The sequence below is a fragment of the Vibrio sp. 1F255 genome, assembly GCF_041439145.1.
GTDB lineage: Bacteria > Pseudomonadota > Gammaproteobacteria > Enterobacterales > Vibrionaceae > Vibrio > Vibrio crassostreae_C.
The window spans coordinates 1-57,671 of the sequence record NZ_JBGONQ010000026.1; the positions used below are offsets into that span (position 1 = coordinate 1).

The following is a 57,671-nucleotide window of genomic DNA, read 5'->3' on the forward strand; positions in this document are numbered from 1 at the left end:
CATTACGTTAGACGGAATTTACGCTGAGCTTAGTGCTTAAGGTTCTGTCTATGAGTATGACATACCCTATGTGAAAAGGTTGTAGAAAAAGGGGGTTAAAAATCAGAGCTAACTCTAAAATTAATCATGTTGAACAGTGTGTGCGTACTCTACAATTACCTGATTTCCTTCAATATAAGCATTTTGGATCTCACCATCAACACTCATTCTACTTTTCAGGTAGACCACTTTAGGCCCCGATTCATTGACCTCTTTTAGCGAGGGGAATACATTCCTTGGTTCCAAATGAAGTAAACGACAAAAATGACTAATGAAAGACATGGTTAATGGCGTCTCCCCTCTTAGCACTCTTGAGAAATCAAGCTGGTTCATGCCTAGCTTTTTTGAAAACTCCATCTGCGTAATTCGCATTCTCGATTTTTGTGACATCCACGTTTGATACAACGCGTCTCTGTCTAGTTCTGTGAATTCCATACCGGCTCCTTTATATAATTCATACCAATCAATTGTCCGGTTTTTCATACATGGCGTGTCAGGGTTCGGTTAGTGGAAACCAAAGGTTTGGTTTTGATATGTGCACAATTGTTGTACAGAGCGAAGCGAAACAACCCAAAGTCATTCACTAAAACGATTAGAGCAATTGCTTTCTTTATTTATATCAATAATTTATACGTTAACGAACTAAACATATAGCAAGTTAATTTGTATCAAGAATTAAAAGTTCGAGATTGGCATTCCACATTTCAATCGATTGATTCGCATTTATAAAACTGGTTGGCTACATTTCGATTGCTCAAACGCACTTCTGGCAAACTATTTGAAAGAATAGGACGCAAAGCCACCGGTCTGTCGACAAATATTCTGTCTATGATAGCGGGGTCGCCACTTAATAGAATTTAAGTGTAAATGCATGCCGGGGTGTTCTCTTTTTTGTCGGCCAAATACAGTAAGGACAAATAATGAAACAACTCCAAAAAAAATCACTCATCGCGCTATCGCTTCTTAGCGTAAGCGGTGCAAGCTTCGGTCACGGTTATGTCTCGGCATACAACAATGGCGTAGCTGAGAGCCGTGTTGCCCTATGTAAGTTCCCTGCGAGTGATACGCAAGAGAAAAACACCAACTGTGGTGGTATCCAATACGAACCACAAAGTGTAGAAGGCCCTGAAGGCTTCCCAGAAGTTGGCCCTGCTGATGGGAAAATCGCCAGTGCGCAATCTTCTTTAGCAGCAGCACTAGACGAACAAAAGGCAGACCGCTGGGTTAAACGCCCTATCAAGTCTGGTTCTCAATACTTCGAGTGGACATTCACAGCTAACCACAAGACTCGCGATTGGAAATATTACATTACTCAACCCGACTGGAATCCAAACCAGCCGTTGGCTCGCAGCTCTTTTGACTTAACGCCATTCTGTGTTGTTGAAGGCAATATGGAACAGCCACCGATGCAAGTCAGTCACTTGTGTAATGTGCCAGAGCGTGAAGGTTATCAAGTGATCCTTGCGGTATGGGATGTGGGTGATACTGCAATGGCTTTCTACAACGTTATCGATGTGAAGTTTGATGGCGACGGCCCTATCATCCCGGATTGGGATCAAGGCGGTCAAATCAACCCAACACAAGACCTGAATGTTGGTGATGCTGTTTATACTCGCGTATTCGACCAATCCGGTGAGAACGCTTCATACAGCACTGAGCTTGTGATTGAAAGTACTGAGCAAGGCAAAGCCAATAACTGGTCTTACGCTCTTTCTTCTAAAATCAATCAAGAGCAGACGCAAATCAAAGCAGGTCAATTGAACGACCAAGGCGATTTTGCGCCAGTATACGGCACGAACCCTGTTTATCTAAAAGCAGGTTCTGGCTTTAACAGTGTGGAAATCGGCTACAAGATTGACACTCCAGAACCCGAGCTTGAGCTAGAAGTAACAGGCTTAGAATCAGAGTACATTATCGATGAGAGCCAACCTACTCAGCTTGACCTTACGCTAGCGGCAACAGGCGATATTCAAGCTGAGCTTACCGTGTACAACCATCACCGTGAAGCACTTGCCTCTCAGAAATCGGACCTAACAGACGGACAAGTTGAAGATATTCAACTGACTCTTTCTAAGTCTGAAGCTGGTCACCACATGCTTGTGGTTGTGACGAAAGATGACCAAGGTAACTTAGTGGATCAGAACACGCTTGATTTCCACCTAATGGACGAGCAAACACCGCCACCAGCAGGCGACTACGACTTCGTGTTCCCAGAAAGCATTGAGTCTTACACAGCAGGAACAAAGGTTCTAAGCAGCGATGGTGGCGTTTATCAGTGTAAAGAGTTCCCATACTCTGGCTACTGTGTTCAATGGGCTCCAACAGCAACTCAGTACGAACCAGGTGTCGGTTCACACTGGCAAAGTGCTTGGAACAAAGTGGACTAAGTACTCGCTAGATACTTACTTTGTATTGGGTGAGTTTTAGTCATCAACCAAACAAAAACGGATGCCCAAAGCATCCGTTTTCTTATTCTGTAACAGCTGAAGCATCAGTTATCAAAGTAGATAGTGGTCCGCCAACAGAGCGACAAACAAGATCATGAGATGATAGATGGAGAACTTAAAGGTCTTCATCGCCATATTAGGTTCGTCACGATATTTAAGTACCCAAGCGTGATAAACAAACCCGCCGTTGAGCACCAATGAAGCGCTCAAATATATCCAGCTACTCATGCCGACCAATACCGGCAATATACATACGATGCTTAGCAGCAAGGTATAGAGCAAAATAGAAGTCTTGGTGTATTCGATTCCGTGGGTCACAGGCAGCATGGGGATATTCACTTTGGCATACTCATCACGACGATGAATTGCCAACGCCCAGAAATGAGGAGGTGTCCAAATAAAGATGATCATCACCAACAACCAAGCATTTGAATGCAGTTCGTTGGTAACCGCCGTCCAGCCCAGTAACGGAGGCATTGCACCAGCGATCCCTGCTATCACAATGTTTTGCGGCGTTGCTCGCTTCAAGTACATGGTATAGATGACCGCATAGCCCAATAAACTTGCAAAGGTTAGCCAAGCCGTGAGTTGATTGACCCACACCACTAACGTAGCGAACCCAAATAAGCCGATACCTGCTGCAAAGCTAAACACACGCACACTACTCAGCTCACCGGATGGTAAAGGGCGTCGATTTGTTCGAGTCATCTGGCCGTCGATCTTTTTATCGATCAAATGGTTAAACGCAGCCGCTGAACCTGCCATTAACCCTATCCCAATCATTCCGAACAAAGTTTGTTGCAAAGGCAATCCATTCGGCACGGCCAAACACATCCCAACCAATGCTGTCAGCAACATCAAAGCCACCACTTTAGGCTTAGTCAGCGTTAAATAAACTTTCCAAGTGGCTTTGTTTTTTTCAGCCTTTTCGTTACTTAAAGTTATGTCATTATTGGCTGTTATCTTATGAGTTAAGGCTGCGTCTTGAGCCACCACTTCATACTGTGTTGACGTTCTACTGACCATGATTACCTCCTTGCAATACACTGTTCTTCACCACGCTCTCACTCGGTTTGCGTTGCCACACCACAAAATTGGTTACAACCATGCTGATGAGCAACATTGCTGCGACTAGGTTATGCAAAACCGCAACTGAGATTGGCAGGTGAAACCATACATTACTGATCCCAAGGCTGATTTGAGTAAACAACACTATTGCGACAATCATGCTCAGCTTTTGGTGAGGCACTTGACCAAACTTCCATAACTGGTACACGACCATCAGCACCGTTAATGTCGCCACAATAGCCCCGAACCTGTGCATGACATGTATGGTAAGCCTCGCGGGATACTCCAACACACCAAACTCATAGTTATCGTGTCCGTGTTGAGCAAAATCGAACGCATTTTTGAAATCGAGGTAGCTCATCCAGTTACCTTCACAAATAGGCAATTGGGTACACACCAAAGCGGCATAGTTTGACGATGTCCAACCACCAAGCAGTATCTGCCCAACCACAATGAGTAACCCAAACAACGCCCAAAATTTAAGTGTTGGAGAATAAGAAGCCTCGCCAAAACGGCTTTGGAATTGAGACAAACGGCAGTAGAGCAGACACAACAGTGACAGCAACGTGAAGCCCCCCATCAAATGCGCCATAACCACAACGGGCATCAACTTAAGAGTCACCGTCCACATTCCAAGCAAAGCCTGAAAAATCACAGTGGCAGAGATAAGTAATGGAAGACCAACTGGTGTGATGTTCTTTTTAATACACCAAGCTACAACGACAAAGATAAGCAACCCTAATGTTCCTGCAAAGTAGCGATGGATCATCTCTACCCACGCTTTGTCTGCTTCAAGAGATCGCTCTGGAAATTGCAGATTGGCTTGACTCACCGCTTGGGCATCAGACGGAACGGTAATCTTTCCATAGCACCCAGGCCAGTCAGGACAGCCAAGGCCAGCATCAGACAAACGGGTATAAGCACCGAGCACAATCACGGTAAGGGCTAACAAGATAGTTAATCTCATCATGTGCATGAGTAAATCAGGGGCTTTATTCTGCATCGTTTATCTCCCTATACTTATTCCCTTTTCACTAACAACACTCAGCATTAACGCAATCTGCTAAAGCTCATTAACTCAAGCTCATCAACTCAAGCTTATCAACTTAAGCTGATTAACTACCCAACTCGTGACAGCTTAAGTAGCTTTCTTAAATCATGAATCATACCTTTGGATTGCCCGACTAACTGCGACGGTTCCGACACGCTTTTGTACTCCATAACCAACTGTCCTAGCGGGTCAATAATGACAATGGAAGCCGGCGAAAACTCGGTGCTTAACTGATCACCACCAGCTAACAAAGATAAATCAGGCTTGTTGAGCGAACCCGACAACGAGTTACCTTCTGAGACGAAAACAACGGCGGTCACTCGCTCTTTGTTTTTCCCTAACGCTAAGTAGCTTTGATTCAAATAATGAAGCTGTTGTTCACACAAGCTTTCGCACTCCATCGGTGCGATATACCCCACAACCCAACCCTCTCCTGCCATGGGTACCGTTACGCCAAAATCCGCTAGTGTAATTCTTGGTTCTACCAATTCGCCTGAGTTAGTGACACCTGACGTATACCAATTCTGATCCAACACAGTTTTGGCGATAATGGCTGGCAAAGCGAAAATTAAAACGAGTCCGATTAATACCAAGCGTCCTTTAGTACGACGGCTTCTGAGCTCAGCCATGTTTGCCTCGGTAATTTCCCTGTTCACTTGTGCTTGAGATTTATCCATCCTTATTCCTCGTGATAGGTGTTGCTTTTAGGTACCGATAGCCAATCAACAACATCAAAAACAAAAGTACCGCAGCCATAACAAACCATTGAAATGAGTAACCAAAATGCTTCTCAGACCTCATCGCCGTTGGACGCCATAACATTTCATAGGGCCATGAATCTAAACTCTGAGGTTGGAAGACAAAGGGCAGCACTTCTTGTCCTGTATACTGTGATAACGCTGCTATGTTTAGGTTTTGGATTCTATTCGGTGTCGTATTTTCTAAACCCAACTCATGACTTAAAGGATTAATTGAGCGTGTATACAAGCGCCCTGACATTTTGGTTGGTACAGTGATACTTCCTAATTGCGGTAGTTCTCTTCTGTCATTACTTGCCGGAACAAACCCAAGATCGATCAACAACTGTTTTTCAGCCACTAAGGACTGGTTTCCATCTTCAAAGCGAACCTCACCCAACATGTAAATCACATACCCTACCGTTCCTTGGCTTATCTGGTTGTCTAACAAGAGCATCAAGCCGCTCGTATTGACTAATTCAACATCAGCCTTTAACCCGTTTAGGGTTTGAGGATTTAATGACTCTTGACCAGATAAATCCAGCTCTCGCAACTCAGAAATAACGACACCTAAAGGTTGTGACGAGAGATGTGCTCTCTCAGCTAATTGCTGTTCATAACGTAATTTCTCGTTACCACGATCGAGTTGCCACAAACCTAACTTGATTAAAGCGCCGACTGAAACCACAGTTAAAACAACCGCTATCCAAAAACCTTTACTGCGGAACTTGTGTTCATCATCAATCAATCGGTTTGGAGTTATCACTATGGCGTCATCTACCTTTGTTCTGTTATTTAAAGTCGTCTTGGTCGCTTTGCTGTTTTTTATCGCTTTCAATTTGATGAAAGGCCTAATCCAAATCACCTCGGGCAAACACAATGGAAAAAGGCTCAGTCACTTCTTGGGGCGTCGTGTCATGTGGTCAGCCGTTGTCGTGCTACTTTTATTACTTGCTCTGGGATCAGGAGTGATAACTCCCAACCCTCGCCCCTATTAATCCCCTATAGGCTCAATCGTTAAAGTACATAAACAAACACAAACAGGCCCAACCAAACCACATCAACAAAGTGCCAATACCAACTGCCCGCTTGGAACGCAAAGTGGTCTTTCGGAGTGAAGTGGTCTTTCGCAACCCTTGCCAGCAACACAATCAAAAAGATCGTCCCTAAACAGACATGTAAGCCATGAAACCCAGTAAGCAAAAAGAAGGTATTACCGTAGATGCCAGACTGAAGTGTCAGCCCCATCTCTTGATAAGCGTGAAGATACTCTTCAACTTGGAAGAACAGGAAGAAGCCAGCCAGAACAATGGTTATCTCCAACCACACGATCAAAGCCATACGCTTATTTTGTTCAAGACTGATATGTGCCATGTGCAGCGTCACAGAGGAAAGCAGCAGAATAATGGTGTTCTTAAGCGGGATACCTTGCCAAGGCATGGCTTGTGTCGTTACGCCATCAGGGGTCGTCGTTAGTGGCCAAATTGATTGGAACATCGGCCACAATACTTCATGGGTCATTTCATTATTGCCCGCACCACCAATCCAAGGCACAGAAATCATTCGAGCATAGAAAAGCGCGCCAAAGAAAGCGCCAAAGAACATGATTTCGGAAAAGATGAACCAACTCATTCCTTGTCTAAAAGAACGAGAAATCTGCTCAGAATAGAGACCACTCAATGATTCTGTGATCACATTGCTAAACCAACCTGCGAGCATGTAAAGCAGCACAGCAAACCCGACTAACAACACCGCTTTGCCAAACACACCACCTGCGGCGTCGGTACCCATGTTTTGCACCGTCAAGCCAGCGCCAACCGCGACCAAAAACAGTGCTACAGCACCCACCAATGGCCAGTGGCTTTGATGTGGAACGAAATAAACTTCCTTTTTAGAACTCATCGCTCAACTCCTTATGTTGATACTGGTTCTGTAAATTCCTAGTTACTTGCGAGTACGTTAGGCTCAGATTTATTGGCCGCAGCACCCACCTCATTCGTGATATTGAATAATGTGTAAGAGAGCGTCAGCGTATGTATCGATTCTGGAATATCTGGCTCAATGTAAAATATCAAACCCATTTCTGCGCTCTTGTGCCCGTCCAATGGCTGCTGATTAAAGCAAAAGCATTCCATCTTATTGAAGTAGGTTGCCCCCATACCTGGAGAAACCGACGGTACGGCTTGGCCAACCAATGAGGCTCCAGAAAGGTTTTTGGCAATGTAGTTAGTTTGAACCACCTCACCAGGATGAACCTCTAACACTCGAACTTCAGGCGAAAACTGCCATGGCATATCTGGCTTGATGTGGGACATGAATTCGACTCGAACCGTACGAGAGTAGTCTGGCTGCATTCCCTGAGGTTGCACCGCTGAAACAGTATTAGTTTTGCCATTGATGCCTAAGGCCTCACACATGACATCGTAGAGCGGCACCAAAGCGAAACCGAAGCAAAACATCGCAACCACGCTCAACACCAAGTAGCCCGTCAGCTTTTTGGTCGATCGCTTATTAGACAGGCGCTTAGGTTGTTTTTTATCTTGATTGGGATCGCTTTGCTTATCACTCATGGTTCTGCCCTCTAATCCACTTTCGGCGGATGGGTAAAGGTGTGGTGAGGCGCAGGGCTTGGTACTGTCCATTCAAGACCTTCAGCTCTATCCCAAGGCTTACTTGGCGCAGGCTCTCCCCCTCTTACGCACTTAATCGCTAGCCATAAGAAAATTAGCTGAGACAACCCAAACGCAAAACCACCAATCGACACGACTTGGTTAACGTCAGCAAACTGAATCGCATAATCAGGAATACGACGCGGCATACCCGCTAACCCTAAAAAGTGCATCGGGAAAAACAGTACATTAACTGAAATCACCGACGTCCAGAAATGCCACAGGCTGAGCTTGTGGTCGTACATATGTCCGGTCCACTTAGGCAGCCAATAATAGGCAGCAGCCATAATCGAGAACACGGCACCGGTTACCAGAACATAATGGAAGTGAGCCACAACAAAATAAGTATCGTGGTATTGGAAATCAGCTGGCACGATAGCGAGCATCAATCCAGATAACCCGCCAATCGTAAACAAAACAATGAAGGCAATCGCAAACAGCATTGGTGTTTCAAAGGTCAAAGCACCGCGCCACATGGTCGCCACCCAGTTGAAGACTTTCACACCGGTCGGCACCGCTATCAACATGGTGCAATACATGAAGAACAGTTCGGCAAATACTGGCATACCCGTGGTGAACATGTGGTGTGCCCAAACCAAAAATGACAACAGTGCGATACTACAGGTCGCATAAACCATCGAGTGATAACCAAACAGGCGCTTACCACTGAATGCAGGGATGATGGCTGAGACAATACCAAAAGACGGCAAGATCATGATGTACACTTCGGGGTGCCCAAAGAACCAGAATATGTGCTGGAACATGACGGGATCACCACCACCAGCGGCATCAAAGAAACTAGTCCCAAAATATTTGTCAGTCAGTACCATGGTCACCGCACCCGCGAGCACGGGCATCACGGCTATCAGCAAGAAAGCGGTAATTAACCAAGTCCATACGAACATCGGTAGCTTGAACCAAGTCATGCCCGGTGCGCGCATGTTCACTATGGTTACGATGACGTTAATCGCCCCCATGATCGAACTGATCCCCATAATATGAACTGAGAATACGAATAGCGCGGTACTGTCTGGGCCATAAGTTGTCGAGAGTGGCGCGTAGAAGGTCCAACCAAAGCTCGGGCCGCCACCCTCTGTAAACAAAGATCCGATTAAGATTAGAAACGCAAAAGGCAAGATCCAGAAACTGAAGTTGTTCATTCTCGGCAGCGCCATATCTGGTGCACCGATCATCATCGGAATCATCCAGTTAGCCAAACCCGTAAATGCAGGCATTACGGCACCGAATACCATGATTAAACCATGGACTGTAGTCATCTGATTGAAGAAATCTGGCTCAACGAGTTGCAAACCCGGTTGGAACAGCTCCGCACGGATCACCATCGCCATTGCGCCGCCCGTTAAGAACATTGCAAAGCTGAACCACAAATAAAGTGTACCAATGTCTTTATGATTGGTTGAATACAGCCAACGAGCCCAGCCTTTAGGTGCCGCATGTGAATCGTGATCATCAACAGGCAAATCATTATTGCCCAAGGTGCCTTCCGCAGAATGGCTCAGTACTTGATCTTCTGCTGGAGCCGATTTCACCGGCTTATTGATTGGTGAACTCATAACTGATCCTTAGCATCATTTTGTGCATCATCCGTTGAGCTTTCAGAACTGCCTTCTTGCTTCGCCTTATAAGCGTTGATATCTGAGGCCTGAACAATATCGCCGGTATCATTACCCCAAGCGTTTCGTTGATAAGTTACTACCGCTGCGACCTCTTTCTCGGTTAACTGATTATCGAATGCTTGCATCGCCGTACCGCCACGACCATAAACAATTGTGTCGATATGAACATCCACATCACCAAGGGCAATAGGACTTCCTTTGATGGCAGGGAATGCTCCAGGAATGCCCTCACCGTTTGCTTGGTGACAAACCGCACATCGAGTTTTGTAAACCTCTTCACCGATGGTATTCAACTCCGCCAAGGAAAGTGACGCACCTAATGCATCTTTTGCGGCTTGTTGTTCGGCTATCGCTAACTCTTTCTGCTCCGCTAGCCATGCGTCAAACTCATCTTCTTCCATGGCATGCACCACGATCGGCATGAAACCATGGGCACGACCACACAACTCTGCACACTGCCCTCGGTAAACACCAGGCTCATCTATCTTAGTCCAAGCCTCATTAATAAAGCCCGGAATGGTATCTTTCTTAACGGCGAATGCTGGCACCCACCATGAGTGAATCACATCATCGGAAGTCATCAAGAAACGGACTTTACGGTCAACAGGCAGTACCAGCGGCTTATCAACTTCTAGCAGGTAATGCGCGCCTTTCACTTCGAGGCCTTCAATCTCTTTGTCACTGGTCGCTAGAAGGCTGTAAAACTCGACGTCTTCACCAAAATAGCTGTAATGCCATTTCCATTGTGACCCGGTGATTTTAACGGTCAGATCTGACTGGGAGGTATCTTCCATCGCTATTAAGGTTTTGGTGGCGGGTATCGCCATAGCGATGAGAATGATGATAGGGATGATGGTCCAAAGAATTTCGACTTTCGTGCTTTCGTGAAAATGGGCAGCAACTGCGCCCTTCGATTTCCTGTGCCTCAAAATCGAATAAAACATCACACCAAAAACAACAAAGGCAATCGCACAACAGATGTAGAAAATCAGCATATGAAGTTCATACACCTTACCACTGATCTCAGTGACGCCTTGAGTCATGTTGTAATCACTGCTAGCGTGCACTAAAGGCGATACTAAAAGCACAACAAAACTCTTCAAAAGCCACGCTAGCCTAACCAGTAATCTTTTCAAAAGATCTCTCCTTGTCCTTCCTAATTGGATACTTGCGACCTAAATGTCGTTGCGAACTGGACAACATTCATTGTTATTCCGGCTACACATGAAAAGGCTGAATCTCAATCTACAACTCACATGGAACTAGCCTGTGAGCAGGCTACTGACCTCATATAAACCCAAGAACTAATACGGTTCAAAAGCGTTGGAGGTTTCCATGAAAGATTCAAAAACGGCGAATTTGTTAAATTTTGTTATATTTATGTAAAAGGCTAGTTAGTGATATCCAATTATTCAAGGTAAGTTTACTTACTAAACAGTCAATTATTTGAAGTGGCTTAATCTACGTGCCCTCTTGCCGTTGGAATTTATTTTATATCGAGTTTTACGATTGCTTTCATGGAAATGAGAATTAATATCACTTAAATTAAATCAACGGTAAGTCATACAGACATTAATAGGTTTAGTGATTATGCAAGATGCAATGAATTGGTTAGCGAGAGACCCAGATCCAAGAACTCGTGAAGAACTTCAACACCTCATCGATGAGGGAATGCACGACGAACTTGAAGACCGCTTTACTCAACGATTAGAGTTCGGAACGGCAGGACTTAGAGGCAAAGTTGGATGCGGCCCAAATCGAATGAACCGTTTAGTCATACAGGAAACAGCAACCGGGCTCGGCCACTACTTAATCGAACATGTCGCTAATGCGACCATTCGCGGTGTGGTCGTCGGTTATGACGGCCGTTTAGATTCAAAGCAGTTCGCGATTGATACCGCTTCCGTACTCACGGCTTTAGGCATTAAGGTTTATCTAACCTCGAACGTCGCGGCGACCCCTATCGTTGCCTTTGGTATTGAGCACTTCAACGCCGCAGCTGCCGTTGTGGTGACGGCCAGCCACAACCCACCGGAATACAATGGTTTCAAAGTGTACTGGGAGAATGGCGCTCAAATCATTCCTCCTCACGATGCGGGTATTGCCGCTGAAATCGATATCGCATCGACCAAGCCGCTCCCTTTAATGAGCCTAAGTGACGCTGAGACGCAAGGTAAGTTGGTGTGGTTAACTGAAGGCTATTATCAAACGTACCGCGCTGCGATCAATCAGAGCCCATACGTGAGTGACGAGATCGAATCGGCGAACACCACCATCACCTATACCGCAATGCATGGTGTCGGCGCACAAATGGCCGAGGATCTACTTCACGATTCTGGTTTCCATAAGGTGTTCAGCGTCGCCGAGCAAAGAGAGCCCGATGGTAACTTCCCGACCGTCAACTTCCCGAATCCGGAAGAAAAAGGCGCGATGGATCTGGTGGTTAACTTAGCAAAAAGTGTCGATGCCGACATTGCTTGTGCCAACGATCCAGATGCAGACCGATTTGCGGTTGCAGTGAGAACAGATGATGGCTCATACAAAATGCTAACAGGTGACCAAGTCGGCGTGCTATTCGCTCATTATCTACTCTCAAAGCCACATACCAAAAACCAATTAGTTGGTAACAGTATCGTATCTTCAACATTGCTTGAAAAAGTAGCTCAATCCCACGGGGCGACTTATTTCCAAACGCTGACAGGTTTTAAATGGTTAGCGAATATTGGCATGCAATTGGAAAATGATCAGAACGACTTCTTGTTCGCCTATGAAGAAGCATTAGGCTACACAATTGGTACTCAAGTACGAGACAAAGATGGGCTGTCTGCTATTGTCGTGTTTGCTCAATTGGTTGAGGAGTTAAAATCTCAAGGTCGAACAGTTTGGGATCTTCTCGCTCAAATTTCATTTGAACATGGGGTTCATACCAACGCTCAGCGAAGTATTGCACTAGACCCAGATTCACCATCGATTGGTTCTAAGCTCCGCTCGGCACAGCCTAAAGCAATCAACGGTGTCGCTATCTCTGTAATTGAAGATTTGCAGTCTTCTTTACGCTTCGTCATTGGAGGCAATACTGAAGCCATTAACCTGCCTGCAAGTGACGTACTCATCTATCATCTCGAAGATGGTTCACGCATTATCGTAAGACCTTCCGGTACTGAGCCAAAAGTTAAGATCTACTATGAGACGGTGACAAAATTTGAAGGGACAGAAACCTACGAAGACACTCGCCTGCGCGGTGAGAAGTACATGGAGAAACTGATTGAACAACACCAACAAGAGTTGAATTCATAGCGATTTAGCGCGTTCAACATGTAACGGTTAAATATAAAAAATGGACGCTCGTAGCGTCCATTTTTGTCTCAGCGGCTAACCACGAGAAGATGTCTGATTTGATTCGTCTACGAAGTAAAGAAAGAAGACAACATCCAGATAGCTAACACGATGAAAACTCCGCCCATGACTTTCTGTTGATAGGTACGAAACTTCGCGTTTTCTACGAGAGATTTACCAATCGTACCCACTAACGCCACCAGCAAAAAGTTAAACGTTAAGCCGAGAACATTCAGTAATAAACCCAGAACAAGCATCTGCTGACCGGAAGTCGCTTCAATATTCGTCGACACAAACTGAGGCAGAAACATCACAAAGAAAACCAACGCTTTAGGGTTAAGCAGGTTACTAATCAATGCTCTTTGATAGTAGGCTTTTGCTGCAAAGTTATCGCTTAACTCAGGCGCGTTACCCTGCTCTGTTCGCAGGCAGTCCCATCCCATCTTCAACAAGTACGCGCCGCCTAACAAATGTAGAGCTTTAAGCGCTATTGGGCTCATTGCGATCAACGCTGATACACCCATAGCCGCTAATACTGTCAGAATGATTCCAGAAGTCGCATTACCTAGGCTTGCAAACACGCCGACCTTACGGCCATAGCTCATGCTTGAACTCGCAATCAGTAACATATCAGGGCCAGGTAAAAGAAGAAGTGCAACAACGGCAGTCAGGTAGACAGGTAAAATGGTTAAGTCGATCATGAGGGTCAGCATTAATAAAAACGGAGGCGGATTTTATATCAATTACCAACACCCTTCCAGATGCAATCAGTTGTTCGACGTTTATTTAATCGAATTAAAAACCAACATTAAGCGACAAAGCCAATTTATTAACTAAATAGAAAAGACTAATTAACTTGCTACCCATTCGATCTCAATCAATGTCGTATCGCCACACTTTAGGCGACCAAGGAAGATATCACCTCGATGCACCTCACCAACACCTTTTGGCGTACCTGTCATCACAACATCGCCGTCTAGTAAGGTGGTATAAGAAGACAGCTCTTCTAGGATAGTTTTTGGAGAGTAAAGCATCTGCTCAACATGTCCTTTCTGAACACGAACACAGTTAATAAACAACTCTAGGTTTAAGTCTGCAAGGTCTAAGTTATCAATTGGAACAAAGCGACTAAATACGGCTGAGCCATCAAAAGCTTTGGCGCGTTCCCAAGGTAAGCCATTCGCTTTTAAGCTACTTTGCAACTCACGCTTGGTGAGGTCTAACCCTAAGCCCACGGCTGAGTATTGGCCATTTTCAACGATAAAGCAGATTTCAGCTTCATAGTGCAGTGCTTCTTGATGAAACGAAGAAAGAGAGGAAGTCACGCTGGTGCTTGGTTTATTAAACACCACCATAGAGTCAGGAATCGCATTGTTAAGTTCTTCAATGTGATCGACATAGTTACGCCCAACACACAGTACTTTTGTTGGGGTTGCTGTTCGTTTCGACTTCATCAATTGTTTCTGATCTACAACGCTGCTCATAGTTTATCCCTGAACTATTTTTAGAGAGCAGAGTTTAGCGCATCATAAAATGAGAGTCTTCGACAAGATGGTTACCAATATCTAAATTCTGATCTTTAGCTCAATTCATTGATTTGAATGCTTTTAGGTAAATATCGGTGTATACCTCGACCGACCCAGCAGGAATAGAGTCATCGGCTTACATAAATTAGAGAAAATGAAACTAAAGTAGGCAGTTAAATTTGAAGAGCATTAAAACGAAAGAAGCCCTCTCAAACCAAAGGCTTGAGAGGGCTTAGCATGGTGTCTAGGACAGTATCCTAAAAGGTAAACTTAAGGAGTAAACACTATGCTAAATAAGTCTGCGACTTATAGGTAGTAACGAGCACCAAGTAGCCACTGGTCATCAGCTTTTTCTTTGTACACGCCAGAACCTTGTAGGTCGAACTGGTAACCAGCAAAGCCTACGAACTGAGATGTGAAGTTGTATTCAGCTTGTAGAGCTGAAGTGCTGTATACAGTTTCGCTGTTCTTGTCGTCTTCTACCGCTTCGTAGTTAACGCTTAAGTTCAGACTGTTAGAAAGTGCGTAAGAAGCAAGTAATTCAACTGCAACTGTCTCTTCTAAAGCAACACCAGCGCTTGAGTTCATGTAGTTATTCATAGCATAAACACCAGCTAAGAATAGACCTTCAGAACCGTAAGAACCGTAAGTAGCACTCACTACGTTAGAATCAGCAGTTTTAGAACCACCGCCAATGTTACCAAATGTAACGTCACCAGTGTTGTATGCGTAGTTTGCTGTGAAATCAGCAATTGCGTAGTTCAATGCAATTTGAGCACGGTTACCGTATTTGTTTGTGTTTGTATCTGAAACTTTATCAGTCTTGCGGCCTTGCCATGCAACACCTACGTTTAGAGAACCAGCGTTACCAAAATCGATAGCATTGCCGTAACTCACCATCTCTTCAGCACGACCAGTACCTAGATTACCGTGATCGTCGTAGATGAAGTCATTCGCAAATGCGATTGGCATATCTGCTACACCAGCAACGTTGTAGTAAGGTGCCCATTGAGTACCTACTGCTGCACGGCCATAATCGTCGTGAGAAAGGCCAACGTAACCAAGACGAGTTGTGAATGACTGATCACCACCGTCTAGCATGTTTAGCGCCCATTCACCTTTAGCATCAGCAGTAAAGCCGTTACCAAGTTCATGAGTTGCACCGAAGTTGATACGTGGAGAAACAGTTTCTACACCGATGTCGTCGCTGTTAAGGCGGTCATCGCTGTTTACATCACCAACTGCAACTGAAACGTGGCCGCCAACAGAGAATGTTGTGCCGTCTTCGTTGTAAAGTTCTACTGCAACTGCCTGTGTACCAAATACTGCACCAGAAATTGCTAGCGCTAAAAGTTTCTTATTCATTGTCATATCCATTATGTAACTGGGTGAGTTATTCACTAACAACCTCGTGCTTACGGAGAAGTTGTTACCTGCATTTAACAAGTAGGCAAACACTAATATACGAATGACAAAAAAGTTGCATTAAAATATATAAAATAAAAAAAATCGCACTATAAAAAACAAAAATACCTTTTAAAACAGTTGATTAACACGACAATTGCTGGGATCTCCTTTCATTCTTTGAGATAAATACTTTGATTATTTTTGATTTTATAATCACTAAAAAAGCATTAAAAATCTAAACCCAAGGTAACTCATCAGACCATCGAGAGGCTCGCCTTTGTCTTTGAAACATTTTGTAACACGTAGAGCTCAGCTGAAATATTTAGCTTTGTGAAACAAATCCCAATATGAGCTAGGAAAAATCGTTCAATAGAAAGTTCATTAGAGAAAAACAAAAAAAGGGCAACCAATCAGCGACTGGTTGCCCTTCATAACTCATCATTGAACTCTTATTTGAAGCAAACCTCAGCCCAACGAGCTAAACCTGCAGTTACTGAACCGAAGTAATTACCACTCACAATCGGTACATTCGGCACAGCTTGTTGTACGGCTTCACGAAGTATCGGTGAACGAGCGGAACCACCCGTCATGTAGATTACGTCTGGCTTTTTCTGGCCTTGTTGAATCGCTTCTTTAACCAACTCAATCATCTTAGACTTTGGTGTTTCAATCGCTTCAACCATCTGTTCGACTGAGATATCTACCTCGACCAGTTCAGAGGCAACATTAATCGCAGCACGATATTGAGGGGATTCTGCCAGCGCAATCTTGGCCTCTTCCGCTCTACGCACAATACCGTAACCCAAAGTGTCGTGATAAACCTTCATCAAACGTTCTAGCTTTTGAGGCTCTGACGCTTCTTTACGAAGTAATTTTAATGCCGCTAGGTTTTCTCTTGAATAGAAGTTCTTTTGAGCTTCAACATTATTAATCGCAATTGGGTTCCAGAATTGAGTCAGTGGCATATCAATACCCGAAATGCCTTTGCTGCCCATACCAAAAGGTGACATCAGTTGTTTGAATGCAAGATAGATATCGAGGTCATTCCCCCCTACCCTTTGCCCACTGTGTGCCAACAAGCTCTGGGTACGATCCGCTTTACCAGACCACGTTGGTCCCATTTCTAATAATGAGCAATCGGTGGTACCACCGCCAATATCAACAACCAATACTGTTTGGTTTTCAGTTAATGTGCTTTCGTAATCAAGGCCTGCGGCTACGGGCTCAAATTGAAAAGCGATATCAAGGAAACCGGCACGCTTAGCTGCGCGAGACAGTATGTCTTCAGCTTGTCTGTTCGCCTCTTCACCACCTCGACCGTGGAAGTTAATTGGTCGGCCGATAACAGCTTGCTTGATCTGCTCTTGAGTCGTGAGTTCGGCTTGATTCTTGATATTTGCCATCATGGCGCACACTAAATCTTCGAAAAAGCTCACCTGCACATCATGCAGTCCACTCGCGCCAAGGAAAGATTTAGGGGACTTAACATAATAAACATCGCGAGGGTCTTCTAAATATAAGTCCAACGCAGCCTGACCAAATGCCATGTCTTCTGGCACTAAGTCGATACTCTCTTCTCTGTTCAGCGCAATCGCACGTCGTAGTACTTGCTCACCGATCGCATCACTCGGCTTGATATTCAAGTGGCGGAATAGATGTTCAGAAACACTCTCACGAGTAGGCGCAAACACGGTTGAGGGAATATAGTGGTTGTTACCTTCTAGCGGTAACAGGCTTGGCTCTCCATTAACCATCGCCGCGACAGAACAGTTCGCTGTTCCATAATCAAATCCAATAAACATAATATCCCCCCACTCAACAAAAGGGGCGAGATGCTACATGAAAAGCCTAAAAATTACGAGGTCATTTCTAAATTTAACTGAGTAATTTCTTAGCTTAACGGCTCTTCAAGAAGAAACAAATATGCTACATTTCAGCCCAAATGAATCACAGGTTAGAGAAATGAAAACACCTTGCCGAGCGGCTTGTAAAAATAATGGCGGAATGTGTAGTGGCTGCTTTCGAACAATGGATGAAATTATAGGTTGGAAAGGCTTATCTGAAGAAGAGCAAACGTCGGTTATGGATAATCTTAGTGGCGCGAGTTCGACTCACCAATGTCCACAGTGTAATGAGCCAGCTCAATGCGATATCAGTGCGGGCAAAGAGACGTGTTGGTGTTTTGAGTTAGAAAAACGAGATACTAGCGATATTCCAAAGGCTGGAGTTTGTATGTGTCGTAAGTGCTTGTCTGCCCTGCCCGTTCAGTAGTTTAGAGCCCATTTAGTAAGTTACTGGATAGCAAGTTACTAGCCAGTTCAACATAGACAAAAAAAGCGAGAGGTTGTTTTCTCGCTTCAAAATACTGAGATTAAATTTCGACCTAATCGTTACCTGGTTAGTGTCTACTTCACTTTTGCAACCAGCGCAGGCTGAGAAAACTGGATACCATTCCAGCCATGAACCATAAAGTTACGAATATTTTGATGGTCGCTGTTCTCAGGAAAACCTAGCACGTCGTTACGATAAAATTGACCAAAACAAGCAAGTGTTTGCTCTGCTGATAGGCCTTGCTCTAAACCAAAAGCAAAAATCTTACACGAACCATTATTCTGCCCTGCAGCGTTCACTACCTCACCATTGCGAAATTCGCGCTCAGAAAAATCATAGTGAGCTTCGATCACTTGCATTGTATCTTCAAATTGCACGGCCTCTGGGGTTTCAGCCAGAGTATTCAATAAGGTTTCCAGTTCCATTTACTATTTCTCCATCAAGTATATATCTGTCAGCAGTGTATCTTGTTTTACGACAAGAGTAAGCCGTTGTTTACTTGAGATAGCGATTCACTTTTTTGTTGTACGCTGCTAATTACTTCAATGAAACTAATGACATAGTTTTATCAGGGCGTTATATTATTTTATCAAACGATTAACATTGTTCAGTAACGAATATGCATAAAGATAAAAACTTAGAACTGTTCAGATACCTAAAGCCAGGTACAAAAACAGCAGGTGTATTGGAATTTGGCCCAGACGACTCAATCCAGATCAGTACACTTTATATCGGACACAAAGAAGATCAGTACCTCATCCTAGAGCTTACGCAAAAAGCGACAGAAGCACTGACGCTGAGAAAGCTCACAAACGTTGATATTATTGTTCGTGCGATTACCGACACCGAACTTGGGCACATTGTCGCGTTCAAAACCAATGTACTGGCTCATATCACCTCTCCAGCACATCTAATCTTCCTTCGCCCACCCTCAAACTTTGCAACCAAGCCTATTCGTGAACACGAAAGGTATAAAGTACGTCTCAGCTGTGAAGTCACTTTTGATACCTTGTCGCTGGATGCCACACTAGTCGACTTTTCAGCGTCAGGGTGCGGTATCTATCTTACCCAGCAATCAGATATTGATGTCGGCTGGAAGATAAAAGTCAATTCTGACTTAAATGAGTACTTAGATGACGATCTTGTCTACAAGGTGGTAAGTAAGAAAAGGCAAAGACAAGGCTGGCTGCTAGGTATCCAATTCCCTGAACACCTAGATATGAGTGATGAGTTGAAAACGCTGCTATTGGAACAAGCCTTTGTCGCTGGCTCGATATAAAGGCAGAAAATTAGTTACTTCTCTTCAACAGACTCCATTAAAGAGCACTAAGTTAAAGCCTAGTGCTCTGTGTCATTCCAGTATGAGTTTTTGAAATGAACAAACGCTTGGTGGAGCGACTCTTCTTTAATCGGCTTTACAATCACGTAATTCGCCCCTGCGGCCATAAAGCTGTCTCTAGTTGACTCTTGAGCATCAGCGGTACACGCATAAATAGGGGCTGACACACCAATCTCACCTCTTAGCTGCTGAGTGGTTTCAACACCACCGAGATTAGGGAGTTGGTTATCCATCAAGATCAAGTCATAGGTAATCGTCTTAGCCATCTCAATCGCTTCTAAGCCATCTTTTACCCAGGTGACGACCATGCCATATTTCTTACAGAAAGCCTGAGCAATAAAGGCGTTGGTGTGATTGTCTTCCACCAGCAACACATTCAAAGGTCGACTAAACAACGCCTCTGGCTCAACCTCAGCTTGTTGCTTAGCATCGACTAATAGCGGCTTGGCGTGTACGACTACAGGAATTTCTATCGTGAACTCTGAGCCTTGACCTATCACGCTGCGGACTTGAATGTCCCCTTCCAGCATATCGACCAGATTTTTTACAATTGTAAGTCCTAAACCAGTGCCACCATATTCACGAGTGGTGGTCTCTTCGGCTTGAACAAAGGGTTCAAAAACAGCATCAATTTTGCTTTCATCAATACCAATGCCAGAATCTTTCACTCGAACGATCAAGCTGGCGTGATCGGAGTTAAAGATACTCTCGAGCTCAAAGCTGACGGAGATACCGCCTTGATGAGTGAATTTAAAAGCATTACTCAACAGATTAAACATGATCTGATTGAGGCGTACTTGGTCGGTATTGATTTCAATGTCATCAACCAAGTGATTCACAATGGTAAATTCGACGGATTTATCTTCACACAGCGGTCGATAGATGCTGTCTAAGGTATTAACTAACTCCCCTAAACGGAAGTCTTTCTTTTGAATATTAAACTGCCCTTGCTCAATCTTTGAGAAGTCCAAGATATCGTTAAGTACCGCCAGTAAATGTTCCGCACTATTACACAGTACATCCACCTGCTCGCGATTATCTTCATTGTGCATAGAGCGCTTGAGCAGCTGAGACACACCGAGAATACCGTTGAGCGGCGTGCGAATCTCATGACTCATCTTAGCTAAGAAGTCTGCTCGCACATTCGCAAGATGCTCAGCTTCTTCTCTTGCTCGATCAGCCTGTCTTTCCGCCTCGATTAGCTTAGTAATATCTTGCCCTTGTACCACCACTCCTGTGATGCCGTGTTCCACGCGAATAGCAGACATGTTCCAACGAAACACCTTTTCACCAATGGGTACGTTAATACCCGTCAGTTTAGAACCCTGAACCACCATTTGAATATTAGGCAGCATTCGCTGCTCAAACTCTTGGGCAATTGGACCATAATTGTCATCAGCATCGAACAACGCCATGCGAGCGGCGGGGTTCATCTGAATCAAATCGCCTTTTTCAGACCAAACTAAGATAGGCGAATGAGCAAAGTTAAAGAGATCTTGGAATTTTTGATTCTGTTCAGATAAGCGCTCAAAGGTGTCTTCAAGAGTACAACCAATATGATGAAATTCGAAAATGTTAGAGCCATCGAACTTGTTGTACTCTTCGCTAGCACTTGCCGAACGAGTAAAGTCCATTAGCTTATCAAGCTCGGCTGAGACTCTCTTTTGAATCCAAGTTCGAGCAAAAAAAGACATCAATATGATCACCACAATCACCACGATGATCGCACGCTGATAATTCTCTTCTAACGCAATGAAATTATTATTTTTTTGAACAGCTCGAATGATTAAAGGAGTTTCAACAGCACTAATCTTAATGGTTGCGATGGTAACGAAATGACGCGGCAACTGTTCGTACATTTGGTAATTGAGGATGTCAGTAATGGTGTAGCTTTCATCACCACTGAATGTCGATGTCACCGGTGTACCGTGCGCTTCAATCACGATATTTTCGCTATTACTGCCCTGTTGGATTGACTCAGCCAAAGAGAAGTTGTTGTCAAGCACAATGGCGATATAGAGTTGACCAAGGACTTCCCCAGTAGCGTTATCAACAATAGGGGTACGGCGAGCCAACAAGTGACGCTTACCTATATCTGTCCTCAGTTTAATAAAATGCCAATTACTGCTGAACGAAACCTCATCAGAAATATGCTTTAAGTTGGACTCATCCAAACCATAAAATTGACTGTTGCCGTCTTCCCAAGCCAAACCATCGTGGGTTGATACAAAGCGTAAATCTGGTGCATGATCCGGTTCACGTTGGTCAACACCAAAGAAAAAGTAGCTCAGAGTCTCGTCATTACCCGTATCAAAATACTCTCTGAGAGTTTCACTGTGTGAGCTACTGTCTTGATGGATTTGCAGCACCGACAAACGATAATCAAACATGTTTTGGATCAGGCTTGAGGTTTGCTGTACCGTTCGATTCGTCTCTTGCTGTACGATATTACTGCTGGTTTCATAATTATGAATAAGCACGCCAAGTGCCATCACGCCTATCACCAAAATAACGATACGCGTAATGAGTCTAGCTAAAGTGTTTCTAGGTGTACTGGCGTAACTTTTCTTCATTAGTGACCTGAGTACCTAAATGCTCGCTGTTTAAGTTCTGAAATACGTTCTGGGGAATCTTCCTTGGTGACAATTTCAAATTCACCAGAGTAAACGGTAGGCACTTCCAAACCAGCTAGATCCCACTTGATCGCCTCTGCCATTGCAATGCCTGTATCGTCGTTCATACGCATGACAGTAACATCTAGGTCGCCCCTTGCAATGGCTTCAAGTTCAGCAGAGCCGCCTCCCCAACCATTCACTAAGATGTCTTGGCCCGATTCACGAATCGCTTCCATTGCACCGAGAGCGACATCCGTTGAACATGCATAGATAAAGTCTAGATCCTTATCGTTCTCTATGCTGATTTTAGCCGCTTGGTAGCCACTGTCTTTGTTTGATTTTGTGTAAAACGAAGACTTAAGGGTAAAGTTGGTAACCGTATTCACTTCATGGATAAAAGTATCTCCACGCGCATCACTGATATAGCCTTGTGAGTAATACAAAACAGAATACTTACTGTCTGGCGGACTTACTTGTTTAAAATAGTCCGCCAGTTTTAAGCTGCCTGTCGCATGGTCAAAACCCACATACATAAATGGCTGTCTATCTGCCCAAGCTCGCACTGGCGTCGTGATATTTTGAAGAATCAGTTTGGTGTCTGTAGAGGTCAACACGTGCTCGATAAACTTGCGGTGGCGCGTGGTATCTAGCGTGAAAATCAAATAATCCGTCTTGTTTTCAATCGCTTCTTGCAACGAAATACTCTGCTGCGCGAGATCGGCATTAATACGGGTAAATACTTGATTTATTTGGTAGCGGATCTTCAGCCTATCGAGACGCTTCTCAAAAGCTTGAATATTACGAACCCAGTAATCCGAGATCTGTTGGCCCGGATACACCACGGAAATCGTAATTGGTTCGTCTTGGATTCTTCTCAGTGGCACAGGGTGATTTTGTACAGCCTCGACCATTTTATCGGTCAATGCTCTTTGTTCTGGAAAAGTGGAAAGATAATCTTGGTATTCCCAGTACCTATTGAGGACATGAGTACCATGGGAAAGAGCGGACGCAGAAAATACGGCAAGTCCAAACAACATCAGTAAACGTTTCATATTTTTCTCGTTTTATATGAGCTACTTTGGCTCATTTTTTAACCTAGCATGACACCATCTCTTTGTATGGCTAATGGATATTATGTAGGACAACGATGATAAATGATAGCGTCTAACACTAATTAGAACGACAGTCTAAATGAGCAATATGTTAATTTGGAATGGAGATTAAGAACAACGAGTTAAATTATGATTTCAGCCCATTCACGGTAAGAGTAATTACCATTTAAATTCATAAGCTTAGCTAGAGCCGATATAGCTCCTTACACTATTAAGATTTAATCAATAACAAACATTTTAGCTATGAATTATGAGACTTCGATATATTGAATTTTGTCTTTTTGCCACTCAATAATCAGTTTGAGTGATACCAGTTTTTCTTTGCGGGATTTGGGCAACTGCTTGATCGCGTATTCGGTTTTCAACGCCTCACTTTTTGAGCCAACACCAAAGCTCCAAACCAGCTTAAGTGGGCCTTTACCTTTTAAAGCTTTGGCGCCTTTACCGGTTTGATGTTGTTCAAATCGACGTTCTAGATTGTTCGTCACGCCACAATAAAGGGCATTGTGACGATTGCGGATCAAGTACACGACCCAATCCGCATTTTTATCAGCATCTGACATTTAAAGCAGTGATTCAACCAGAGCCTTAAGCTCTGCCACTTCTGCTCGTAGGCTTGCAACTTCAGACTCAAGCTCTTCAAACTTTTCACTCGTTGCAGAGGGGGCAGCCGCGCTTACTGATGCCATCGCAAACGCTTCAACGTCCACTTCACCGCTAAACAAATGCTGGTAGCGTGATTCACGTTTACCCGCTTCGCGTGGCAGCTTCACAACCAAGGCACCTGCTTCTCTTGCAGCGAGTTTGTCTAATGTTGCTTCTACTTCTTTCACATCACTAAAGTTTGCAAGGCGACCCGTTCGAGTACGAAGTTCACCGGGTGTTTGCGCACCGCGCAATAACATACAGCAGATGATTGCACGCTCTTGCTCTGTAAATTGCAGATCGCCGAACTCAGTGTTGCAGAAACGATGCTGATACTTATTAACACGGCTATTGAAGCTGCTCTCATCACTCACCATGCGACGTCCGATTAAACCATCAACTGCATCTAAAACATCTGACTCAGAAAGAGAGAGAACAGGTTCACGGTTACTCTTTTGATTGCATGCCGTGGTTAAACTGTGCAGTGTCAGTGGGTAATGATCGGGAGTAGTGACTTCTTTCTCGATCAAACAACCGATAATTCTCGCTTCAATTGGGGAAAGTACTGTGTTCATCGTTTTTCCTTTTTATTATTTTGATAATTCCATCTCAACACCTAACAATGCAGTAACTAGTGTTCAGACAAAATTGGTACTCGTTTCTTTCTGCCCTGTTCATCAATCATTATGATCTTAGAACGGTTTAGCTCTATTTCCACGACTTCCAAATAAGTACGCTCTTGTACATACGCATCACGAAGCTTGTTTTGTTCTGCTGAAGATTCAGTGACATTCTCGTCCAATTCTTCGTTTTCCAATTGTTGTTGATTCATTTCACATTTCGTATCAATGCAGTATCTACATGGGATACTAACTTGAACGGTAAGATAAAAACAATCACACATCAGCGAGAGTGACGAATAATTAAACAACCTTACTTTTGCTTTGATCTAAAGACTGTTACATCATCAATTGATGTGCTTTAATCAGAAGCAGACAACGTATTTGACGAATAGGAAAAGGAATCTATGAGCAGCGTATTTGAAATTGTTAACCAAGCACGACGTAAGAACAAACTTAAGCGTGAACTTTTAGACAACGAAAAGAAAGTTCGTGACAACCGTAAGCGTGTCGACCTTCTTGATAACCTACTTGATTACATCAAGCCAGAGATGACCCACGACGAGATCCTAGGCATTATCAAAAATATGAAAGCTGACTACGAAGACCGTGTTGATGACCACATCATCAAGAGCGCTGAGATTTCTAAAGCTCGCCGTGACATCAGCCGTCGCATTCGTGAACTGACAGAAGAAGACAAGCAAATCCAAGGTAAGAAGTAATCTAACCTCGCTAATTTACTTGTAACAATGTTAGTAACCCACTCTTAGTAGTGGGTTTTTTTTACCTAAACTCCAGCGTCTATACTTAAGCATCTAAACCTAACCGTCTAGGCTTAAGCGTACCTAAGCAAAATGAATGAAACTCAACAGCAGTATCAAACTAAATAACGAGTGTACACTAGCGATGGAGAGACTTTATGTACGGAAGTATTCTGATAACCTTGGCGTTATCAACGACACAACCTTACCCTGAAAAATTTGAGAAACTTTATACCGAAGAAACCGAAATCACTTATGACGATCTCGTGGTCGATGTTCATGGCTACAAGGTTCCGACCCGATCAGCATTTCGAGGTTGGATGCTCCTCAATCACGCTCAAGACCAAGTGAGAGCAATCGGACAACAACTCAAGGACAATGGCGTTACTCAGAGCATGCCTCTGCATCTCGTTCTATTGCAAGGGACGGATTGGGCAATGAGTAATACAACCTTGTTTACCCTCCCAAATAAGAAACATGTGCCAAACATGATCAATACCCTGAAGTACATACAACAATATATTGAGCCTGAAATCGGTGTTGTTATACCAGTATCTGGAGAGCGAACCGATATCTACAATCAACAAGCTGGTGGTGCACTGCGAAGTAAGCACTTAGAGTTTTGTGCCTTAGACCTAGTGCCTGCAAATGACATTACTCGCGAAGATCTACACGTGAAACTTAAAAAGATTCATTCGGAATTCGGGCAAAAAAATAATGTTGGGCTTGGTTTATATTCAGGTGTTCGATTCCACATCGATACTTGTGGGTTTAGACAATGGTAAAGAAACACGATCAAGTCATAAAGACCTGCAATTCGCACGTGTCACTTAGACTCTAAAAACAAGCGGAATTACATAAGATTATGATTTTAAATGTAAATTAAAACTGGAACGCTAATTGATATTAATAACAAGTATCATAATTATTAATAGCAATTCAATATGAAGACGATGACTCAACGCTTTCAAACTCTGCTTTCTGTTTCAAACTTCAGTCTAGCTATCACAACCTTGCTTATGCTTCTCAGTATTATTGTTGCTTATCCAATGGCCGATCACTTCTCACTGCCAATTCAAATCGTCGCCCACATCAGCACCATCTTAGTCGCAGCCTTGCTGAACATCAGCTATGTCGGTCGTTGCCTTGCACAATACAACCTTGGATTGGAAGTTCGTTAAGTAGCGCCGCGCTAGCCTTGATACGGGAGCCCTAGACAATATCAAGGCTACTGAAAAGATCGTACAGCTGGTGAGATTTATAGGGTTTAGGTAAGTAGGCGTTCATACCGGCTTCAAAACAATCTTTGATGTCTTCTTCTAGAACACTGGCGGTTAAAGCTATGATGGGTAATGGTGTGACTTGTTGATCGGCTTCCCACTGACGTATCGCACGAGTCGCCGTTATGCCATCCATAACAGGCATCATGCAGTCCATTAAGACTGCATCAAACTGAGCACCCTGGGTGATGACATCCACCGCTTCTTGGCCATTACTGGCAATCAAATATTCATAACCCGCTTGCTCAAGGAAGAAGCTCGCTATTTTTTGATTCATCAGATTGTCTTCAACGATCAAAATGCGTCGATTCAGAGAGCGAACTTCTTCATCTTTTGCTTCCACTTGAGGCGTTTGCTCTTCGCCCACATCGAGAGATTGTAAGCTGGTTAAGAAACGTCGGCCCAAGAATGGCAAGGTATGAGTCGAGTGGACCGTTTCTCTGATTAGGTTGGTTTTAAATAGGTGATGCTGACAAACGATGACGCGAGCAAGAGGATATATCACCTTCAACGTCGCAAGATCTTTTTCCATAGAGTGGTGCAAGGTATGACAATAAAGTATGAAGTCACTTTCTTTTACACTTTCACTAAGAGCAGCAATGGATGACACCACATTGGCTCGAACATTCAAACGCTCACACTCTTTAACGAGCTGATCGAGGTAATTGAAAGAGTTCGAGATGATGGTCGCTCGGCTCAGGTTATCGAAAGTTTGAACAGGCGCTTCTACAACATCGACATACAAACAAAAAGTGAATGTAGAGCCCTCTCCTTTCACTGAACGCGCGGTAATGTAACCACCCATCAAATCAACAAGCTGTCGACAAATCGCAAGCCCTAACCCCGTACCGCCAAATTGACGGGTAATGCTGCCATCTTCTTGAGTGAAAGGTTCAAATATGGACTCTAACTTCTCGGGCTCAATCCCAATCCCGGTATCAGACACGCTGCATTCAAGCTTGCCCCTGCCCATAGACATAGGTGTATAAGCAATGTCAGTTGTAATTGTGCCCTTAGACGTAAATTTGATGGCATTAGAAAGCAGATTGGTCAGCACCTGTCTCACGCGGTACTCATCGAAAAACAGTTGTGACGGCGTTTGATAATCGATATTGATGTCGAGCTCAATATCCTTACTTATCGCTTTCGACTGAATCACACTCACAGAGTCATAAACCGCTTCTCGCAAATCAGCATTGTGTGGTGACAACATCAAGTTACCCGACTCGATTTTAGACAGGTCGAGTATGTCATTCAGCAGCACCAGTAAAGAGTGAGAAGACGATTCGATATCCCCCAGTACTTCTTGTTGATTTGGGCTCAGTTGGCTTTGAGATAAGATCTCAGCCATGCCAATGATCCCGTTAAGTGGCGTGCGTATTTCATGTGACATATTTGCTAAGAATGCGCTTTTGGCTTTGTTAGCCGAAATCGCGTCTTCTTTTGCTGTTATCAACTCTTTGTTGTGCAGATAGTTGCGTTCCATCACTCGATTTAGGGTTTCAGTGAACTCGGCAAGCTCATCGTTCCCTTGGATACGAATCACCTTTGGCTGGCCGTAGCTATCAGCGCATTCCGACACACCTTTCAAGATAATCGACAGGTTTCTGTTTAAGCGCAGAGATGTCGCAACCCCAAGCCACATCAAAACACCAGAAGCGATGAGTATAAGCAACGTCATGACCAAGGTTTGCCTTTTCTGCAACGCGATATTCTTGGTCAGTTCAAACTGTATTTGATTGGTGTAAGCGCCAATCGCGTTTGAAATAGCCCGTTTTTTAACCTCTAAGCTTTTCAAGTGTTGATATATTTCGGGTGATGAAAAGTCCCCTTTGAGGATTCGAGATATAAATTTGTCTTGAAAATCATCTTTGGCGACCGCGTTTAGCAGTTGCCTAATTTCAGGTGAACGAGTATCAGAGCGGAAAAATGTATCAAGCAACTGTTGCTGCCTCTCTAGCGCACCTACATAGCTCAATAAATATTGATTTCTTAGCTCGGGCGAGCGATACAAACTGAAGCTTAACCACGCTTCTCTCTGAGTCCAAAACACATAATGCGTAAGATTGATAAACATCGCTTCCGCTTGACCAATATTGCCATCGACTAAAGCCATGCGATATTCGGACAGCTCCATCAGCACGTCTTTTAACAAGTCGAAAGCGCGCTCTGTCAATTTTCTGCTGTCTGTCGTTTCAGGTGTACTAGCTAGGATCATCAACAACTTTTTCAATTCAGCTAACTGAGGGTCAATACTCCAATTGCTGTCGAACCGTTGAAGTCGCATTCCATACTGAGTCAGTCTATCCAGTTCTGATTGCAGTGTTAAAAGCAACTGACCTTTCTCAGGGGAATCATTAGACAGCACCAACCATCGATAAGCATCACTTGAAACCGTATTAAAAAATTGAAGCGCTTCGACCTTAATACGCGTTGTTTCAAGGTGATTCATCTTCTCATCGTTCTTAAGCACTTCATTCACTGTAAACCCGAACATAATGAGTACAGAAACCGTGGAAAGAAAAATAAGACGCCATCTAATTGACATGTTTATCATTTTTATAACGACTCCCTTCCCGAAAGTAATTTACCTAACCCAAATTAAGAATAGGACATTAACAGAGGGTTATTGATCAAATTGGATATGAACAAACGATACTCTGAGCCCAGAACGAAAAATTAAAGCCAACTGGTATCCAGAAAAGTGCTTTAAAGCGGAAAGGCGTGCTTTTATTAAGACTGGTTTAAACAAGCGAGGTTTCAGTGAGCAAAAGGTAAACAAAAGACGTTTTCTCCAGTTATTATCACCGGCATAACAAGTACACATCCACATTCTGCGGCTCAACTAGACTGTGAATAATGACTCTGCGTGCTAACAAAGTGGATAGTTAGGTTAAAATTGTGACATCCAATCGTTTGCGTGATGCACTTTTCACACTCAAGCTAGGCTTATTCAAAGGTCAAACATCAATACTCGTTAATTCCCTTATTTATCGTTTACTGTTTACGTGTAACTTGAGTTAGCGATCACACCTTTAATGTTCAATATGACCTGTATTACATATTATCCTTTGAATTGAGTATTTTTTGACGAAAAATAAGTGCTACAGATTATTAAAGTCAATAGTCTTTATCGACGTTCAAATCTTGATTTATGGCTAATATAAAGCCAATTTACAGATATTTTGTCTACATTTATTTTTCCTAGCAGAATAACCCGTCGTACCTTACAATCCTGCCACATAAAAATTACAAGTTACACACAAGGTATATCAGCACATTTAAGTGGCAATAAAGACCACAGACTGATGCCTCAAATCCCCTATGCTGATTGGCTTCCCTACAACCGCCATGAATGCAGAAACTTAACGTGAAAGGTCCCGAGTAAAGATGAGTCCCGAAAAGCACCTCCTAGATTGGCAAACTAGTCAAACCATTGCTGAATCCATCGCTCCAACTTTAGGTCAGTTATACCGTCAAAAAGGCGTAGAAGTTATCCTCTTTGGTAAGACCTTAGTTAACGCGACAACTATCGACATCATCAAAGCTCACCGCATCGCAAAACGTTACACTGGTTCTCCTCTTACAGCAGAACAGACTCAACCTATTATTCAACACCTTCTCTCTATGGACTTATCTCCATGTCGTATTGATGTTGGTCGCCTTGCGCATTCATTCTGGCAAGATCGCGAACACACACATGGGTTGGATGATTTCCTACAAACTGCACTTATCGAATCGCTTGAAGGCGATGCAATGACAGAACCTCGTGACGTTGTATTGTACGGTTTTGGTCGTATTGGCCGACTGCTAACTCGTCTGTTGATCGAGAAAAGTGGCCCGGGGTACCCACTGCGTTTACGTGCAATCGTTGTACGCGGCGGCAAAGATGGCGACCTAGAAAAACGTGCAAGCCTGCTTCGTCGTGACTCTGTACACGGCCAATTCAACGGCAGCATTGTTGTAGACCAAGAACGCAAAGCGATCATCGTTAACGGTAACTTCATCCAAGTTATCTACGCAAACAAACCAGAAGAAGTGGATTACACGGCTTACGGTGTTGAAAATGCACTTGTGGTTGATAACACAGGCGCATGGCGTGACGCGGAAGGCCTGAGCCAACACGTTGCGTGTAACGGTGCGAAGAAAGTGCTACTGACTGCACCTGGTAAAGGCGACATCAAGAACGTGGTATTTGGTGTGAATGAAAATGTTATTCAGCCAGAAGACACCATCATCTCTGCAGCAAGCTGTACTACTAACGCAATCACGCCAGTATTGAAAGCGGTTCACGACAAGTTTGGCGTGCTGTCTGGTCACATCGAAACGGTGCACTCATTTACCAATGATCAAAACCTAATCGATAACTTCCACTCGGGTGATCGTCGTGGTCGTGCTGCATCATTGAACATGGTACTGACATCGACTGGCGCTGCTAAAGCAGTATCAAAAGCGATGCCGGAAATGGAAGGTAAGCTAACAGGTAATGCGATTCGCGTTCCTACGCCAAACGTTTCAATGGCAGTTGCGAACCTAAACCTTGAGAAAGGCACAAACAAAGAAGAGTTGAACGAGTACCTGCGTGAAATGGCGCTGTCTTCTGCTTTGTCTGCACAAATTGATTACACAGACTCGACTGAGATTGTATCTACCGACTTGGTTGGCTCTCGTCACCCAGGTGTGGTTGACGGTGTGGCGACTATCGCACAAGACAACCGTGCCGTGCTGTACATTTGGTACGATAACGAGTTTGGCTACAGCTGCCAAGTTGTTCACTGTATGGAACAGATGATGGGTGTACGCTACAAGACATACCCAGAAGTTTAATTAACTTCGCTCTTGTAGATACGTCCATCGCAACAAGCTCCACAACATAATAACTATATCTGCGAAGTCTGTATGGACTTCGCAACCCCTTTTGTTTTACTCCCCCGTATAAACAAGAGGGTTGCCACTTAGATCTGCTCTCTCTAACTGATCTAGGTGGCTTTTTTACATCTAGCGCCCTAACTTTTATCGCTATAATAAGATCTTGTCTTCATCACTCTTGCACAGCTTTACGTCTGTTATAACTCAACCTCAACATCTGACTGAATCGAGCTTGAACATGCAAGCACGTAGCCCTGTTCAATCTGCTCTGGCGTCAATGTTTCTTGGCTGCTTGATTCCACAGATCCTTTGGTCACTTTGCATTTACACGAACCACAAATCCCACTACGACAAGCGATAATAATTGGAACGCCTGCTTTTTCTAATGAATCCGCCAATGGTGTGCCAGTTTCCGCTTCAACTTCAGCGCCGAACGCAGGCACAAATACCTTAACAGCACTATTCGTATCGTCAGCAATTTCGGCGTTTGACGCTTCTGATTGAGCATCCTGAGTAGCAGGAGTAAAGCTTTCTTGATAGAAGTTATCCATGTTGAACTCAAGCTCTTTCAGATAACTCTCAATATCTTGCATGAAGCCGACAGGCCCACACAGGTAAACCGTTCTATCTAAGATATCTGGGCTCAGTTTCACCAACCAGTTTTTATCTAAACGACCTTGAGGGGCGGTTGTTCCTTCGTTGTCTTTTAACAGCAGTTTTAAGTTGAAATTCGCATGTGATTCATCGAGCTGATGAAGTTCTTGAAAGTAGATAGTCTCAAGCTTGTTGCGTGCCATGTGGACGAAATCAATCTCAATGTCACTGTCACTGTCTTGAGACAGCCAATATTTTACCATCGCCATTACGGGTGTAATGCCACAGCCCGCACTCACTAGCGTTACTTTCTTTGTTGCCGTTGGCATGCAATCAATACAGTTAAACGAGCCTGCCGGCTTCAACACAGAAACCTCGTCACCTTCATCAAGCTCATCAACAATAAAGTTCGAAACTAAGCCACCTTCCACACGCTTGACCGTCAACTTCAGGCGGTTATCTTCGGGGCAAGAAGCCACGGAATAAGCACGGTAATCCGTTTTCGTCGGCATATCTAAACCCAAGGTGATGAACTGACCGGGCTTAAAATTGAAATGTAAATCTTGTGGAATACTGCCAAGCTCAAAGCTGACCGTATCTGGCGTCTCGTGCCATTTCTTTAAACACACTAAATTGATTGAATCGCTATCCGACCATGCATACATAGTTCACACACCTCACTGATACTAAAGAATTAAATCTAAAAAGCCCCGCCGCTGCACGTTCCTAGAGAACAGCAACAACGGGGCTTGGGAGTGGGCTTAGATTAAGCCGCTAAGATTGTTTTAAGATCTTGCTCTGGCGTTGAGATAGAACGCATATCGAACTCGTCTTGAATAATCTTTAGTAGGTTTTCAGTTAGGAATGCAGGCGCTGTTGGGCCTGTGTAGATACCTTTCACACCCAGTGCGAACAGAGTAAGCAGGATAACGATCGCTTTTTGCTCGAACCAAGAAAGAACAAGTGTTAGTGGTAGTTCGTTGATGCCACAATCAAACTCTTGAGACAGCGCAAGAGCAAGCTGAATCGCTGAGTATGCATCGTTACATTGGCCAACATCGAGCAGACGTGGAATACCGTTAATGTCGCCGAATTGGTTTTTGTTGAAACGGAATTTACCACATGCCAATGTCAGGATTACTGAATCTTCTGGCGCTTGAGCTGTGAAATCTGTGTAGTAGCTACGTTCAGATTTGTCGCCGTCACAACCACCCACTAGGAAGAAGTGTTTGATGTTGCCTTCTTTCACTTGTTCAACAACCGCAGGCGCTGCTTCCATCAAGGCGTTACGACCAAAACCGACAGTGATCATTTGCTCGATCTCGTCATGCTTAAAGCCTTCTTGCGCAAGAGCACAATCGATCACTGCACTGAAATCGTCACCTTCAAGGTGAGCAACACCCGGCCAGCCTACGATGCTACGCGTAAATAGGCGGTCAGCGTACGAGCCCACATCTGGGTTAAGCAGACAGTTAGATGTCATTACGATCGCACCTGGGAAGTTCGCAAATTCTTTTTGCTGGTTCTGCCAAGCGCTGCCGTAGTTACCCGCAAGGTGTGGGTACTTGTTTAGTTCAGGGTAGCCGTGTGCAGGTAGCATCTCACCGTTGGTGTAAACGTTAATGCCCTTGCCTTCCGTTTGTTGAAGGATCTTTTCTAGATCATGCAGGTCGTGACCAGAAACAAGGATACAGTGACCTCGCTTCGTCTTCACATTCACGGTTGTTGGTTGAGGGTGACCGAAGGTATCTGTCTCGCCTTTATCCAACATTTCCATGACCTTGTAGTTCATTAAGCCGATCTGCATAGACGTATCTAACAGTTGTTTTAGGTCTGATGGATCTGTACCTAGGAACGCCATGATTTCATGGTATTCAGCGAAAATAGCATTATCAGTTTGACCAAGAACACGTGCGTGCTCCATGTAAGCTGCTGCACCTTTTAGACCGTATAGGCAAAGAAGGCGAAGACCAATCACATCTTCGTGTTGAGAGTCGTGACCACGGTTTACCGCCGCTTGAGGGGCAAGCGCCAATAGCTCTGAAGAGTCCGTTGGAAGGTCGAATTGAGCAGCAGCAGAAAGCGCTGGGATCTCAAAACCAATCAATGTCGCTGCCGCGCGAACCTGTTGCTCTAAACGCTGCTTGAATTCATGGGACTGTTGTGCGAATTCGATGATACGAGCAGGGTCGAAGTTAACGTTGGTTAGTGTTGCGAAAAACGCTTTTGGCGCCCACTCGTCGATTTCAGTATCAATAACATCACACGCACGGCCCAAATTGGCCCAAAAAGAAACACCTTGAAGAGAATGCACCAACACGTCTTGAAGGTCGGATACTTCCGAAGTTTTACCACACATACCTTGTGCGAAAGAACAGCCTTTTACGGTTGGGGTTTGAATTGTTTGTTCACATTGAATACAGAACATATAAGGGCTCCAGTAATTTTTATTAACTGTAAGTACTTTGCTTACAGTGACTTATTCCAACCCCTATAGAGCATCAAGCGTGCCAACTTTTAACATATTGATTTTATTAAACTTAGTTTTATTCCATGTTTTTAGTGCGTGATTATGACTACATATAAACTCCCTAACAGCACACATCCGTGTCATAGTGACTCTCAGAGATTTATTAACGGCGTTCATGTTTCGTTCAGAATAGAAGCGATAAAGTAACAACATAGAAAAAGAGGAATGAATATGAAAAATATATTAGTTACGATTGTTGCATTGTTTACTGGCCTTTTGGCGTTATTCACAAGCTTGATCCTTGCTATTCCTTTAGCTATTGCAGCTTTAATTACTGGCAAGCGCATTCAGAATCAAATGAAGAAACAAGGTTTCGCAGCTCATATGAACACTCGTCAGTCATCAACCAATGATGCCGGTGTTATTGAAGGTGAATACGAAGACCTTTCAAGCAAAAAGTAACCTAAACTTTAGTTTCAGACATAGTGAAAGCACAACAGAGACAAGATTACATAATGCAAAGAAAGCCCCTCCTAGCACTGCTGGCCTTAACGACTTTAAGTCTCGTTGGTTGTTCCAACGAGACACCGATACCCGCTTACGAAACATCTCCAGACTTGCCTAGCTATCAGCAAGACAGCTTTGATGCCTACGTCAATGACACACAAGATTGGTTATTGAAAAACCGCGTGTTCATGACGGAAGACAAGCAACTCGAGATCCAACTCAATTCACCAACCGAGTATCAACCAACCTCGCCAAACGGCAAGGCGGTATTATTGGTTCATGGATTAGGCGACTCACCTTACTCATTTAAAGACATCGCTACCCATTTGGCAGAGCAAGGTTACTTAGTGAGAACCGTATTACTTCCGGGTCACGGCAGTCGCGTGGGTGATTTAATGCAGCCGAGCCTAGAAGATTGGCAAGGTGTGGTGGCTCATCATACGAAGTTACTTGAGCAAGAGTATGATTCTGTTTGGCTAGGCGGCTATTCAACCGGCGCGAACCTCGTGACTTCACAGGCGATGAACGATCCAAAGATCTCTGGGTTACTGCTGTTCTCACCTGCGTTTCAACCGAGCTCGTCTGCCGTTCAATACGCGGGACTAGCAAGCTACTTTGTCACTTGGGCGGATCAAGATCCTGAAGACAATGTGTTGCGTTACAACTCGTTGCCAATGAATGGTGCATCGGTTTACTACGAGACATCAGAAGTCGTACGTGGTGACTTACAAGATAAACACTTCGATAAACCAGTTTTTATTATGATGAGTGAAGGCGACAGCGTGATTGACACCAACTACGTTCAGCAAGCCTTTACTGAATCTATGCCGAATCCAAACAATGTGTTGGTTTGGCAAGGAGAGACGACTCTCGAGGATCCTCGCGCTGTTCAGTACAGCATGAAGATCCCAGAGCAACGCATCTCGAACGGCTCTCACATGGGCTTACTGTTCTCACCAAACAACCCTTATTACGGAATCAATGGTAGCGAGAAGATTTGCTCCAATGGTCAGGCAGAAGGGTTTGAAGAACAATGCAATGCAACCAGTGAGGTTTGGTACTCAGCTTGGGGCTATCGTGAAGAAGGGAAGAACCATGCGCGTTTGACCTACAACCCCTACTTCTCAGACTCGATGGCGAAGCTAGATGCCGTACTGAACTCTGAAGGCTAATAAGCTCAAGTCTTCCAAAAGCTAATCCAGAGAAATCAAAAAGGCTCACTAGATAACGTCTAGTGAGCCTTTTTTAATGAGTTACTTATTCTTATCGTTTACTGCTATATCGTCCACACCACGCGAACAGCAAGCAGGATCAGCACCACGCCAGATAGTCGATCAATCAACTGAGCTTTCGAGCGAATACGTTCAACAATCAACGGGCTAGACAGTACCAAGGTGATAAAGGTGTACCAAAGGCCGTCGACAATCAGCGGCGTTGAGACAATAATCACTTGATTGGTCAGTTCATTACCTAGCGCTACAAATTGGCTAAACAGAGCGATGAAGAACAATGCGATCTTTGGGCTCAAGATAGAGATCAAGAAAGCCTCACGAGCAGACTGCATGTAACTCATCTTTTCACCCGCTTCTAATTTCGCGGCAACACCACCTTTCGAACGTAACGCATTAACGCCAAGATAAAGCAGATAAGCAGCCCCCGCTAAGCTAATACCTTTAAATAACATTGGGGATTGCTCAAGCACAACGGCTAAACCAACAATGGTTGCGAACGCATAAATACCGATACCAGCAGCGTGTGACCAAGCTGCGATAAGCCCGTTCATACGGCCACCAGCCAAACTGTGTTTAGCGATCATCGCCAAGCTTGGACCCGGAGACATTGCACCCAACAAGCAAATCGCTAATAAAGAAAACCAAATTGTTACTGTCATCATTCCATTCCTAATAAAATAAAGCGTTCCAGCTGAACGCTCTACGCTTAATACTCAATACTTGGCACTTACCATAATTCGCAGGAGGTATTATTTGAAATCAAAGATTATCATCACACCTATGATTTCAAGTCATACTGATATTGTAACTCGACTTTTGCATGGCTTGGAATGCTTTTTCTCGCGCCCATTTGTGGGCAGAGTCGTTGTCATATTTAGGATGCCACATTAACCAATAGGTATGCATTTCCGTATCAAATGGCAACGAAAAGTAGGTAGTATCGAGGTGTCGACCTAGGTTATAGGCGATATGTTCTGGCACGATCATCAGATAGTCGTCTTGCAATAACACAGTACCAGCAGATGAAAAGAACGGAACCTGTAAAGCCACTCTTCGCTTCAGCCCTTGCTTCTTCAATGCTATGTCCGCGTAACTGTCTTTATCTCCACCACCCGTCACTTTGATGTGAGAGTAGTGAACAATATCTTCTGCACTCAAAACCGCTTGTTGAGCCAGCGGGTGCGACTTTCGCATCAAACACACCGACTTATCTTCACCAAGTTTGATACTTGAGACATGTTCTGGCTTTGTGGGAAACATACTGGAAGCCAAATGAATCCCAGACTCGTTCAGTGCTTCAAGGTAGTTTGGCTGCCACAATCGATAAGCCAGATTAATGTTCGGCGCTTCAGCAGACACCTCTGCCACAATCACAGGAAGAATATACTGAGCGACATAATCACTCGAAGACAACACCAATTCACCCTGCCAGTCTTGCGGCTCGAAGGGTTTATCATCTAACAGGTGGTCAAACTCGCCAAGCAGGTCGTCGAGTTTACCTTTGAGTAGCAATGCACGGTTGGTCGGCACCAGTTTGTTGCCGTCACGGACCAGCAAAGGGTCGCCACACAAATCACGTAACTGGCTGAGCTGACGGCTCACCGCGGATTGTGTGATATGCAAACGTTGGGCGGCACGGCTCACATGACACTCTTCAAGAAGTACATGCAGTGAACGCAGTAGGTTTAAGTTGATATTGCCTAACATGAATGCACCGTCGCATTCTGTTTGTTGAAAAACTCGGTCAAAACCGTATGAGTCATTAAGTGGCGAAGATCCGGGTAACTTTGCAGCTGATCGCGAACTCGGTTCAAGCTCTCCATGCTTTCCACTTCCACGTACAACATCATATCTGTCTCACCGCTAATAGAGTGGCACCATTGCACCTCATCAATACTCTGGATTTGTTTCGCGTAAGACTCACAACTATGGTCACTACTCGACATGTCGAACTTCAACAAGATATAAGCGCACACATTCTTCGTTTGGTTGGGTTCTGCCACTTGAGCGCAGTAGCCCGTAATCACTTTGTCGCTTTCCAGTTTCTTTATTCTGGCGTTCACCGCTGAGCGCGAGAGGCTGACATCTCGGGCGATATCGCTCACTGAGCATCGTGCATTGGTTTTGAGAATATCCAAAATCTGGCGATCAAATTTATCCATGCTTCTGATTCTTTTCATTTATTGTTCTATTTATAACGCCTAATTTGACACAACTTTCCTACTTATAACAGCCATTCTGACAGCCGACACTTTCACACTGAATCGGATTAATACCGTTAAAATGACGGTGTCTTACGACGTTTCGCTAGCTGTATTATTGATGTCAACAATGTATGCTCTCAATCATAACTTCTCACACACCAGAAGAAAGTTACTGGAAGACCGTGACCAGAATCAAATAGCTAGGAGAGCGAATGACACAACTCAAACAAGAAATCACGCTTATTTCAGGAATCGGACAACTCTCGACGACCTTGCTAGGCACTGGATTATTTATGATCCCTGCGATCGCAGCAGGCATTGCAGGACAGTTGTCTCTTCTCGCTTGGTTAATCCTGTTTATCGCTATTTGCCCGATTGCACTGACCTTCGCATCATTAGGAAAACGCTACCCGAATGCAGGTGGTACTGCCTATTTTGTGCGCCAGGCGTTTAGCGAGCGATTAGAAACAAGCGTGGCGTGGTTGTTTGTGAGTGTTATTCCTGTCGGTATTCCAGCGGCCATTGCACTGGCTGGTGGTTTTGCTCAACAATTGTTACCCGCACCTCTCGATACACCACTTGGTGCTCAATCCTTTACCGTCGCCCTGCTTATTGCCGTCAATTTGATGGGCAGTAAATCTTCTGGCCGACTGCAAACCGTGATCGCATTGTCGATTTTTGCCTTGGTTAGCGCTTTTGTCTGGAAAGCCGACATCACGGTAACCGATGTGACTCTTCCTGCCATCTCATCCGACTCTATGTGGTCTATCGGCGCTGCGTTGGCGGTCATGTTTTGGTGCTTTGTCGGAATAGAAGCTTTTGCTCACATGGGAGAGGAGTTCAAGAATCCACAACGTGACTTCCCAATCGCCATCATTGCAGGCTGTTTTGTTGCGGGGTTAGTGTACTGGGCTTGTTCAGTGGTGATTCTTAAACTGGGTGCTTACGGTTCACCTGAATTCGACGCCGCATCCATCCCTTGGGTAACAGAACAACTGTTTGGTAATGGCTTCAAAACTGTCATCAGCGTGCTGGGGTTCTTTGCTTGCTTTGCTAGCCTAAACCTTTACACACAAAGCCTGTCTCGGATGATCTGGGCTCAGGCTCGTCAACACACTCCTACAAGTCGAATGGCTCAACTGAACAGCCGCGGCGTACCACTTTACCCAACGATAGCTATTGGCTTTGTCGTGCTTATCTCGTGTGTGATTGGTGAACTGTCTAACTTGGACCTTGAGTTCTTTCTCAAGCTCGCCAACGGTATTTTTGTTCTGGTTTATCTGCTCGCAATGTTAGCCGCTTGCCGATTACTAACAGGCGCATCTAGATACACTGCCATGCTTTCATTGGTCATCTGTACCTTGGTGTTTATCTGTTTAAGTTGGTCGATGCTCTATGCTGTGACTGTTTTTGTGACATTGTCACTCCCTTGGTGGAAGTGGCTAGGTAAAGGTAAACCCACCGTCTCTATCGACAAGTTGTAACTCGATTCGTGATGAATCAGAAAATGGTAAACAAGCCCTACCAATATTACTGATAAAAAAGCCGAGCGATCTGTTTGATCTTCGGCTTTATGTCAGCCAATCGGATATTTCCAAACCCCAACACCACCCCACTCCAATCACGAGCATCACTTGATCCATATTCATAAAAATCAAACGGACGAATGATGATATTTTCAAGCTCAGCTCTATGACTCCATTCAGTCTCAGATATACCTTGATACCACTTCACGGTCACATGTAGCCCTGCTGCCTGACTGATCACTTCAAGATCACCGTTAAACTCGCTTTCAATCGCTTCTATCATGGCTTCATACTTGAGTTTGTATGACCGACGCATCTTTCTAATATGACGCAGCAAGTCGCCTTCTCGAACAAAATCCGCCAAAGCTTCCTGTGTGTGGGACGCCGTGTCTCCAGTAAGCGCGTCTTTGATCTCAAGACACTTCGCCACCAGACTTTCTGGTACCACTAAGTACCCTAATCGAAGGCCATTGAACATAACCTTACTCAGAGAGCCGACATAGATGATGCGATCATCGAACCCCAACTTTCCCGCCAACCCTTGCATGCAGGTATAAGGGCGATGAGCAAACTGGAACTCACTGTCATAGTCATCTTCAATGATCCATGACTGATGTTGATTGGCCCAATCGATCAGTTTAAGGCGCTGCTCAGTATTTAAAGTCGTGCCCATTGGGTATTGGTTACTCGGTGTGACATACAGAGCCTTAGCATTACTGGCCAACACTTTCTCAATATCCAACCCCACCTTTTCACGCACACTTACACCTTCTAACTCTAGTCTCAACAGATCGATAATTTTATGTACTTGTCGATAACCGGGTTCCTCCACGAGGATTTTTTCGCCCATCGCTAACGTTGCCATTAATCCGATTGAGATGGCTTGCTGCGCACCTGCGGTGATGATGATTCTGTCGGCATTACAATGAACGGAACGACTGCTTGCAAGATACCCACTCAACGCTCCCCTCAAGGCTGAGCTTCCCTGAACCTCTTGATTGCCCGCAATGTTCTGACGTGTAGAGTGACGTTGCAGCAACCTCTGCCATTTCGCAAAAGGGAACGCATCTAAGTCAGGAACTCCTGGGGCAAAGCTGCGGTTAATGTCGTTAGGTGTCGCTATGTTTGTACTCGGTTTACTGACTGTTTGTTTGACCTTCGGATCCTGAACACTGTTTGGCTTAGACAAACTTAGAAAGTGTTCTGGTTGTTCAACCGAGACATAAAACCCTGAGCCTTGCTTACTCTCGATATAGCCTTCAGTAACCAGTTGTTCGTACGCATAAATCACCGTATTTCGACTCACCGATAACTCGACAGCCAACTTACGTGTTGAAGGTAACTTACTGCCCTTGCTCCATAAATCTTGAACGATCTTCTCTCTTATCGCGTGGAACAAGGCGGTTTGACGCGTGCCGTGTTGTTCGTCTAACTGTAGATCACCGACATCGATAGGCTGCATAACTGGATCCAAATAGTGTTTAAAAGTGGCTCTATTTAATAGACCAGTTAATCGCTACATTAATCAAAAGGCAATGATTAAGGAGCGATTATGTTATCTAACACGAAAAGAACCACGATTAAAAAAGGGGCTCACAAAGCCGTATTTGAACAAGAGAAACTGCACCAAATTATTGATGAGAGCTTAATCGCACACATTGCATTGCAGGGCGAACAAGGACCAATGGTCATCCCGATGCTCGCGTGGCGAGTGGGTGATATAGTCTACATTCATGGAGCTAAAAACAGTCGCCTACTAAAAGGACTAAAAAAGGGAGAACCAACCTGTTTAACGTTCACCTTGTTCGATGGTTGGGTGCTGGCTCGTTCGGCATTTCATCATAGTGCGCATTATCGTTCTGCTGTGGTATTGGGGTCATTTTCAGTCATCGATGACAATCAAGAAAAGGATCGCTTGTTGAATATCTTTATTGAGCAAATCGCACCGGGCAGAACCGATGAAGTGAGGCTCAGTAATGAAAAAGAACTCACTGCGACCGAGTTGTTGGCGATACCTTTAACAGAAGCTTCCGTGAAGATTGGTAAACATGGAGTGAATGATGATAAAGCCGATATGGACATTCCAGTTTGGGCTGGCGTATTACCCTATAGAACTGTTGTTGGGCCGTTAGAAACCGTTCCAGAACAAGAAGGCATCATTGAAACACCAGATTACCAACAAGCTTATGGTGAACGCTGGTATCAGAATTAACACTCGAAGATGGTGAACTTGATAAAATTGTATACAATCTGAATTACAAAAATTTAACATGACTCAATAATGTAATCAGACGATGAAAACGAACAAGGATATTCTGCCGTTTCAAGGCTTGCTCAATGGCATTGGGCAAGTCTATTTCACACCGTCTATCATGACGTCGACTTTGCTGTTGCTTGCCATTTCTATTGAGTCACTGGCGCTGGCTTTTCTTACCTTACTTGGCGCCAGTTGCAGCTATGCATTAGCTTTCTATGGCTATATGTACACCAACACCAACACCAACACCAACAAGTCAGTTGACGACATTGATAGTGGAATGTACGCGCTAAATGGCGCTTTGATTGGTTTATTTATCGGTAACTTTTTTGGTGTGACACCATTATTGGCTTTAGTGACTGCGTTAGGTGCATTACTCACGGTGCCGATTGCCCACATCGTATTCAGTTTTGAGAAATATCGCGGTTACACTAGCGCCTTTATCCTCACCACTTGGCTGATTTATATTATCCAATCAACCTTTGAGCTGTCAGCGTTTTCTGCACCTGATTCCGCACTGATGCCACTCATCAGTATTGAGGCTAACTCGTGGTTCAACCTGCCGACAGTGGTGATCCCGTTGTTAAAAGGGATAAGCCAAGTCAGCTTCATCGAAAATGCGTTGTCGGGGCTCGTTATCTTAGTCGCCATCGCACTCAACAATATCAAGCATGCCATTTGGGTTATGCTCGCAGTAATAATTAGCACCGTATTTAGCGGGTTGATTGGCGCTTCTAACGAACTGGTAGCCCAAGGTCTTTACGGGTACAACGCCATTCTTGCCACTTTAGCACTTGTGCCCTATCCGCGAATCCGTTGGCCGTTAATCCTATTAGGCATGCTGTTAAGCTGTCTCATCACACTTGGTTTTCATGAACTGTCACTGTTACCACTCACCGCCCCTTTCATTTTGAGTACTTGGGGGATGGTTTACTTGTCCAGCCTGATCCATAAACGAACCATAAGTTAGCTCTGAATAGTTACAGGCCAGTTTTTAGGCGCTCAACATATTGCTTGGGTGTCAAACCTCGATGTTTCTTAAACATCCGATTAAAGCTCGCGACATTGGTATAGCCGAGCCTCGTCGCGACTTTATCTATTGGCACTGAATACATCAACAACTCCACCGCCACATTACTTAACGCATAGCCCATAATGGTAGAAAAGTTGATGCCTAAGTTATGCAATCGACGTTGAAATTGCTGTTCAGATAACCCAAGCAAACTCGACACTTTATGCAGTGTTGGCAGGCCGAAATGGCGACTGTAATTGATCATCTCATAGGTCACCTTATGCTCATCCGCGGCATCAGGCATGTTGAGGTAATTATCTAAGTCATGAAAGTTCATTGCCAAGCTCATCTTGCCGCTAGAAGGGGCTTGATTGCTCGATAACCTCGACTGGCTTGGTATCCAGATTTCAGTTCGTGGCTGGCCCCACTGAATATTGCACCCAAAATACTCTTGATAGAGTTGAGTGTTCTCGCGATAACCTGCGATAGAGACGGCTGCGGGAGTAAAGTCGTCTCCCAAGTAACGCCTTAATATCTTCATCATAAAGATGGCAACTCGAATTGAGTCATGAACTTTACCCACCTCAGTATAAGCAGGATTGTCGTAGCACCATTTGATGAAATTACCGACTTGAGCGCCATATAGAAAAGCCCCGGACTGCAAACAGTGCAACCCGATGTTAACTCGGCGTATAGACGACGCCAGATCGTGCCCCGAGAAAAACCAGTTAGAGAGAGGACCTAGCCTTTCAATATCCACTCTATCAGCCAGCTTCAAGATAATATCGGGAGGCTCAGTGGTTCAATCTCCACATATTCAGCTGCGTCCAGATTCAACTAATGTGTCGGGAAAAACGTCCAAAGTCCACATCCACCCGAACCAGGATGTGACTGAAGGACAGCTAATTTACGAAATTGATGACACCAAATATGTCATCGCAAGAGACAAAGCCAGCGTTCAACTTGAGTCTGCAGAGGTCGCTTTAGACACAGCTCGTCAAGAAGTGAGCATTGCAAAAGTCAGCTATCAATCGGCGCTTGAAGACATCAAAGCTTCAGTCGCACAAATAGATTCGGCTAAAACAGACTTGGTGCTGCAATCAAAGACGCTTGATCGTTACCAGAAGCAAAACAAAGTGGTAGAGCATACGATCACTGAAACTGACATCGACCAACAAACAGCAAAGGTAGACTTAGCGACGTATAACGTTACGACATTGGAATCTCAGCTTAGCAAGAAAGAAGTCGATGCCGAGAATGCGAAGTTGAACATCCACAAAGCTGAAACCAATGTGAGCAAGAAGCAAACTGAGGTCGATTCAGCAAAGGCAACACTGGCACAAGCACAATGGGACTTGAACAGCACCAAAGTCACGGCACCGACTGACGGCTTTGTAACGAACTTTATTCTTCGTGAAGGTCAGCGTGTTTCAATGATGCCTCGTATCCAGATGTATACCGAAGAGAAGTACGTGCTGATGCGAGTTAACCACCAAGCGATTCGTAATATTAAGGTCGGTCAACCTGCGGAATTTGCGACAGCGGTATACCCAGGAAAAGTGTTCTCTGCAACCGTAGAAGGCATTGTAGAAGCCACTGGTGAAGCGCAAGCAAGTTTGCTGGGTATCGATGAGCAGGTTCGTGTTACCACAGGCAAAAACCTTCAGAACAAGCACCACTTTGTTCGTTTAAAAATTGATGAGGCAGAGGGTTACGATATTCCTGTTGGCTCTGTCGGATTAGCGTGGGTAAGCGGTGAGAAGCCGATCAGCTTTATGGCGTTCCTAGACGTAATACGCGGGATCATCATTAGAATGAAGTCTCAACTGTACTTCTTCTACTCCATCTAATACTTCCTATTGGTGAAACAATACCCAAGCCCGTGCGCTCTTAGATCGCACGGGCTTTTTGTTTATTTCACCATTCGTCGCCAGAAAGAACACAAACCCGAAAAACGAATAAACACTCTAAAGCTGCAAATCGCAATTGCATTTTGCAATTGGGTATTTCAAAAACGCAAATTAAACGCTCAAATACGCACCAGATTGCTATAAAACTGCCGTTTTACGTGGTTTTAAAAGTTGGCACACTAACTGCAATGTATATATTGACCCTTCTTAAGCCGAGGGTCACCTAGCCAACTGACGTTGTTAGTGAACCTATTCTTGTTCACAAAATATATAGGCCAATTGCGATTATTGCGATTGGCTATTTTTTTGCCTGCAGTTTGGCCAACCGCCCTCTTTTTCGATACAGACACCCATTCAGACGTATAATAATAAGCATTCATAGCCAACCAAGAACAGCAGATAACCAACGCATTATAGAAAACGTTTTCTATTTGTTTTTTTTAAATAAAGACAGAAAATAACCCTATGTTTTACAAGATAATTACTGCAATAACTGGTTTTTATGGGCAATTATTGACAAAATTAGCATTGACTATGTGATTTATATCACCATAATGCGCAAGTTTGCCTGCAATACGGCGACCGTTAATTTTAATTTTGATCATTTGCGGAGGTAAAAAATGGCTGCTGATAATAACTACAGTCTAGGGCCGGTTCCTACATCGGCTAGGAAAGGAGTCGCTTCACTCACCATGGTAATGCTTGGACTCACTTTCTTCTCTGCAAGTATGTGGACAGGTGGTTCACTCGGGACAGGTCTTTCATTCAACGATTTCTTCCTCGCCGTTCTCATCGGTAACCTAATCCTCGGTATTTACACTTCTTTTCTTGGCTACATCGGCTCATCTACTGGCCTCTCTACTCACCTACTAGCTCGTTTCTCTTTCGGTACAAAAGGCTCATGGCTTCCTTCTGCGCTACTTGGTGGTACACAAGTCGGTTGGTTTGGTGTGGGTGTAGCGATGTTTGTAGGTTCGTTTGTAAGTGCGGGGACGTTAACTGCCGATTTCGTTCGCTTTGGTAAAAAGCCAGCAAGCGCAGTATTGATTACTATGGTTGCATTCTTCATCGGGAACTCGCTGATGTTTATCTTCGGCGCAGCAGGCGCAGCAGCAACAGGTCAGGCTGATATTTCAGATGTGATGATCGCGCAAGGCCTACTGCTTCCAGCCATCATCGTGCTTGGATTGAATATCTGGACAACCAATGAAAATGCACTTTATGCATCTGGTCTGGGTTTATCTAACATCACTGGTCGCTCAAGTACTACAATGTCTATCATTAACGGCATTATCGGTACGATTTTCGCGCTTTGGTTATACAACAACTTCGTTGGTTGGTTAACCTTCCTTTCGCTGGCGATTCCACCAATTGGTGGTGTAATCATCGCCGACTTCTTCGCGAACCGTAAACGTTACAAAGATTTTGCAAATGCAGAGTTCCAAACCGTTAACTGGGCTGGCATTATCGCGGTAGCAACAGGCGTAGCCGCTGGTCACTTCCTACCTGGCGTTGTTCCTTTGAACGCAGTGTTAGGTGGTGCAATCAGTTACCTCGTGCTTAATCCTCTATTGAACAAAAAAGCTCTGAAATCTCAGGCCGCTTAAGGACACACTATGACAACCTTATTAATCAAGAACGCGAAACTTCAAGACCAAGAGGGCTTGAAACAGATTCTGATTGAAAATGGTCAATTTTCTCGCATTCTCGATAATGACGCGCAAATCAATCATCAAGGCGACATCCTTGATGCTGAAGGTGGCATTGCAGTTACTCCTTTCTGTGAACCGCACATCCACCTAGATACTACTCAAACTGCTGGTGAGCCTAACTGGAACATCTCTGGCACTTTGTTTGAAGGTATTGAGCGTTGGGCTGAGCGTAAAGAACTGCTATCAATCGAAGACGTAAAGTCTCGTGCCAAGCAAACACTGAAATGGCAGATAGCTAACGGTGTTCAACACGTTCGTACGCACGTTGATGTGTCAGACCCAACACTCGTTGCGTTAAGAGCGATGGTTGAAGTTCGTGAAGAGATGAAAGAGTGGGTCGACATCCAGATCGTTGCATTCCCTCAAGAAGGCATCCTTTCATACCCTAACGGCAAAGAGTTGCTTGAAGAAGCAGTGAAGATCGGCGCTGACGTTATCGGTGCTATCCCTCACTTCGAATTCACTCGTGAATACGGTGTTGAATCTCTGCATTACGTGTTCGAGCTTGCACGTAAGTACGACTGTCTGATCGACGTTCACTGTGATGAAATCGACGACGAACAGTCTCGCTTTGTGGAAACATTAGCAGCTCTTGCTCATAAGTTTGAAATGGGCGAGAAAGTAACCGCTAGCCACACGACTGCAATGGGCTCTTACAACGGTGCTTACGCATCTCGCCTATTCCGTCTATTGAAGATGTCTGGTATCAACTTCGTGGCAAACCCGTTAGTCAACATTCACTTACAGGGCCGTTTCGACGATTACCCGAAACGCCGCGGTGTAACGCGCGTTAAAGAGATGCTAGCAGCAAACATCAACGTTTGTTTTGGCCACGATGATGTGTTTGACCCATGGTACCCACTGGGCACAGCGAACATGCTTCAAGTTCTGCACATGGGACTGCATGTGACACAGGTTATGGGCTACGATCAAATCAACAACTCACTTGATTTGATCAGCAAGAACTCTGCTCGCACATTGAACATACAAGACAACTTCGGCATCGAAGAAGGTAAGCCAGGTAGCTTACTGATTCTTCCTGCTGACAATGGCTTTGATGCAGTGCGCCGCCAAGTACCAGTGCAGTACTCAATACGACACGGTAAGGTGATTGCAGAGACTCAACCAGCGAAAACAAAAATAAATTTAGATCAAACTGAAGATATCAACTTTAAGCGTTAATATCGTCTATACTAATGATCAAAAGGAAGCTGAGATGCTTCCTTTTGTTGTGTTGGACGAAGCGACAAAACTATCACTAAATCAGTGTAAATCTTGTACATTCGCACGGTATGACAAAAAAAGCACAAATTTCTTAAGCAATGCGTGTACATCTCAAAAGACTGTGTTAACATGCTCTCGCTCTGTTAGCCGGAGTTATTTAAGTTAGATGAATAGTAAAAAATTGACATGTAAAATCGTTACCCGTTTTTGTAAGTAGTTTTTCCTTATTTCTTAGCAATATTAAATAATTCAATTATCAGCGCATTGCATTAAATGCAATCAACAACTTAGAAAATTTATGAATAAGGGACAAATTATGTCTAACACAAATACTGGCACTGTAAAATGGTTTAACGAAGAGAAAGGTTTCGGTTTCATTTCTCAAGACAACGGCGGCGCTGACGTATTCGTACACTTCCGTGCAATCGTTTCTGAAGGCTTCAAAACTCTGAAAGAAGGCCAAAAGGTTTCTTTCGAAGTTGAAAATGGTCAAAAAGGCCTACAAGCAGCAAACGTTGTTGCTCAATAATTAGCTCTTATAGCTAAAAAGAATTTTAAAGCGCTGATTTTTATCGGCGCTTTTTTATGCCTGCTTATAAACATTTCCCCTCTCGATACAGGCTTTCCCCCGTAAACTCTGAACAAATGCAAATCACCAGCCAAGCGTCCTCAACCTAGACTTTCTCAATTAAAGCTCAACGATCAATTTACGTCACTTTTTGTATGCACTTCCCTAGACAACACTTAATTCTCAGTAATCTTTTGATACTAACTCACGCTACGCCGAAAGTTTGATAAGCCCAAATATGGTTAAAGAACAATCCATTAGATTGTACTTATGAATACGCAATCGATATTCATAATAAAAATGAGTTATTTATCCAATCCTCATCCACTAATTATATAATTTTTAAAGCAAAGACCTTCGAAATCCGCTAACCTTGTTCGCAAGTGGCTTAGTTGTTTTGGTATCTGCAGTAAAAATAATGAACAAAGACGAATTTCAGAAATCCACCGCAAATCTAAAAAAAGCGGTGCCTCTTATGATGAAGAACAGGGTGTCAACGACACCTGCAAATTACGCACTTTGGTACACCTATGTCGATAACGCTATTCCCCAGCTGACTCAAGACATGGATGGTGTTTTAGAACACTACGGTATTTGTCCTCCTGCCGTTGGTGAGCAGCTATACAACAATTATGTTGCCAGCAAATCCGAAACCAATATCAATGACCTTCGCGCTAATTTGGAACTGTTAGTTTCTGAAGTTTCCAATTCAATGAATGACACCCTGACCGACACCTCCGCTTTTTCTGACATGATCGATAAAAGCTTCGAGGACTTGGCTCGTGTTGATAATGAAAGCCTATCTATTGATGAAGTCATGTCCTTAGTTCGACAGCTGGTGTCTGAATCCCGTCATATTCGTCACTCTACTCAGTTTTTAAACTCTCAGCTAAACTCTGCAACCTCAGAGATCACCAAGCTAAAAACCCAGTTAGTAGAAGTTCAGAAAGATGCGCTTTTCGATAGTACAACCACACTCTATAACCGTCGCTCTTTCGACCGTGACATAGAAACCCTGTGTGAAGCACAACAATCTTTGTGTCTGATTCTTCTCGATATCGACCACTTTAAAAATTTCAACGACACCTATGGCCACTTGTTTGGCGATATGGTGCTTAAAGCGATCGCTCGCAAGCTGAAGTTAAGTTGCCGTGAAGGTATTTCTGCCTATCGATTTGGTGGTGAAGAGTTCGCGCTGATTGTGCCTAACAAGTCTTTGCGTATTGCTCGTCAACTCGCTGATACCAATCGTCGCTCTCTAGAAAAGCTGTCGATTAAAGATCGCCGCAGTGGTCAACAAGTCGGCAGTATCACTGCATCGTTTGGTGTCGCTGAACTTGAACCCGGCGAATCAGCTCAATCGCTGATTGAACGTGCTGATAAGCTACTTTATGAAGCGAAATCACTTGGCCGTAACCGAGTCATGCCTTTGTAAAACACACCAACAATGCTCTTATCGACATATTAGTCGGCTCGTATTGAGACTAGAAAGCCCCAAAGTTCATTATCTTCGGGGCTTTTTTTTCTTTAGTTGTATAAATTACTTTAGCTAACTAGGATTCACCGTTAGATCTGGAAGCAATAATTCAAGCAGTAGTCTTCACCACTCTTTGCTCTGAACTCTTTATCTTCACTGCATGCCTTTGGTTTACCCTTTGCGTCACCTTGAATCAAACTGATCCAGTGGCGCATCGCTGCAATGGTCTCTTCACGCATTGTGGTTGTTGCTTCCATTGGTGATTGGCCAAACGTGGTGCATGATTCCAACTGAATATCATCAATTTCTACTAGCTCAATACAACCTGTCCCTTTGTGGCAACCAAACATCACCTCTAGGTGGCTGCCACTGCCATCTCGAAACAAGATAGAGTCTGGGTCGTTCTTCTCACCCATGTACGCTACAAACTGCTTAGGGTGCTTCAGACCGCTGTGCTGACCGTCTTTAAAGTAAGCCATAATATGGCGGTAATCGACTACGTAGCTGGTTACGTCTTGATGTGAGCCATTCTCTAGTGGGAATAGTCGATCAAGCAGCTGCTTTGCTTTCACTTGCTTTTCAGTTTGCTGATTAGCATTGATTGTCTCCACGGCAAAGACAGCTTCAGCGATAAATGGCTTTGATTGTTTTTGGATTTCTGTTTTATCGAATGTAAGCATATTCATAGTCTTTCCCTCTTGACCAGTCCGGTGATAACCACCGATTTCTACAGCAAAAATGTGTCCTAGAGCAATTATTCCAAACTAACGTTTAATTTATTTGTCATTTTGTGAATTGCTTAGTTTGTAGATTAGCGCTTTTTTACATACAATTTCACAACAAAAATTTTACAATGTGAATTTTACAAATATGGCCTTGTCAAAAAGTTTAGTTCGTCAGTCACATTTCCTAGGTACGAAAATACGTAACCTAAGAAAACGTAACCATTTAACGATGGAAGACCTGTCTGCGCGTTGTATTAGAATCGACCCAGAATGTGCTCCTTCCGTTTCTTACCTTTCAATGATTGAACGTGGAAAGCGGGTTCCGAGCATCGATATGCTGGAAGTGATTGCACAGGTCTTTCAGAAGAATCCGACGTGGTTCCTCGACGACGAATCTGAACAACAAGCCATTGCTCCTGATAAGGGGAATCGTGGTGGGATAAGTGGCATGGCGCTCGAGCCGAGCTTCCTATTCTCAAACGACATCCTGCAAATTGCGATTCCTGAGATGCTGTCACAAACGGGCATTTCAGGCCGCCAGTTTGCGCACCTCTTGATTCGAGCACACCAAGAGAGCAACCAGAACCACTTCCCTGACCTTGAGCGCGCTGCGGAAGAAGTAGGCTTAAAACGTCTTAACCTCAGCGTAGAAGACCTGATAGACATCGCTAGAAGCCTAGGAATCAACATCCGCTGGGTAACGCGAACGCCGCAAGACGTAGTCGATGAGCTCGGAATTAACGCTAAGCAGTTGGTGACATCCTTCTTTGAGCCTCCCGGTACTATCTTCTTAAACGAGATCCTTAAAGAGTACCCAACCCGTCTGAAATACGACCTTTCGGTTTATATCGGTCATTGCATTCTGCACAGCAAAGAGGGCCTAAAGAGTGTGTTGTCGGTCGGTAACAACAACACGTGGGACGACAACCAGATATCGGGATCTTCACAGCTCAACTCCCAAGATATTCTTCAAGCATGGCGAGACTTTGAATCCAGCTTCTTTGCTGGCGCACTTCTGTGCCCGAAAGTCCCGTTTAGGCAGCTACTTGACCGCACTGGTTACGAAATCGACGTTCACAAAAGAGCAGGGGTTTCCCCCTCTGTTGCGATGCGTCGAATGACTGTAGTATCGCCCTACCCTCACTGGCACTACTTTGATGCTTATGGGCCGGGGAAACTCAAGGCGGTATATCGCGGGAACGGGATTCCACTGCCTTGGGGAAATATGAGAACGGTCGCTGACCCATGTCAACATTGGGCTGTGTTCCGTCGATTATCAGAACCTCGAGCGGGAAGCTCGGCTCAAATCTCCATTTTGAATGTGGGTGATGAGCCAAGGATCTACTGCTGTGAATCCATCAATATGACGGACCCTGCGGGTAACAATCGTGTGTTGTGTGCTGGTATAGATCTCAACCCTGCGATTGATGCTCAAGGCGGTAATTCAAGAGACATAGCAGAGCAGCTAAAAGCGTCATGCGTTAACAATGGTGGCTCTGTGGCAATTCCGCGTAACATCAAGAAAGATCTCACGACAATAGCCAAGATTCTAAATATAAATTGGATTGAACGTGGGATTGAGACAGAGGCGAGGCTTATCTGCTCCAGAGGTGGAGAATGCCCACGCCAACCAAGCTGTTACTCGAAGTGTGGTGAGTAAAAAAGTAATAACAAAAAATAGAACCTAAAATTCAGGCAAAAAAAAACCAATCACAATAAGGGTGATTGGTCATATATTTTGTGTGAACAAAAAAGGTTCACTAACAACGTCAGTTGGCTAGGTGACCCTCGGCTTAAGAAGGGTCACCATTACTAATGCAGTATGCGTGCCAACTTTTAAAACACGTATTTACTACGCATCTGGACACGTATTAGCCGTATATCCTTGTTTGTTTTGCAAACTGGAATTGCAAATTGCGAAATTAAACAAAAACGCTAGTGATTATGTTGTTATTAATAAATCATTAAAGATTCATTACCCTTCCCCAAAATGCCATATTTCCCTTAGATTCAATCACTTTAAACAGCAATAAACCTCTCCCTAGGTTACTCAACATAAACAACACCCATAACAACGCCCATAAAAAAACGCGAACATTGAGATCCAATATTCGCGCTTATTTGAGTTAGACAGTAAAAAGTCACTAATCAACGAGAACTCTCCTGTGAGACATTCTCGTTATTGGACCTCTATGGTCTATCTAATAGACTCTACTTCTGAGGAGCTGGCTTAGAGCGGCTTCTCGACGGTGAAGGTTTGTTGCCTGTTGGCTTATTTGACGACTTGCTTGGGCCGTAGCTACCGCCGTAACCAGACTTCTTAGGCTTGCCTGCAGGTTTACCCGCGTTATTTGGCTTACCAGTACCGTTAGATTTACCCGCACCGCTTGGTTTGCTTAGAGTGTTCTGAGCACCCGCGTTATTTGCAGCAGGTTTATTGCCCGCACTACCGCGCTTAAAGTTGCTGCCGTTGTTTCTTACTGACTTATCTTCACCTGTCGCAGCTGAATTGTTTTCAGCCGGTTTCTTTCCAGATGTTGGTTTACGCTTTGGCGCCGAACCATTGCCAGCTACATGACGCTTGTTCTTACCTGCTGGCTTGTGCCCGCGAGCGTTATCACCAGAGCGTTGACCATCAGCATGCTCACGTGGCTGTTTTGCTTTCTTCTGTTTCTTAGGCTTGATTGGACGTGAATCCAAGCGAGACTCAGGTAACTTGTTTACTGGAGAGAAACCTTCCAGTTCACGACGCTCTAGCACTTGTTGAATAAGGCGTTCAATACCGAACAGCTCACCCACTTCATCCGCACAAACCAATGAAATCGCTTTACCTACTTCACCAGCACGGCCAGTACGACCGATACGGTGTACATAGTCTTCTGATACATGAGGAAGATCGAAGTTAACTACTTGAGGCAGTTGTGGGATATCGATACCACGAGCAGCGATATCAGTTGCAACAAGTACTCGTACCTTACCTGTTTTGAAGTTCTCTAAGGCTTTAGTACGTGCACCTTGGCTCTTGTTGCCATGAATAGGTGCAGCAGTGATGTCTTGCTCTTCAAGGAAGCGAGCAAGCTTATTAGCACCGTGTTTCGTCTTGCTGAACACCAACACTTGTCGCCAATCGTTATCTTTGATTAGCTTCGCTAGCATTGCGCTTTTTTTCTTTTTGTCTACTGGGTAGATGCTTTGCTCAACCGTTTTTGCCGTCGAGTTTGCAGGGCTTACTGAAATTTCAACAGGATTGTTCACTAAGCCTTTCGCTAAGCTGCGGATATCATCAGAGAACGTCGCTGAGAACAGTAGGTTCTGACGCTTCTTAGGCAAGAAAGCCAAGATCTTACGGATATCGCGGATGAAACCCATATCTAGCATACGGTCTGCTTCATCTAACACTAGGATTTCTAGTTGGTCGAAACGCACTGCATTTTGGTTGTATAGGTCAAGGAGACGACCAGGTGTTGCCACCAACACGTCACTGCCTTTACGCAGTTTTTGCATCTGAGGGTTAATCTTCACACCACCAAACACGACCGTCGAAGTCAGCGGTAAGTTAATACCGTACTTCACTACGCTGCCATTCACTTGCGCAGCAAGCTCACGAGTTGGCGTTAGCACGAGCGCACGAACTTGGTTCTGACGTACGCGAGTACCTTTCGATAACATTTCAAGAATAGGTAGCGTGAAGCCTGCAGTTTTACCTGTACCTGTTTGAGCAGCGGCCATAACATCTTTGCCCGTTAGGACAGCTGGCACGGCTTTCTCTTGTATTGGTGATGGCTTATCGTAACCTTGTGCTTCAATAGCTTTAAGGATCGGTTCAGAAAGGCCAAGGGAGGTAAAACTCATAGATTATTTTCTCAGTTGAATAACATTTAGTATGAGCAACACGTTAAAAAGTGCGTTGCTTCAGCTTTTGCTCATCAAATACATTGATACGGAGCAAAGCGCGGTATTCTGAGGCTTTTCCCCCCATTCAGCAACTAAATTCTAATCGCAGCTAAAATTCAACCTAGATAACTTGTCGCTTCTGTTCGTACATTTTTTCATCAGCGGCTTTCAAGAGCGCATCGACATCATTGTAGTTACTATTGTGAATAACCCAACCCACACTGATTCTGAGATAAATAGAGTGCGCTTCGTACACAACTGGCGCCGAGCATATCGCCTTTCGTAGTTTAGTCACGATTGAAGATACGTGTTGATCATCGATGATGCGTGGCAACAAGACCAAGAACTCATCACCGCCTATCCTTGCAACGATATCTGAAACACGCAGCTCACTTCTTATGCGGTTAGCACACTCGATCAATACCTGATCGCCTGCCGCGTGACCATAAGTGTCGTTGATTGCTTTAAACCCATCGAGGTCGATATTTACAACAGCAAAGGTTCTCGCTCTCTGTTTTTGAGTGGTTTTGAAGGCCTGTTTGAGGCTGTACATGAAGTATCGACGATTCGGTAACATCGTTAGCTCATCATGCATAGAGCGGCTATCTGCAATCCGGTACAGACGATAAATAGTAAAGAAGGCAAACGCCAACACTAATATAATGGAGTAGCCTACCAGCCTTACCGCTTGGATTCGATACCAAGGCTCATCCATCAATACATGTTCGTTACCGGAGAGAGCAAGGTACCAACCCCCGTATGGGAAACTCACCTGTTCAGTGGCGAACGCATTATCGAACACATCCTGAGTGCCATAAAAGACAGCGCCATCTTTCCCTGAACTGTTTGCACCACGAATTGCTAATTCATACTTGTTCTCTATCTTGCCGATTCCAACATCTTCAAACAGCTCATCTAAACCGATAACAGCACTGGAGACACCCCAATAATCTTGATTAAAAGGCGGATCTCGGAAGATCGGAGTACGTGTAATGAGGGCTTGCCCACCTTGAAACAGCTCAAAAGGACCAGCAATAAAGGTGTTGCCAAGATTACGGGCTATCTCAACAGACTCCCATTGATTTGGGTGATCACGATAATTAATACCGAGAATCTGCTCATTACCTTCCATCGGGTAAACAAAATTTAGAATGTCGTCTTTGGCGAGTCCGATAAGTCGAATATGGAAGCCATCTTGAATGATATTCTCTGCAATCTTATCCCAATTTTTTACCTCTCCATCGGGGTTGATGGTCACTAAGGTCGAGAAATTATTGAGGATATACATATCTGACACGATCGCGGCTTCAATCCGAGAACGAATAATGGATAGTTGCTTTTTTGCCTCTGAATACGATTCGTTTTTAAGAAAAGTTAATTGCTTGGCATGAAAGAACTCAATTGCGCTTACTATCGCAAGAAAAAAAAGAAAAGCTACTACTCTGGCAGACCACTGCTTGCTAGAACCACTTGGCATTTACGAACCTCTAACACTATTGTTCTATATACTGCCTTATAACGGCTCATTTCTGGCTTATTGCTCCAGTATGCCGCTAAGTCATTAAAAATCCATACTAACGTCGACTATCTATCAAATATTGGGTGATCCATCACTTCAAACTTCTTTACTAAACGAATGGTTTAATCAAAAAGGGTTAGTGAACCTTATAAAGCTTACATTGTATTGACTCAACGCTTACATTAAAGGATTCATCAATGTTATTTTACATAGACTAATAATCAGCTTGGTACCTCACGACATGAAGTTAAAAACTATCACACTGTGTACATTGCTATCAGCCTCGGTTGCCGTTCACGCACAAGAAAACGTTCAAGCGCCAACCGCAGTGAACGTTCAATCCCAAGCAGATTCGCTCAATTCTCAAGAACAATCTTTCAAGCAATCTGCAGACCTAATTCGCACCACCTACGAAAGCCAGCTTTACACCCTGCCTGCATTCAAAGAAGGTCACTACGGGCTGCGCATGTATCGTCAAACATTAGACGATAAGTATTCAGCGGCGGTGTGGAGCGACATGGCTCGAGTGGCAAGCAAGCTCAGCACCCTGTCGAATGACGTTCAAACCATGGAACAAATCGTACTCTACTCAGAGAAGCGAGTTGCATCTTATATTGGTGATAACGATGAGCGCAGTATTCGACGCTACAACATCACCAAGCACATGCCTGAATACCTTTACCTTGGTGTTGACCTTCTAGGCTCTATGGCTCGTGCTAACGAATACGGTTTAGAACACAAGAACGATGCCAAGCTACGCGAAATCATTCGTCGCTATGACTTCTCACGATACGTGACCAATGAAGACATGGTGAAAGCGTGGGCGGCTCAACTCGCCAATCAAGTCTACTGGCTGCGCCAACTGGGTGAACAAGATGTCGTTGATGAGTTTGTCGAAACCTTCAAAAAAGCGTACCCAGACGATGAAGATAAGAAGCTTTCAAGTCAGCAATTTGGCAACAAACTCTACGGCATGACACACGTCATCTTCGGCGACTCAGAATATTACCAACATCAAGTAAGCGAACAAGACCATCAATGGATCTACGATTACTTTAGAGAAAACATCGATACGATTCTGCTGCGTGCGAAAGAAGATGTGATTGCTGAGGTTGGATTAACCTTCTTATTGGCAGGTTTAGAAGATGACCCAGTTCTAGAGAAAACTCGACTCGCGATTCAAGCTTCAATCGATGAGAAACAAGGCATGATCCCTTCAATTACTGGCGATTTTGACCTTGAGTACGGTGAACACCGCAACGTATTAGCAATCATGCTACTCGATTGGCAGCAAGTGAATGAAGCGCCGACTTATGAAGGCAACCCTAAGGTGTTTACTAACATCCCTTAC

At 44.2% G+C, this 57,671-nt stretch carries 50 protein-coding genes, 1 pseudogene and 1 riboswitch (1 of these 52 running past the window's edge); of the genes and pseudogenes, 21 read left to right on the forward strand and 30 right to left on the reverse strand.

The genetic code is table 11. From position 1 onward, the window contains the following. Window positions 1–120: 120 nt before the first annotated feature. Window positions 121–474, reverse strand: coding sequence for a hypothetical protein (locus ACED41_RS14600; RefSeq protein ID WP_017068634.1), 354 nt, complete (start codon window positions 472–474; stop codon window positions 121–123). A 323-nt stretch (window positions 475–797) separates the two neighbouring features. Continuing rightward, window positions 798–887, forward strand: a riboswitch (cyclic di-GMP riboswitch). 72 nt (window positions 888–959) lie between these two features. Between ACED41_RS14600 and gbpA the strand changes: the two genes are divergently transcribed. Beyond that, complete coding sequence (gbpA, locus tag ACED41_RS14605; protein ID WP_371725189.1) at window positions 960–2,426, forward strand: N-acetylglucosamine-binding protein GbpA; 1,467 nt, start codon at window positions 960–962, stop codon at window positions 2,424–2,426. A gap of 111 nt (window positions 2,427–2,537) precedes the next feature. On the opposite strand, the gene cyoE is transcribed toward gbpA, so the two are convergent. From cyoE to ACED41_RS14625, 4 genes are all read right to left on the reverse strand, one after another. Beyond that, window positions 2,538–3,512, reverse strand: coding sequence for a heme o synthase (gene cyoE, locus ACED41_RS14610; protein ID WP_017064833.1), 975 nt, complete (start codon window positions 3,510–3,512; stop codon window positions 2,538–2,540). Continuing rightward, window positions 3,502–4,557, reverse strand: coding sequence for a heme A synthase (locus ACED41_RS14615; protein ID WP_371725190.1), 1,056 nt, complete (start codon window positions 4,555–4,557; stop codon window positions 3,502–3,504). Before ACED41_RS14615 ends, cyoE begins: the two co-directional genes overlap by 11 nt. Window positions 4,558–4,673: 116 nt before the next feature. Further along, on the reverse strand, window positions 4,674–5,282 hold the full coding sequence (locus ACED41_RS14620) for a hypothetical protein (protein WP_017061753.1): 609 nt from the start codon (window positions 5,280–5,282) through the stop codon (window positions 4,674–4,676). Next, a complete protein-coding gene (locus ACED41_RS14625; protein WP_371725191.1) occupies window positions 5,275–6,222 on the reverse strand; it encodes an SURF1 family protein in 948 nt (315 codons plus the stop codon). Before ACED41_RS14625 ends, ACED41_RS14620 begins: the two co-directional genes overlap by 8 nt. Between ACED41_RS14625 and ACED41_RS14630 the strand changes: the two genes are divergently transcribed. Next, the gene (locus ACED41_RS14630) at window positions 6,110–6,340 is read left to right on the forward strand and encodes a DUF2909 family protein (protein ID WP_371725192.1); all 231 of its coding nucleotides are present in this window, start codon (window positions 6,110–6,112) and stop codon (window positions 6,338–6,340) included. The genes ACED41_RS14625 and ACED41_RS14630 overlap by 113 nt on opposite strands. Window positions 6,341–6,359: 19 nt before the next feature. Here ACED41_RS14630 and ACED41_RS14635 read toward each other — a convergent pair whose 3' ends face one another. The 4 genes from ACED41_RS14635 to coxB are packed head-to-tail and all read right to left on the reverse strand — an operon-like array spanning window position 6,360 to window position 10,784. Further along, window positions 6,360–7,244, reverse strand: a complete 885-nt coding sequence (locus ACED41_RS14635; RefSeq protein WP_009845661.1) for a cytochrome c oxidase subunit 3 — start codon at window positions 7,242–7,244, stop codon at window positions 6,360–6,362. A 38-nt stretch (window positions 7,245–7,282) separates the two neighbouring features. After that, complete coding sequence (locus ACED41_RS14640; RefSeq protein ID WP_017064839.1) at window positions 7,283–7,912, reverse strand: cytochrome c oxidase assembly protein; 630 nt, start codon at window positions 7,910–7,912, stop codon at window positions 7,283–7,285. Window positions 7,913–7,923: 11 nt separating this feature from the next. Then, a complete protein-coding gene (gene ctaD / locus ACED41_RS14645) occupies window positions 7,924–9,585 on the reverse strand; it encodes a cytochrome c oxidase subunit I (protein ID WP_371725193.1) in 1,662 nt (553 codons plus the stop codon). After that, the gene (coxB, locus tag ACED41_RS14650) at window positions 9,582–10,784 is read right to left on the reverse strand and encodes a cytochrome c oxidase subunit II (RefSeq protein WP_371725194.1); all 1,203 of its coding nucleotides are present in this window, start codon (window positions 10,782–10,784) and stop codon (window positions 9,582–9,584) included. The genes ctaD and coxB overlap by 4 nt, the downstream gene beginning before the upstream one ends. Before the next feature lie 454 nt (window positions 10,785–11,238). On the opposite strand from coxB, the gene ACED41_RS14655 reads away from it, so the two are divergent. Beyond that, window positions 11,239–12,945, forward strand: coding sequence for a phospho-sugar mutase (locus ACED41_RS14655; protein ID WP_104216245.1), 1,707 nt, complete (start codon window positions 11,239–11,241; stop codon window positions 12,943–12,945). Window positions 12,946–13,052: 107 nt separating this feature from the next. Here ACED41_RS14655 and ACED41_RS14660 read toward each other — a convergent pair whose 3' ends face one another. The 4 genes from ACED41_RS14660 to yegD form a co-directional block, all read right to left on the reverse strand. Beyond that, window positions 13,053–13,685 (reverse strand): LysE family translocator, encoded by a 633-nt coding sequence (locus ACED41_RS14660; RefSeq protein ID WP_017068640.1) that lies wholly within the window; start codon window positions 13,683–13,685, stop codon window positions 13,053–13,055. Window positions 13,686–13,835: 150 nt separating this feature from the next. After that, window positions 13,836–14,468 (reverse strand): fumarylacetoacetate hydrolase family protein, encoded by a 633-nt coding sequence (locus tag ACED41_RS14665; protein ID WP_371725195.1) that lies wholly within the window; start codon window positions 14,466–14,468, stop codon window positions 13,836–13,838. A 348-nt stretch (window positions 14,469–14,816) separates the two neighbouring features. Further along, a complete protein-coding gene (locus tag ACED41_RS14670) occupies window positions 14,817–15,875 on the reverse strand; it encodes a porin (RefSeq protein ID WP_371725196.1) in 1,059 nt (352 codons plus the stop codon). Between the two features lie 491 nt (window positions 15,876–16,366). Then, window positions 16,367–17,719: a molecular chaperone gene (yegD, locus tag ACED41_RS14675; protein WP_017064846.1), complete on the reverse strand. Its 1,353-nt coding sequence runs from the start codon at window positions 17,717–17,719 to the stop codon at window positions 16,367–16,369. 160 nt (window positions 17,720–17,879) lie between these two features. On the opposite strand from yegD, the gene ACED41_RS14680 reads away from it, so the two are divergent. Further along, entirely contained in the window at window positions 17,880–18,188 is a 309-nt protein-coding gene (locus ACED41_RS14680; RefSeq protein ID WP_080582242.1) for a DUF1289 domain-containing protein, read from the forward strand. A 134-nt stretch (window positions 18,189–18,322) separates the two neighbouring features. Here ACED41_RS14680 and ACED41_RS14685 read toward each other — a convergent pair whose 3' ends face one another. Next, window positions 18,323–18,673: a HopJ type III effector protein gene (locus ACED41_RS14685; RefSeq protein ID WP_017061764.1), complete on the reverse strand. Its 351-nt coding sequence runs from the start codon at window positions 18,671–18,673 to the stop codon at window positions 18,323–18,325. A 194-nt stretch (window positions 18,674–18,867) separates the two neighbouring features. Here ACED41_RS14685 and ACED41_RS14690 point away from each other — a divergent pair, with 194 nt between their 5' ends. After that, window positions 18,868–19,527, forward strand: a complete 660-nt coding sequence (locus ACED41_RS14690; RefSeq protein ID WP_017066093.1) for a PilZ domain-containing protein — start codon at window positions 18,868–18,870, stop codon at window positions 19,525–19,527. 59 nt (window positions 19,528–19,586) lie between these two features. Here ACED41_RS14690 and luxQ read toward each other — a convergent pair whose 3' ends face one another. The 5 genes from luxQ to ACED41_RS14715 form a co-directional block, all read right to left on the reverse strand. Beyond that, entirely contained in the window at window positions 19,587–22,160 is a 2,574-nt protein-coding gene (gene luxQ / locus ACED41_RS14695; RefSeq protein WP_029235262.1) for a quorum-sensing autoinducer 2 sensor kinase/phosphatase LuxQ, read from the reverse strand. After that, complete coding sequence (locus tag ACED41_RS14700; RefSeq protein ID WP_029235787.1) at window positions 22,160–23,254, reverse strand: autoinducer 2-binding periplasmic protein LuxP; 1,095 nt, start codon at window positions 23,252–23,254, stop codon at window positions 22,160–22,162. The genes luxQ and ACED41_RS14700 overlap by 1 nt, the downstream gene beginning before the upstream one ends. A 308-nt stretch (window positions 23,255–23,562) precedes the next feature. After that, window positions 23,563–23,877 carry a GIY-YIG nuclease family protein gene (locus ACED41_RS14705; protein WP_017061768.1) on the reverse strand — a complete coding sequence of 105 codons (315 nt, stop codon included), beginning with the start codon at window positions 23,875–23,877 and terminating at the stop codon, window positions 23,563–23,565. Then, on the reverse strand, window positions 23,878–24,534 hold the full coding sequence (locus ACED41_RS14710) for a YceH family protein (protein WP_371725197.1): 657 nt from the start codon (window positions 24,532–24,534) through the stop codon (window positions 23,878–23,880). A gap of 56 nt (window positions 24,535–24,590) precedes the next feature. Next, complete coding sequence (locus ACED41_RS14715; protein WP_017061770.1) at window positions 24,591–24,791, reverse strand: hypothetical protein; 201 nt, start codon at window positions 24,789–24,791, stop codon at window positions 24,591–24,593. Window positions 24,792–24,986: 195 nt separating this feature from the next. On the opposite strand from ACED41_RS14715, the gene ACED41_RS14720 reads away from it, so the two are divergent. From ACED41_RS14720 to ACED41_RS14730, 3 genes are all read left to right on the forward strand, one after another. After that, window positions 24,987–25,301 (forward strand): DUF496 family protein, encoded by a 315-nt coding sequence (locus ACED41_RS14720; protein ID WP_004742367.1) that lies wholly within the window; start codon window positions 24,987–24,989, stop codon window positions 25,299–25,301. Between the two features lie 197 nt (window positions 25,302–25,498). Next, window positions 25,499–26,125, forward strand: a complete 627-nt coding sequence (locus ACED41_RS14725; RefSeq protein ID WP_017066096.1) for a D-Ala-D-Ala carboxypeptidase family metallohydrolase — start codon at window positions 25,499–25,501, stop codon at window positions 26,123–26,125. A 159-nt stretch (window positions 26,126–26,284) separates the two neighbouring features. After that, window positions 26,285–26,521 (forward strand): hypothetical protein, encoded by a 237-nt coding sequence (locus tag ACED41_RS14730; protein ID WP_017061772.1) that lies wholly within the window; start codon window positions 26,285–26,287, stop codon window positions 26,519–26,521. Between the two features lie 31 nt (window positions 26,522–26,552). Here ACED41_RS14730 and ACED41_RS14735 read toward each other — a convergent pair whose 3' ends face one another. Further along, window positions 26,553–29,117 (reverse strand): ATP-binding protein, encoded by a 2,565-nt coding sequence (locus tag ACED41_RS14735; protein ID WP_065585008.1) that lies wholly within the window; start codon window positions 29,115–29,117, stop codon window positions 26,553–26,555. A gap of 893 nt (window positions 29,118–30,010) precedes the next feature. Between ACED41_RS14735 and ACED41_RS14740 the strand changes: the two genes are divergently transcribed. Then, window positions 30,011–31,447: a glyceraldehyde-3-phosphate dehydrogenase gene (locus ACED41_RS14740; protein WP_371725198.1), complete on the forward strand. Its 1,437-nt coding sequence runs from the start codon at window positions 30,011–30,013 to the stop codon at window positions 31,445–31,447. Window positions 31,448–31,686: 239 nt separating this feature from the next. Here the strand turns inward: ACED41_RS14740 and ACED41_RS14745 are convergent, their stop codons facing one another. Further along, entirely contained in the window at window positions 31,687–32,748 is a 1,062-nt protein-coding gene (locus ACED41_RS14745; protein ID WP_136982710.1) for a hybrid-cluster NAD(P)-dependent oxidoreductase, read from the reverse strand. 101 nt (window positions 32,749–32,849) lie between these two features. Beyond that, window positions 32,850–34,511, reverse strand: a complete 1,662-nt coding sequence (hcp, locus tag ACED41_RS14750) for a hydroxylamine reductase (protein WP_017068651.1) — start codon at window positions 34,509–34,511, stop codon at window positions 32,850–32,852. A gap of 273 nt (window positions 34,512–34,784) precedes the next feature. Here hcp and ACED41_RS14755 point away from each other — a divergent pair, with 273 nt between their 5' ends. Together ACED41_RS14755 and ACED41_RS14760 are read left to right on the forward strand one after the other, a co-directional pair. After that, window positions 34,785–35,015 (forward strand): hypothetical protein, encoded by a 231-nt coding sequence (locus ACED41_RS14755; protein WP_017061777.1) that lies wholly within the window; start codon window positions 34,785–34,787, stop codon window positions 35,013–35,015. A 53-nt stretch (window positions 35,016–35,068) separates the two neighbouring features. Next, window positions 35,069–36,232, forward strand: a complete 1,164-nt coding sequence (locus tag ACED41_RS14760; RefSeq protein ID WP_017061778.1) for a carboxylesterase — start codon at window positions 35,069–35,071, stop codon at window positions 36,230–36,232. A gap of 104 nt (window positions 36,233–36,336) precedes the next feature. On the opposite strand, the gene ACED41_RS14765 is transcribed toward ACED41_RS14760, so the two are convergent. The 3 genes from ACED41_RS14765 to ACED41_RS14775 all read right to left on the reverse strand — a co-directional run bounded on the left by ACED41_RS14765 (window position 36,337) and on the right by ACED41_RS14775 (window position 38,454). Further along, window positions 36,337–36,951, reverse strand: coding sequence for a LysE family translocator (locus ACED41_RS14765; RefSeq protein ID WP_017061779.1), 615 nt, complete (start codon window positions 36,949–36,951; stop codon window positions 36,337–36,339). Window positions 36,952–37,078: 127 nt separating this feature from the next. After that, window positions 37,079–37,999 carry a LysR family transcriptional regulator gene (locus tag ACED41_RS14770; protein ID WP_017061780.1) on the reverse strand — a complete coding sequence of 307 codons (921 nt, stop codon included), beginning with the start codon at window positions 37,997–37,999 and terminating at the stop codon, window positions 37,079–37,081. After that, on the reverse strand, window positions 37,993–38,454 hold the full coding sequence (locus ACED41_RS14775) for an Lrp/AsnC family transcriptional regulator (RefSeq protein WP_017061781.1): 462 nt from the start codon (window positions 38,452–38,454) through the stop codon (window positions 37,993–37,995). Before ACED41_RS14775 ends, ACED41_RS14770 begins: the two co-directional genes overlap by 7 nt. A 254-nt stretch (window positions 38,455–38,708) precedes the next feature. On the opposite strand from ACED41_RS14775, the gene yjeH reads away from it, so the two are divergent. Next, window positions 38,709–39,980, forward strand: coding sequence for an L-methionine/branched-chain amino acid transporter (gene yjeH / locus ACED41_RS14780; RefSeq protein WP_371725199.1), 1,272 nt, complete (start codon window positions 38,709–38,711; stop codon window positions 39,978–39,980). A 46-nt stretch (window positions 39,981–40,026) separates the two neighbouring features. Here the strand turns inward: yjeH and ACED41_RS14785 are convergent, their stop codons facing one another. After that, the gene (locus tag ACED41_RS14785; RefSeq protein ID WP_371725200.1) at window positions 40,027–41,484 is read right to left on the reverse strand and encodes a PLP-dependent aminotransferase family protein; all 1,458 of its coding nucleotides are present in this window, start codon (window positions 41,482–41,484) and stop codon (window positions 40,027–40,029) included. Window positions 41,485–41,574: 90 nt separating this feature from the next. On the opposite strand from ACED41_RS14785, the gene ACED41_RS14790 reads away from it, so the two are divergent. Next, on the forward strand, window positions 41,575–42,234 hold the full coding sequence (locus ACED41_RS14790; RefSeq protein ID WP_017061784.1) for a pyridoxamine 5'-phosphate oxidase family protein: 660 nt from the start codon (window positions 41,575–41,577) through the stop codon (window positions 42,232–42,234). A gap of 82 nt (window positions 42,235–42,316) precedes the next feature. Next, entirely contained in the window at window positions 42,317–43,249 is a 933-nt protein-coding gene (locus ACED41_RS14795) for an urea transporter (RefSeq protein ID WP_017064860.1), read from the forward strand. Window positions 43,250–43,259: 10 nt separating this feature from the next. Here the strand turns inward: ACED41_RS14795 and ACED41_RS14800 are convergent. Next, a pseudogene (locus ACED41_RS14800) lies at window positions 43,260–44,090 on the reverse strand (helix-turn-helix domain-containing protein); the annotation flags it as partial. Here ACED41_RS14800 and ACED41_RS14805 point away from each other — a divergent pair. From ACED41_RS14805 to ACED41_RS14825, 5 genes are all read left to right on the forward strand, one after another. Next, window positions 44,089–45,141, forward strand: a complete 1,053-nt coding sequence (locus ACED41_RS14805) for an HlyD family secretion protein (RefSeq protein ID WP_017064862.1) — start codon at window positions 44,089–44,091, stop codon at window positions 45,139–45,141. The pseudogene ACED41_RS14800 and the gene ACED41_RS14805 overlap by 2 nt on opposite strands. A 680-nt stretch (window positions 45,142–45,821) precedes the next feature. Continuing rightward, window positions 45,822–46,808 carry a cytosine permease gene (codB, locus tag ACED41_RS14810; protein ID WP_371725201.1) on the forward strand — a complete coding sequence of 329 codons (987 nt, stop codon included), beginning with the start codon at window positions 45,822–45,824 and terminating at the stop codon, window positions 46,806–46,808. 9 nt (window positions 46,809–46,817) lie between these two features. Further along, entirely contained in the window at window positions 46,818–48,095 is a 1,278-nt protein-coding gene (locus ACED41_RS14815) for a cytosine deaminase (RefSeq protein WP_017064864.1), read from the forward strand. Window positions 48,096–48,453: 358 nt separating this feature from the next. After that, a complete protein-coding gene (locus ACED41_RS14820) occupies window positions 48,454–48,666 on the forward strand; it encodes a cold-shock protein (protein WP_004740083.1) in 213 nt (70 codons plus the stop codon). Window positions 48,667–49,123: 457 nt separating this feature from the next. Then, a complete protein-coding gene (locus ACED41_RS14825) occupies window positions 49,124–50,140 on the forward strand; it encodes a GGDEF domain-containing protein (RefSeq protein ID WP_017060611.1) in 1,017 nt (338 codons plus the stop codon). Between the two features lie 131 nt (window positions 50,141–50,271). On the opposite strand, the gene ACED41_RS14830 is transcribed toward ACED41_RS14825, so the two are convergent. Then, window positions 50,272–50,868 (reverse strand): malate synthase, encoded by a 597-nt coding sequence (locus tag ACED41_RS14830; protein WP_017060610.1) that lies wholly within the window; start codon window positions 50,866–50,868, stop codon window positions 50,272–50,274. A gap of 169 nt (window positions 50,869–51,037) precedes the next feature. Between ACED41_RS14830 and ACED41_RS14835 the strand changes: the two genes are divergently transcribed. After that, window positions 51,038–52,567, forward strand: a complete 1,530-nt coding sequence (locus tag ACED41_RS14835) for a DUF3612 domain-containing protein (protein ID WP_082153947.1) — start codon at window positions 51,038–51,040, stop codon at window positions 52,565–52,567. 551 nt (window positions 52,568–53,118) lie between these two features. Here ACED41_RS14835 and ACED41_RS14840 read toward each other — a convergent pair. Both ACED41_RS14840 and ACED41_RS14845 read right to left on the reverse strand, forming a co-directional pair. Next, window positions 53,119–54,759, reverse strand: coding sequence for a DEAD/DEAH box helicase (locus ACED41_RS14840; protein WP_102428774.1), 1,641 nt, complete (start codon window positions 54,757–54,759; stop codon window positions 53,119–53,121). A 163-nt stretch (window positions 54,760–54,922) separates the two neighbouring features. Further along, a complete protein-coding gene (locus tag ACED41_RS14845) occupies window positions 54,923–56,278 on the reverse strand; it encodes a diguanylate cyclase (protein WP_371725202.1) in 1,356 nt (451 codons plus the stop codon). Window positions 56,279–56,561: 283 nt separating this feature from the next. On the opposite strand from ACED41_RS14845, the gene ACED41_RS14850 reads away from it, so the two are divergent. Further along, window positions 56,562–57,671 carry the 5' portion of a DUF3541 domain-containing protein gene (locus ACED41_RS14850; RefSeq protein WP_017064867.1) on the forward strand. It continues 33 nt past the right edge of the window, so 1,110 of the gene's 1,143 nt are visible here — the first part of the coding sequence; it begins with the start codon at window positions 56,562–56,564; its stop codon lies off the right edge, out of view.

What these genes read in the sequence shown, in the direction of transcription:
- cyoE (WP_017064833.1), bottom strand. Translation starts at nt 3,512, where the DNA reads ATGGTCAGTAGAACGTCAACACAGTATGAAGTGGTGGCTCAAGACGCA.
- ACED41_RS14705 (WP_017061768.1), bottom strand. Translation starts at nt 23,877, where the DNA reads ATGTCAGATGCTGATAAAAATGCGGATTGGGTCGTGTACTTGATCCGC.
- ACED41_RS14660 (WP_017068640.1), bottom strand. Translation starts at nt 13,685, where the DNA reads ATGATCGACTTAACCATTTTACCTGTCTACCTGACTGCCGTTGTTGCA.
- ACED41_RS14840 (WP_102428774.1), bottom strand. Translation starts at nt 54,759, where the DNA reads ATGAGTTTTACCTCCCTTGGCCTTTCTGAACCGATCCTTAAAGCTATT.
- ACED41_RS14680 (WP_080582242.1), top strand. Translation starts at nt 17,880, where the DNA reads ATGAAAACACCTTGCCGAGCGGCTTGTAAAAATAATGGCGGAATGTGT.
- ACED41_RS14620 (WP_017061753.1), bottom strand. Translation starts at nt 5,282, where the DNA reads ATGGATAAATCTCAAGCACAAGTGAACAGGGAAATTACCGAGGCAAAC.
- ACED41_RS14755 (WP_017061777.1), top strand. Translation starts at nt 34,785, where the DNA reads ATGAAAAATATATTAGTTACGATTGTTGCATTGTTTACTGGCCTTTTG.
- hcp (WP_017068651.1), bottom strand. Translation starts at nt 34,511, where the DNA reads ATGTTCTGTATTCAATGTGAACAAACAATTCAAACCCCAACCGTAAAA.
- ACED41_RS14790 (WP_017061784.1), top strand. Translation starts at nt 41,575, where the DNA reads ATGTTATCTAACACGAAAAGAACCACGATTAAAAAAGGGGCTCACAAA.
- ACED41_RS14615 (WP_371725190.1), bottom strand. Translation starts at nt 4,557, where the DNA reads ATGCAGAATAAAGCCCCTGATTTACTCATGCACATGATGAGATTAACT.
- ACED41_RS14690 (WP_017066093.1), top strand. Translation starts at nt 18,868, where the DNA reads ATGCATAAAGATAAAAACTTAGAACTGTTCAGATACCTAAAGCCAGGT.
- ACED41_RS14665 (WP_371725195.1), bottom strand. Translation starts at nt 14,468, where the DNA reads ATGAGCAGCGTTGTAGATCAGAAACAATTGATGAAGTCGAAACGAACA.
- ACED41_RS14635 (WP_009845661.1), bottom strand. Translation starts at nt 7,244, where the DNA reads ATGAGTTCTAAAAAGGAAGTTTATTTCGTTCCACATCAAAGCCACTGG.
- ACED41_RS14745 (WP_136982710.1), bottom strand. Translation starts at nt 32,748, where the DNA reads ATGTATGCATGGTCGGATAGCGATTCAATCAATTTAGTGTGTTTAAAG.
- ACED41_RS14715 (WP_017061770.1), bottom strand. Translation starts at nt 24,791, where the DNA reads ATGAATCAACAACAATTGGAAAACGAAGAATTGGACGAGAATGTCACT.
- ACED41_RS14770 (WP_017061780.1), bottom strand. Translation starts at nt 37,999, where the DNA reads ATGTTAGGCAATATCAACTTAAACCTACTGCGTTCACTGCATGTACTT.
- ACED41_RS14630 (WP_371725192.1), top strand. Translation starts at nt 6,110, where the DNA reads ATGGCGTCATCTACCTTTGTTCTGTTATTTAAAGTCGTCTTGGTCGCT.
- ACED41_RS14600 (WP_017068634.1), bottom strand. Translation starts at nt 474, where the DNA reads ATGGAATTCACAGAACTAGACAGAGACGCGTTGTATCAAACGTGGATG.
- ctaD (WP_371725193.1), bottom strand. Translation starts at nt 9,585, where the DNA reads ATGAGTTCACCAATCAATAAGCCGGTGAAATCGGCTCCAGCAGAAGAT.
- luxQ (WP_029235262.1), bottom strand. Translation starts at nt 22,160, where the DNA reads ATGAAGAAAAGTTACGCCAGTACACCTAGAAACACTTTAGCTAGACTC.
- ACED41_RS14640 (WP_017064839.1), bottom strand. Translation starts at nt 7,912, where the DNA reads ATGAGTGATAAGCAAAGCGATCCCAATCAAGATAAAAAACAACCTAAG.
- ACED41_RS14670 (WP_371725196.1), bottom strand. Translation starts at nt 15,875, where the DNA reads ATGAATAAGAAACTTTTAGCGCTAGCAATTTCTGGTGCAGTATTTGGT.
- ACED41_RS14710 (WP_371725197.1), bottom strand. Translation starts at nt 24,534, where the DNA reads ATGAACACAGTACTTTCCCCAATTGAAGCGAGAATTATCGGTTGTTTG.
- yjeH (WP_371725199.1), top strand. Translation starts at nt 38,709, where the DNA reads ATGACACAACTCAAACAAGAAATCACGCTTATTTCAGGAATCGGACAA.
- ACED41_RS14730 (WP_017061772.1), top strand. Translation starts at nt 26,285, where the DNA reads ATGAAGACGATGACTCAACGCTTTCAAACTCTGCTTTCTGTTTCAAAC.
- ACED41_RS14655 (WP_104216245.1), top strand. Translation starts at nt 11,239, where the DNA reads ATGCAAGATGCAATGAATTGGTTAGCGAGAGACCCAGATCCAAGAACT.
- codB (WP_371725201.1), top strand. Translation starts at nt 45,822, where the DNA reads ATGGCTGCTGATAATAACTACAGTCTAGGGCCGGTTCCTACATCGGCT.
- ACED41_RS14830 (WP_017060610.1), bottom strand. Translation starts at nt 50,868, where the DNA reads ATGAATATGCTTACATTCGATAAAACAGAAATCCAAAAACAATCAAAG.
- ACED41_RS14700 (WP_029235787.1), bottom strand. Translation starts at nt 23,254, where the DNA reads ATGAAACGTTTACTGATGTTGTTTGGACTTGCCGTATTTTCTGCGTCC.
- ACED41_RS14845 (WP_371725202.1), bottom strand. Translation starts at nt 56,278, where the DNA reads ATGCCAAGTGGTTCTAGCAAGCAGTGGTCTGCCAGAGTAGTAGCTTTT.
- ACED41_RS14825 (WP_017060611.1), top strand. Translation starts at nt 49,124, where the DNA reads ATGAACAAAGACGAATTTCAGAAATCCACCGCAAATCTAAAAAAAGCG.
- gbpA (WP_371725189.1), top strand. Translation starts at nt 960, where the DNA reads ATGAAACAACTCCAAAAAAAATCACTCATCGCGCTATCGCTTCTTAGC.
- ACED41_RS14775 (WP_017061781.1), bottom strand. Translation starts at nt 38,454, where the DNA reads ATGGATAAATTTGATCGCCAGATTTTGGATATTCTCAAAACCAATGCA.
- ACED41_RS14785 (WP_371725200.1), bottom strand. Translation starts at nt 41,484, where the DNA reads ATGCAGCCTATCGATGTCGGTGATCTACAGTTAGACGAACAACACGGC.
- ACED41_RS14765 (WP_017061779.1), bottom strand. Translation starts at nt 36,951, where the DNA reads ATGACAGTAACAATTTGGTTTTCTTTATTAGCGATTTGCTTGTTGGGT.
- ACED41_RS14795 (WP_017064860.1), top strand. Translation starts at nt 42,317, where the DNA reads ATGAAAACGAACAAGGATATTCTGCCGTTTCAAGGCTTGCTCAATGGC.
- ACED41_RS14725 (WP_017066096.1), top strand. Translation starts at nt 25,499, where the DNA reads ATGTACGGAAGTATTCTGATAACCTTGGCGTTATCAACGACACAACCT.
- ACED41_RS14685 (WP_017061764.1), bottom strand. Translation starts at nt 18,673, where the DNA reads ATGGAACTGGAAACCTTATTGAATACTCTGGCTGAAACCCCAGAGGCC.
- ACED41_RS14735 (WP_065585008.1), bottom strand. Translation starts at nt 29,117, where the DNA reads ATGTTCGGGTTTACAGTGAATGAAGTGCTTAAGAACGATGAGAAGATG.
- ACED41_RS14820 (WP_004740083.1), top strand. Translation starts at nt 48,454, where the DNA reads ATGTCTAACACAAATACTGGCACTGTAAAATGGTTTAACGAAGAGAAA.
- ACED41_RS14760 (WP_017061778.1), top strand. Translation starts at nt 35,069, where the DNA reads ATGCAAAGAAAGCCCCTCCTAGCACTGCTGGCCTTAACGACTTTAAGT.
- ACED41_RS14740 (WP_371725198.1), top strand. Translation starts at nt 30,011, where the DNA reads ATGAGTCCCGAAAAGCACCTCCTAGATTGGCAAACTAGTCAAACCATT.
- ACED41_RS14720 (WP_004742367.1), top strand. Translation starts at nt 24,987, where the DNA reads ATGAGCAGCGTATTTGAAATTGTTAACCAAGCACGACGTAAGAACAAA.
- yegD (WP_017064846.1), bottom strand. Translation starts at nt 17,719, where the DNA reads ATGTTTATTGGATTTGATTATGGAACAGCGAACTGTTCTGTCGCGGCG.
- ACED41_RS14815 (WP_017064864.1), top strand. Translation starts at nt 46,818, where the DNA reads ATGACAACCTTATTAATCAAGAACGCGAAACTTCAAGACCAAGAGGGC.